Annotated in this window: 44 protein-coding genes and 1 riboswitch (1 of these 45 running past the window's edge); of the genes, 21 read left to right on the top strand and 23 right to left on the bottom strand. The window is 67.9% G+C overall.

Translation table 11 applies throughout. From position 1 onward, the window contains the following. Positions 1-360, bottom strand: the 5' end (the start) of a protein-coding gene (locus VGJ96_12985; protein HEY3288025.1) for an alpha/beta hydrolase. 516 nt of this gene lie to the left of the window's left edge; the window shows 360 of its 876 coding nt (coding positions 1-360); it begins with the start codon at positions 358-360; its stop codon lies beyond the left edge, outside the window. A gap of 213 nt (positions 361-573) precedes the next feature. Between VGJ96_12985 and VGJ96_12980 the strand changes: the two genes are divergently transcribed. Together VGJ96_12980 and VGJ96_12975 are read left to right on the top strand one after the other, a co-directional pair. Further along, a complete protein-coding gene (locus VGJ96_12980; GenBank protein ID HEY3288024.1) occupies positions 574-1,287 on the top strand; it encodes a DsbA family protein in 714 nt (237 codons plus the stop codon). Positions 1,288-1,295: 8 nt separating this feature from the next. After that, the gene (locus VGJ96_12975; GenBank protein HEY3288023.1) at positions 1,296-1,703 is read left to right on the top strand and encodes a vitamin K epoxide reductase family protein; all 408 of its coding nucleotides are present in this window, start codon (positions 1,296-1,298) and stop codon (positions 1,701-1,703) included. Positions 1,704-1,860: 157 nt separating this feature from the next. Here VGJ96_12975 and VGJ96_12970 read toward each other — a convergent pair whose 3' ends face one another. From VGJ96_12970 to acs, 3 genes are all read right to left on the bottom strand, one after another. Continuing rightward, positions 1,861-2,223 carry a hypothetical protein gene (locus VGJ96_12970; protein HEY3288022.1) on the bottom strand — a complete coding sequence of 121 codons (363 nt, stop codon included), beginning with the start codon at positions 2,221-2,223 and terminating at the stop codon, positions 1,861-1,863. A gap of 36 nt (positions 2,224-2,259) precedes the next feature. Further along, complete coding sequence (locus tag VGJ96_12965; protein ID HEY3288021.1) at positions 2,260-3,228, bottom strand: serine/threonine-protein kinase; 969 nt, start codon at positions 3,226-3,228, stop codon at positions 2,260-2,262. A 106-nt stretch (positions 3,229-3,334) separates the two neighbouring features. Then, entirely contained in the window at positions 3,335-5,299 is a 1,965-nt protein-coding gene (acs, locus tag VGJ96_12960; GenBank protein HEY3288020.1) for an acetate--CoA ligase, read from the bottom strand. 339 nt (positions 5,300-5,638) lie between these two features. Further along, a riboswitch (cyclic di-GMP riboswitch) is annotated at positions 5,639-5,717 on the top strand. Between the two features lie 84 nt (positions 5,718-5,801). Between acs and VGJ96_12955 the strand changes: the two genes are divergently transcribed. From VGJ96_12955 to VGJ96_12945, 3 genes are all read left to right on the top strand, one after another. Further along, positions 5,802-6,113, top strand: a complete 312-nt coding sequence (locus VGJ96_12955; GenBank protein ID HEY3288019.1) for an STAS domain-containing protein — start codon at positions 5,802-5,804, stop codon at positions 6,111-6,113. A gap of 135 nt (positions 6,114-6,248) precedes the next feature. Further along, positions 6,249-8,030, top strand: coding sequence for a gamma-glutamyltransferase (locus tag VGJ96_12950; protein ID HEY3288018.1), 1,782 nt, complete (start codon positions 6,249-6,251; stop codon positions 8,028-8,030). Between the two features lie 142 nt (positions 8,031-8,172). Further along, a complete protein-coding gene (locus tag VGJ96_12945; protein ID HEY3288017.1) occupies positions 8,173-8,724 on the top strand; it encodes an inorganic diphosphatase in 552 nt (183 codons plus the stop codon). A gap of 134 nt (positions 8,725-8,858) precedes the next feature. On the opposite strand, the gene VGJ96_12940 is transcribed toward VGJ96_12945, so the two are convergent. The 3 genes from VGJ96_12940 to VGJ96_12930 form a co-directional block, all read right to left on the bottom strand. Beyond that, entirely contained in the window at positions 8,859-9,563 is a 705-nt protein-coding gene (locus VGJ96_12940; protein ID HEY3288016.1) for an aquaporin, read from the bottom strand. Positions 9,564-9,721: 158 nt separating this feature from the next. After that, entirely contained in the window at positions 9,722-10,204 is a 483-nt protein-coding gene (locus tag VGJ96_12935) for a flavin reductase family protein (protein HEY3288015.1), read from the bottom strand. Beyond that, on the bottom strand, positions 10,201-11,007 hold the full coding sequence (locus tag VGJ96_12930) for a DUF92 domain-containing protein (GenBank protein HEY3288014.1): 807 nt from the start codon (positions 11,005-11,007) through the stop codon (positions 10,201-10,203). Before VGJ96_12930 ends, VGJ96_12935 begins: the two co-directional genes overlap by 4 nt. 127 nt (positions 11,008-11,134) lie before the next feature. Here VGJ96_12930 and VGJ96_12925 point away from each other — a divergent pair, with 127 nt between their 5' ends. From VGJ96_12925 to VGJ96_12915, 3 genes are all read left to right on the top strand, one after another. Next, positions 11,135-11,764, top strand: a complete 630-nt coding sequence (locus tag VGJ96_12925; protein HEY3288013.1) for a hypothetical protein — start codon at positions 11,135-11,137, stop codon at positions 11,762-11,764. A 4-nt stretch (positions 11,765-11,768) separates the two neighbouring features. Next, on the top strand, positions 11,769-12,947 hold the full coding sequence (locus tag VGJ96_12920; GenBank protein HEY3288012.1) for a M24 family metallopeptidase: 1,179 nt from the start codon (positions 11,769-11,771) through the stop codon (positions 12,945-12,947). 235 nt (positions 12,948-13,182) lie between these two features. Next, complete coding sequence (locus tag VGJ96_12915) at positions 13,183-14,502, top strand: amino acid permease (protein HEY3288011.1); 1,320 nt, start codon at positions 13,183-13,185, stop codon at positions 14,500-14,502. 132 nt (positions 14,503-14,634) lie between these two features. On the opposite strand, the gene VGJ96_12910 is transcribed toward VGJ96_12915, so the two are convergent. After that, complete coding sequence (locus VGJ96_12910) at positions 14,635-15,531, bottom strand: heme o synthase (GenBank protein HEY3288010.1); 897 nt, start codon at positions 15,529-15,531, stop codon at positions 14,635-14,637. Next, positions 15,528-15,785 carry a hypothetical protein gene (locus VGJ96_12905; GenBank protein HEY3288009.1) on the bottom strand — a complete coding sequence of 86 codons (258 nt, stop codon included), beginning with the start codon at positions 15,783-15,785 and terminating at the stop codon, positions 15,528-15,530. The genes VGJ96_12910 and VGJ96_12905 overlap by 4 nt, the downstream gene beginning before the upstream one ends. 195 nt (positions 15,786-15,980) lie before the next feature. Here VGJ96_12905 and VGJ96_12900 point away from each other — a divergent pair, with 195 nt between their 5' ends. Further along, on the top strand, positions 15,981-17,336 hold the full coding sequence (locus tag VGJ96_12900) for an amino acid permease (GenBank protein HEY3288008.1): 1,356 nt from the start codon (positions 15,981-15,983) through the stop codon (positions 17,334-17,336). Positions 17,337-17,530: 194 nt separating this feature from the next. Further along, the gene (locus VGJ96_12895; protein ID HEY3288007.1) at positions 17,531-20,737 is read left to right on the top strand and encodes a TonB-dependent receptor; all 3,207 of its coding nucleotides are present in this window, start codon (positions 17,531-17,533) and stop codon (positions 20,735-20,737) included. 81 nt (positions 20,738-20,818) lie between these two features. Here the strand turns inward: VGJ96_12895 and VGJ96_12890 are convergent, their stop codons facing one another. The 3 genes from VGJ96_12890 to VGJ96_12880 form a co-directional block, all read right to left on the bottom strand. Then, the gene (locus tag VGJ96_12890) at positions 20,819-21,196 is read right to left on the bottom strand and encodes a four helix bundle protein (protein ID HEY3288006.1); all 378 of its coding nucleotides are present in this window, start codon (positions 21,194-21,196) and stop codon (positions 20,819-20,821) included. 143 nt (positions 21,197-21,339) lie between these two features. Continuing rightward, the gene (locus VGJ96_12885; GenBank protein HEY3288005.1) at positions 21,340-22,425 is read right to left on the bottom strand and encodes an LptF/LptG family permease; all 1,086 of its coding nucleotides are present in this window, start codon (positions 22,423-22,425) and stop codon (positions 21,340-21,342) included. Continuing rightward, positions 22,425-24,053, bottom strand: coding sequence for an LptF/LptG family permease (locus VGJ96_12880; protein HEY3288004.1), 1,629 nt, complete (start codon positions 24,051-24,053; stop codon positions 22,425-22,427). The genes VGJ96_12885 and VGJ96_12880 overlap by 1 nt, the downstream gene beginning before the upstream one ends. Before the next feature lie 317 nt (positions 24,054-24,370). Here VGJ96_12880 and sprA point away from each other — a divergent pair, with 317 nt between their 5' ends. From sprA to VGJ96_12850, 6 genes are all read left to right on the top strand, one after another. Next, entirely contained in the window at positions 24,371-30,649 is a 6,279-nt protein-coding gene (gene sprA, locus VGJ96_12875) for a cell surface protein SprA (GenBank protein ID HEY3288003.1), read from the top strand. After that, the gene (locus VGJ96_12870) at positions 30,646-31,638 is read left to right on the top strand and encodes a M28 family peptidase (GenBank protein HEY3288002.1); all 993 of its coding nucleotides are present in this window, start codon (positions 30,646-30,648) and stop codon (positions 31,636-31,638) included. The genes sprA and VGJ96_12870 overlap by 4 nt, the downstream gene beginning before the upstream one ends. A 272-nt stretch (positions 31,639-31,910) precedes the next feature. Beyond that, positions 31,911-32,474, top strand: a complete 564-nt coding sequence (locus tag VGJ96_12865) for a helix-hairpin-helix domain-containing protein (GenBank protein ID HEY3288001.1) — start codon at positions 31,911-31,913, stop codon at positions 32,472-32,474. A 101-nt stretch (positions 32,475-32,575) separates the two neighbouring features. Further along, a complete protein-coding gene (locus VGJ96_12860; protein ID HEY3288000.1) occupies positions 32,576-34,405 on the top strand; it encodes an ATPase, T2SS/T4P/T4SS family in 1,830 nt (609 codons plus the stop codon). A 43-nt stretch (positions 34,406-34,448) separates the two neighbouring features. Beyond that, positions 34,449-35,636: a type IV pilus twitching motility protein PilT gene (locus VGJ96_12855; GenBank protein HEY3287999.1), complete on the top strand. Its 1,188-nt coding sequence runs from the start codon at positions 34,449-34,451 to the stop codon at positions 35,634-35,636. Positions 35,637-35,692: 56 nt separating this feature from the next. Next, positions 35,693-36,889: a type II secretion system F family protein gene (locus tag VGJ96_12850; GenBank protein HEY3287998.1), complete on the top strand. Its 1,197-nt coding sequence runs from the start codon at positions 35,693-35,695 to the stop codon at positions 36,887-36,889. A 107-nt stretch (positions 36,890-36,996) separates the two neighbouring features. Here VGJ96_12850 and VGJ96_12845 read toward each other — a convergent pair whose 3' ends face one another. The 3 genes from VGJ96_12845 to VGJ96_12835 form a co-directional block, all read right to left on the bottom strand. After that, positions 36,997-40,953, bottom strand: coding sequence for a PAS domain S-box protein (locus VGJ96_12845; protein HEY3287997.1), 3,957 nt, complete (start codon positions 40,951-40,953; stop codon positions 36,997-36,999). Between the two features lie 207 nt (positions 40,954-41,160). Then, entirely contained in the window at positions 41,161-42,129 is a 969-nt protein-coding gene (locus VGJ96_12840; GenBank protein HEY3287996.1) for an alpha/beta hydrolase, read from the bottom strand. 63 nt (positions 42,130-42,192) lie between these two features. Continuing rightward, positions 42,193-43,095, bottom strand: coding sequence for a pirin family protein (locus VGJ96_12835; GenBank protein HEY3287995.1), 903 nt, complete (start codon positions 43,093-43,095; stop codon positions 42,193-42,195). 160 nt (positions 43,096-43,255) lie between these two features. Here VGJ96_12835 and VGJ96_12830 point away from each other — a divergent pair, with 160 nt between their 5' ends. The 3 genes from VGJ96_12830 (at position 43,256) to cysK (ending at position 46,094) form a co-directional block, all read left to right on the top strand. After that, positions 43,256-44,227: a ring-cleaving dioxygenase gene (locus VGJ96_12830; GenBank protein ID HEY3287994.1), complete on the top strand. Its 972-nt coding sequence runs from the start codon at positions 43,256-43,258 to the stop codon at positions 44,225-44,227. Positions 44,228-44,297: 70 nt separating this feature from the next. Beyond that, positions 44,298-45,155 (top strand): serine O-acetyltransferase EpsC, encoded by an 858-nt coding sequence (gene epsC, locus VGJ96_12825; GenBank protein HEY3287993.1) that lies wholly within the window; start codon positions 44,298-44,300, stop codon positions 45,153-45,155. 30 nt (positions 45,156-45,185) lie between these two features. Continuing rightward, positions 45,186-46,094, top strand: a complete 909-nt coding sequence (gene cysK / locus VGJ96_12820; protein HEY3287992.1) for a cysteine synthase A — start codon at positions 45,186-45,188, stop codon at positions 46,092-46,094. A gap of 70 nt (positions 46,095-46,164) precedes the next feature. On the opposite strand, the gene VGJ96_12815 is transcribed toward cysK, so the two are convergent. From VGJ96_12815 to VGJ96_12780, 8 genes are all read right to left on the bottom strand, one after another. After that, the gene (locus tag VGJ96_12815; protein HEY3287991.1) at positions 46,165-46,779 is read right to left on the bottom strand and encodes a class I SAM-dependent methyltransferase; all 615 of its coding nucleotides are present in this window, start codon (positions 46,777-46,779) and stop codon (positions 46,165-46,167) included. Positions 46,780-46,830: 51 nt separating this feature from the next. Next, on the bottom strand, positions 46,831-48,597 hold the full coding sequence (gene arsA / locus VGJ96_12810; protein ID HEY3287990.1) for an arsenical pump-driving ATPase: 1,767 nt from the start codon (positions 48,595-48,597) through the stop codon (positions 46,831-46,833). A gap of 11 nt (positions 48,598-48,608) precedes the next feature. Continuing rightward, on the bottom strand, positions 48,609-49,274 hold the full coding sequence (gene arsD, locus VGJ96_12805) for an arsenite efflux transporter metallochaperone ArsD (protein HEY3287989.1): 666 nt from the start codon (positions 49,272-49,274) through the stop codon (positions 48,609-48,611). A gap of 65 nt (positions 49,275-49,339) precedes the next feature. Next, entirely contained in the window at positions 49,340-50,086 is a 747-nt protein-coding gene (locus tag VGJ96_12800; protein ID HEY3287988.1) for a metallophosphoesterase family protein, read from the bottom strand. Positions 50,087-50,097: 11 nt separating this feature from the next. Then, positions 50,098-51,177: an ACR3 family arsenite efflux transporter gene (gene arsB, locus VGJ96_12795; GenBank protein ID HEY3287987.1), complete on the bottom strand. Its 1,080-nt coding sequence runs from the start codon at positions 51,175-51,177 to the stop codon at positions 50,098-50,100. Further along, a complete protein-coding gene (arsN2, locus tag VGJ96_12790) occupies positions 51,174-51,668 on the bottom strand; it encodes an arsenic resistance N-acetyltransferase ArsN2 (protein ID HEY3287986.1) in 495 nt (164 codons plus the stop codon). The genes arsB and arsN2 overlap by 4 nt, the downstream gene beginning before the upstream one ends. 16 nt (positions 51,669-51,684) lie before the next feature. Then, positions 51,685-52,659: an arsenite methyltransferase gene (locus tag VGJ96_12785; GenBank protein HEY3287985.1), complete on the bottom strand. Its 975-nt coding sequence runs from the start codon at positions 52,657-52,659 to the stop codon at positions 51,685-51,687. Positions 52,660-52,718: 59 nt separating this feature from the next. After that, positions 52,719-53,060: a metalloregulator ArsR/SmtB family transcription factor gene (locus VGJ96_12780; GenBank protein HEY3287984.1), complete on the bottom strand. Its 342-nt coding sequence runs from the start codon at positions 53,058-53,060 to the stop codon at positions 52,719-52,721. A 148-nt stretch (positions 53,061-53,208) separates the two neighbouring features. Here VGJ96_12780 and VGJ96_12775 point away from each other — a divergent pair, with 148 nt between their 5' ends. Beyond that, complete coding sequence (locus tag VGJ96_12775; GenBank protein ID HEY3287983.1) at positions 53,209-55,911, top strand: response regulator; 2,703 nt, start codon at positions 53,209-53,211, stop codon at positions 55,909-55,911. Between the two features lie 81 nt (positions 55,912-55,992). Continuing rightward, positions 55,993-57,606, top strand: coding sequence for a M20/M25/M40 family metallo-hydrolase (locus VGJ96_12770; GenBank protein HEY3287982.1), 1,614 nt, complete (start codon positions 55,993-55,995; stop codon positions 57,604-57,606). Positions 57,607-57,671 lie beyond the last annotated feature (65 nt).

The following is a 57,671-nucleotide window of genomic DNA, read 5'->3' as shown; positions in this document are numbered from 1 at the left end:
TCCCTGCACGCGGCCCGGACGCGTGGCAGCCAGACGCAACGCCACCGAGGCGCCCATATCCACGCCCACCACCGTCGCACGGCCGATGCGTAGCGAGGTCATGGCCTGCTCCACGCACTGCGCCTGCGCAACGACGCCAAAGTCACCCTCGGCGGGGCGATCCGATTCCCCGTGTCCGAGCAGGTCCATGGCCCAGGCCGTCACACGGCCCAGCGGGAGCGCCGGCGCGACTCGCCGCCAGAGAAACGTTGAGGTGCCGAAGCCGTGCAGGAGCACCAGCGCGTGGTCGCCGAACCCGTAGCGCTCGGCGTGCAGGTCCCCTGGCCCGACAGGAATGCGGAGATGGTCGAAGCGAGGCACGGGGTGAGGCAGACGGAAGACGGGAGACTGAAGACGGGAGACGTGAGCCTAGCGTCCGGGAACGCCCGTCAAAGCTATGCGTCCTCGGATCGGGCTGCATTGTCGGTCCGCCCTTCCGTCTCCCGTCCGCCGTCTTCCGGCTGGTTCTCCGCCTTGAGCCCCTCCCCCCACGCCCAGTAGCTTTCCCTCACCCTCTCAACCGACGGTTGTCACGTGGCCAAGACGAATCCGCGCGCCTCGCAGAAGCAGTTCACCTTCCTCATTGTTGCCATCGCAATCATTGGCGCCGGTGCGCTTGGCTGGGTCGCCACCCGGCCCAAGGGAGGCGGCGAGGCCGTCGACCCGAACCTCCCGATCGGCACAGCCGAGGGCTTCCTGTTGGGCAAGCCGGATGCGCCCGTGCAGATCATCGAGTTCGCGGACTTCGAGTGTCCGGCCTGCGCCCAGTTCGCCATGCTCACGGAGCCCGACATCCGCGCGCGCCTGGTGAACACGGGGATGGTGTCGGTGCGCTTCTTCGTCTTCCCGCTCCCGATGCACAAGAACACCTGGGCGGCGTCGAACGCGGCCTTCTGCGCCAACGAGCAGGGGAAGTTCTGGGAGATGCACGATCGGCTGTTCTACACGCAGGACCTGTGGAACACGCAGGCCACGTCGAGCCCGGACAAGAAGATGAAGGGCTACGCCGCGGATCTCGGCCTCGATGCGGACAAGTTCGAGGAGTGCTACGACAGCAAGCGGCATTACCCCAACATCAAGGCGAGCGGCGTCGAGGCCCAGAATCGGCTCATCGACGAGACGCCGTCCTTCATCATCGGCGGCAAGAAGTACGCCGGGAGCCTGCCATATGACGAAATCAAGAAGCTCGTCGACGCGGAGCTCGTGAAGGTCGGCAAGGCGGACACGGCCAAGAAGGGCGGCAAGTGAACCGTCGCATGATCATCGCCGCGCTGGCCCTGATCGGGCTTTTCGTGGCGTTGTACCTCTGGTTCTTCAAGCTGGGCCTCATCGGCGCGCTCTCGTGCAAGATCGGCGGGTGCGACAAGGTGAACACCAGCCCGTGGGCCATGCTCTTCGGCCAGCCCGTGGCGATGTGGGGGGTGCTGTACTACGTGGCGCTGTTCGCGACGGCCTATGCGAGCACGCTCGAGCGCTTCGCGGCCGACCGGCGCGCCGCCGTCGCGCTGGTCGTGCTCACCGGATGGGGCGTGCTCTTCAGCGCGTACCTGACCTACCTGGAGCTGGCCGTCATTCACGCCGTCTGTCAGTGGTGCGTCATCAGCGCGATTCTGGTCGTGATCATGTTTGGGGTGGCGATCTGGGAACTGAGAACGACAGAGTGACACAGAGTACGACAGAGTATCACAGAGTACCACAGAGTACGACAGAGTACCACAGAGTACGACAGAGTACGGCGGGCGATAATTGAACGGGGGGTGCTGCGCTGAGCGCGGCACCCCTCTCTCGTATTCTGTCGTACTCTGTGTCACTCTGTCGTTCTCAGGCCCTCTTGATTTCCCCCCGCTTCGCCCCCGACGCCTCGCTCAGGCGCAGGCGCGGCCGCTGCTCGTCCTCCCGCTCCTCGCGGCGCGCCGGGAGCAGTTCGCGGCCCAGCACCACCAGCACGCGCGTCACGACCACCGACGCCAGCGGCTCCGGCACCGCCAACTCGCGGATATACGTGTCGATCGCGCGGTCGAACGGGAGCTCCTCGGCCAGCGCGTCGACGAACATCAGCGCGTTCTCGACGTGCGTCCGCACGAGCGCCTCTTCCGCGCGCGCCTGGGCGAGCCGCATCCGCCGCTCGGCGGCTGCCGGTAGCTTGCGGGGAAAGAGCGATTCGGGAAGGAGATGCTCCAGCACGATGGAATTACGATCCAGAGGGGTCAAAGGTAACAGTCAGCGCGACGTCGCCACGCCGATGGCCACGGCGGTCGACAGGGCGGCCAGCAGCCACGGCAGCCACCACGGGGCACGATCGAGCAGTCCGCGAAGGCCGCTGACGCCCTGATCGCCCCGCAGGGCGGCGACGATCTCGGAAGCCCGCCGCGGGCGGCCATCCGGCGCCTTGGCGAGGCACCGCATCACCAGCCGGGTCAATGCCGGCGGCGCGTCCGGGCGCCGCTTGGCGATCGGTTCGGGTGACTCCTTGGCATGCGCGATCATGACCGCCTGCGGGGTCTTGCCGCGGAACGGCGGATGGCCCGTCAGCATCTCGTACGCCACGCACCCCACGCTGTAGATGTCGGCGCGGTGATCGAGCGTGGGGTCGCCCGCCGCCTGTTCCGGCGCGATGTACGTCGGCGTGCCAAGGCTCGTCCCCTGCAGCGTGAGGCGCGGCGCCGTGGTGGCGCCGCCGCCGGAATGCGTCGAGTCGCTCACCGCCTTGGCGATGCCGAAGTCGAGCACGACCGCCTGCCCGTGAAAGAGCATCACGTTCTCGGGCTTGATGTCGCGGTGCACCACGCCCTGCGCGTGCGCGAAGTCGAGCGCCCCCGCCACTTCAACCAGGATCTGCGTAATGCGGTCGATGCTCATCGGGCGCTCGCGCGCCATCAGTTCGCGCAGCGACTCGCCCTCCACGAACGGCATCGAGTAGAACAGCTTGCCGTCCACCGCGCCGGCGTGCAGGAGCGGGACGATGTGCGGGTGCTGCAGCCGCGCGGCCAGCGCAATCTCCCGCTTGAACCGCTCCGCGCTCAGGGTCGCCGCCAGTTCCGGATCGAGAACCTTCAGCACCACTTTCCGGTGCAGCGCCCGTTCGACGGCCAGGAAGACGCGGGACATCCCGCCGCGCGGCAACTCGTCCTGAAGGACGTACTCGGCGTCGAGCGCCTGCTGCAGCGATTCCCGCAAGTCCGTCGTCATGCGTCACCTCACCATCCGGGGGCCGCCGGCTTCATCGCCGGCGGTAATCGCCAATCGCCATCCGGTATCGGAATCCGAAATCGCCATCCGGAATCCCAATCCTCAATCAGCTTTCTTCCGACTCGTATTGATCCTTGAGCGCCGCCACCACGCTCGGGTCGGCCAGCGTCGTGGTATCTCCCAGCGTGCGCCCTTCGGCGATGTCGCGCAAGAGCCGGCGCATGATCTTGCCGGACCGCGTCTTCGGTAGGTCCGCGCTGAAGAGGATGTCGTCCGGGCGCGCGATGGCGCCGATCTTCTCGGCCACGAACTCGCGCAGTTCGTCGCGCAGGGCGGGGCTCCGGTGGAAGCCGTCGCGCAGCGTGACGAACGCGGCAATCGACTGCCCCTTGAGTTCGTGCGTCTTGCCCACCACCGCCGCTTCCGCGACCGCCGGATGCTCGACGAGCGCGCTTTCCACCTCCATGGTGCCGATGCGGTGGCCGGCGACGTTCAGGACGTCATCGACGCGCCCCATGATCACGTAGTAGCCCTCTTCGTCGCGCTTGGCGCCATCGCCCGGGAAATAGAGGTCGGGACGCCCCGGCCACTTGGTGAAATACGTCTGCACGTAGCGCTCGTCGTCGCCCCAGATGGTGCGGAGCATCGAGGGCCACGGCCGGGTCAGCGCCAGCAGTCCGCCGCCCACGCCAATCTCGTTGGCCTTCGAGTCGAGCAGCGTGGCGAAGTATCCGGGGAGCGGCTGCGTTGCGCTGCCCGGCTTCGTCGACGTCAGGCCGGGAAGCGGTGAGATGACGATGGCCCCGGTCTCGGTCTGCCACCACGTGTCGACGATGGGACAGCGCAGCCCGCCAATCACCTTGTGGTACCAGATCCAGGCCTCGGGATTGATGGGCTCGCCCACGGTGCCGAGCAGGCGCAGGCGCGACAGGTCGTGCCGCGCCGGGTGCTGCTCGCCCCACTTCATGAAGGCGCGAATGGCGGTCGGCGCCGTGTAGAACACCGAGACGCCGTATTTCTCGCAGATCTCCCAGAACCGGTTGCGCTCCGGCCAGTCCGGCGCGCCCTCGTACATCACGCAGGTGGTGCCGTTGGCGAGCGGGCCGTACACCAGGTACGAGTGCCCCGTGATCCAGCCCACGTCGGCCGTGCACCAGAAGACGTCGTCCTCCTTGAGGTCGAAGACGTACTTCGTCGTCGCCGCCACGCCCGTCAGGTAGCCGCCGGTCGTGTGCACGATCCCCTTCGGCTTTCCGGTCGTGCCCGACGTGTAGAGGATGAAGAGCACATCTTCGGCGTCCATCGCCTCCGGCGGGCAATCGGCCTTGGCGTTCTGCATCAGGCGGTGCCACCAGTGGTCGCGTCCCTCCTTCATCTGGGCGAACGATTCGTCGCCCATGCCGCCAGGCCGGCGTTGCACCACAATCACGTCCTTCACGGAGGGCGCTCCCTCGAGCGCCTTGTCCGCATTGCGCTTGAGGGCCGTCACCTGGCCGCGACGGTAGCCGCCGTCTGAGGTGATGAGCACCTTGGCCTGCGCGTCGTTCATGCGGTCGCGCAGCGACTCCGGCGAGAAGCCGCCGAAGACCACACTATGGATGGCGCCGATCCGCGCGCACGCCAGCATGGCGATGGCCGCCTCCGGAATGAGCGGCAGGTAGATGCCGACGCGGTCCCCGCGCTCGACGCCGAGTGACTTGAGCACGTTCGCGAACTTCTGGACCTCGCGGTACAGGTCCCAGTAGGTGAGCACGCGGGCGTCGCCCGGCTCGCCCTCCCAGACGATCGCCGCCTTGTTGCGGTGCGGGCCGCGCACCCAGCGGTCGATGCAATTCACGGAGACGTTCAGCCGGCCGCCGTGGAACCACTTCGCATGCGGCGGCGCCCACTCGAGCGTTTCCGTGAACGGCACCATCCATTCGAGTTCGCGCGCATGCCGCGCCCAGAACGCCTCGTAGTCGCGCTCCGCCTCCACGTGCAGCGAGCCGTCGTTCACGATGGCGTGATGCCGGAAGTGTTCGGACGGAGGAAACGAGCGGTTCTCGGTCAGCAGGGTGTCGAGATCGGACATGGTCGGGCGAGATAATGAAGGCGGGCGGGCGTTCCCCTTACGCGTACGTCAGGGAGCCGGGCGAATGGGACAGAGGATAGCCGCGTCCTCCGAAACCAGCAACGTGGCGGAGTGGCCGCGCCCGAATCGCGACACGAAGTGACGATTCCTCGTCGCATCGTAACTATCACCGAAAATGACGCTGACCAGCGCCTTGCCGCGCACACCGCGCGAAACATGGCAAAACGTCCCCGTCACGTTGTGACGAACTTATAACTTTATATATAACAATGAGTTATAAGCCAGTTTGATCTGGCACGTTTCTCGCGGTTGAAGAGGGCAACAACTGAACGCTGCTTCACCCGACAAGAGCACACCCGTCGCGAGGCGGGGCCGCAAAGCCAGGAATCTCGAACTACGAGAAGGTCCAGCTGCCGAAGGTGAGCGAGGTCGCAGAAGACCACGCGGGAGTACCGGAGGAACAATGCGGATGGCTTTGGTCGTTGGCAGCGAGGAGGTTTCCATGTACCCGCTGAATGAACCTGATCGCGTCGTTCTCCATGCGCCCGAGCGCCTCGTGTCGGAACACCGACTCGACTTCCGCCGGGATGCGCTCGAGCGGCTCTCGAAGGCCGCCGCGAGCGGAGCGAAGCGGCTGACCATCGACCTGCGCGACACGCGGGAGGTGGACGCCAGCGGACTCGGCGTGCTGGTGCTGCTGCAGAAGCGCGCCCGCGAAAGCTTCCTGGCCACCTGCCTCACGCACACGCCGCCCACCGTGCGGCATCTCCTGCACCTGACGCAGCTCGAGGGACTGTTCGAGTTCGAGGAGTGATCGCGGCGCGCGTCGCGGCGCGCGGCCGCGACGCCCGCGCGCGGTGAGCCCGCCAGCGCATCGCGCCCGGGCGGCGTTATTCTACCGGATCCGGCCAACGCGGCCGGGTCCGGTTCTCGTTTCTCCCGCCCTGTCATGACGACCCTTCGTGCCAACCGCTCGCGCGCGCTCGTTCTGGGCGCTGCCCTCGTCACTGCCTGCGGGCTGCAGCCGCCGCAGTCCTCCCTTCCTCCGATGTTCGCCAAGCGCGCCGAGTCGGCGCGCGGAATGGTCACGGCGTCACACGCCGATGCGGCGGCCGCTGGCGCCCGTATCCTGCGCGAGGGCGGCAACGCGGTTGATGCCGCCGTCGCCACCGCCTTCGCGCTCGCCGTCGTCGATCCGTCGCAGACGGGAATTGGCGCGGGGGGCGGGATGATCGTCTGGATGCGCGGCAGCGCGCGCGCCGATGCGCTGGAGTTCTACGCGCGCACCGGGGCCGACCCCGACTGGTCGCGCACCGACACCGCATCGATGCGCGCGCCGATCAACGGCCGCGCCGCGGGCATTCCGGGCGCGGTGGCCGGATTGCTGGAGGCGCATGCCAAGTGGGGCAAGTTGCCGCGCGCGCAGGTGATGGCGCCGGCCATCGCGCTCGCGCGCGACGGGTTCATCGTCTCGCCGCTCCTGGCGCGCACGGCCGAAGCGTCGCGGGCCAAGCTGACGGCCGACAGCGCCGCGGCGGCGCTCTTCCTTCCGGGTGGGCAGGCGCTCCGCCCGGGTGACCGGCTGGTGCAGGCTCAGCTGGCGCAGACGCTCGACGCGATCGCGCGCGACGGGCGCGCCGCATTCTACGAAGGCCCGATGGCCGAACGGACCGCGGCCAGAATGCGGTCCTTCGGAAGTCCGGCCACGGCGGCGGACTTCAGGAACTACCCGGTGGCCGTCGAACGGCCGCTCTGCACGACGTGGATGGGCTACACGCTGCTGTCGGCCCCGCCGCCGCTTGGCGGCGCGGTGCCGCTCGCGGCGCTCAATCTCCTCGCCGCCACCAACGCCGGGCCGCTTGGCTCGCCCACCACGCAGGGCGCGGCCGCGGTGCAGATCGTCAACGCGCTCCGCGTCGCCGGAAACGACGCCACGCGATTCCGCGGCGATCCGGGGTACTTTGCCGTGCCGTCGCGCGGGCTGATCAGCCCCGCCTTCGCCGCGAAGCGCGTGACGGCCGTGACCGGGCTCGACGGAGCCGCGACGCCGACGCCGGGCGATCCGTGGGCCGAGGACGCCGTGGCGCCCACCGGCGCCTGTGCCACCCTCGAGGGTTGGGGCGCGAGCAAGCTCGGTCCCGACAAGGTGGCGGAGCCGCGGGCCCCTCGCGCCGGCGGTGACGAGGACGCCGCGTGGGAAGGCTCGAACACGACGCACTTCAGCGTGGTCGACGGCGACCGCAATGCGGTCTCGATGACCTTCACGGTCGGGGTGCTCTTCGGCTCCGGCGTGTACGTCAACGGCTTCTTCCTGAACTCCGGCGCGTCCAACCTCGACAATGCGACGCGCGGCCCCAACCGGTACGCGAGTTCCACGATCAACCCCACCATCATCCTGAAGGGGAACGACGTGCGGATGGTCGTCGGTGCGGCGGGGTCGCAATACATCCCGACGTCCACGACGCAGGTGACGTGGCGGCATCTCGCCCTTGGCGAGGACCCGTGGACGGCGATCGCCGCGCCGCGCCTCCAGCCGGCGCAGGGACGGAACGTCGAGGTCGAGGCCGGCTTCGCCCCCGAGGTCTACGCCGCCCTGAAGGCCAAGGGCTACATGCCGCTGTCGCGCGTCGGCGACATCATGTTCGGCGGCGTGCACGCGATCGCCGTGGTGAAGGGCAAGCTGGTTGGCGTGGCGGACCCGCGGCGGGATGGCGCGGCGATGGGGTACTGACGAGGGACCGATCGAGGATTGAGAATCCGGACCGGGACCATGGACTCCGACTCAGGACGGCGACTCGCGATATCGCGGGTCGCCGTCCTGAGTCGTTATCCTTAATCCGGATCCGGATTCCCAATCCTCAATCGGTTTCTCCATGCTCCACCCCTGGCACGACCTCCCCACCGGCAGTCATCCGCCGGAGACGGTGACCGCGGTCATCGAGATCCCGCGCGGCAGCCGCAACAAGTACGAACTCGACAAGGAGTCGGGGCTCTTCAAGCTCGACCGCGTGCTCTACAGCGCCGTGCACTATCCGGGCGACTACGGCCTCATCCCGCGCACGCTCCACGAGGACGGCGACCCGCTCGACGTGCTCGTTCGCATCAACGAACCGACTTTCGTCGGCTGCCTCATCGACGTGCGACCCATCGGTGTCCTCCGCCTGCGCGACCGCGGCGAGCCCGATGACAAGATCCTGGCGGTGCCGGTCAACTCACCGCATCACGAGGAGCACTTCGACATTGCCGACATGCCGCAGCATTACCTGCTGGAGATCGAGCACTTCTTCCACATCTACAAGGATCTCGAGGGCAAGCGCTGCGAGATCGTCGGGTGGGGGAAGAGCGACCAGGCGATGCAGGTGATCAACGAGTCGATGGTGCGGTACGAGGCGAAACGGGAGAGCTGGTTTCGAACCGCTGATTGAGGATCAGGAAACCGGGAGGGGATTCAGGAACTCGAATGCAGACGGCGACCGGCGATGGGCTTCGCGCTATCGTACGTCGCCGTCCTCAATCGGATTCACGAATCCCGTTCCGGATTCCAGAATCTCAGTCGTGCTTACGGCTGCGATCCAATCGCCCCGTGGTCCACCGGCTCCGGTTCCTCGGTGAGCAGGAACTTCTCGTACACGAGCGCGGCGATGATCGCCCCCGTGATCGGCGCCAGCCAGTAGATCCCCTGCGCCTCGTAAATCCCGCTCGCGAAGGCCGGACCGAACGAACGGGCGGGATTCACCGAGGAGCCCGTCAGGTTGCCGAACGCCAGGATGTCCACGGCGAGCGCGAAGCCCACGCCGAGACCGCCAATGCGCGGCGCGCGGTGATCCACCGCCGTGCCGAAGATCGCCCACACCAGGAACATCGTGCCGACCATCTCGAGCAGGAACGCCTGCCCGGACGTGATGTCGAGCGACACCGACTGGCCGCCGCCGCGCGTCGCGGCGAAGAGCGCCGCGGGGAACGCGAACTTGAGCAGGAACGCCGCGGCCGTGGCCCCCGCCACCTGCGCCACGATGTAGAGGCCGGCCATGAACGGCTCGATGCGGCGCACGACGAGCATGCCGAGCGTCACCGCGGGGTTGAAGTGCGCCCCGATGTGCATGAACGCCGACACGAAGATGGCGAGCACGAGCCCGTGCGCCAGGGCCACCGCAACGAGATTCCCGCCGCCCTGGGTCGCCTGCATGATGGCCGCGCTGCCGACGAAGGTCAGCGCGAAGGTGCCGATGAACTCGGAGAGGAAGTGACGGATGGAGTCTCGCATGGAAGGACCGGAAAGAGGGCGTCGATGGTGCGAGGGGATGCTGCGAAGCTAGGGCGTACCTCGTCGCTCGGCCATCCGGCCGGGGGCCACCCGACCGGGCCACCCACCAGGGCCACCCGCGCGTCGCACGGCCGGCACGGCCGCCGCGCCACGCGACGTCAGCGGCCAGAATCCGGCGTGAACGACCCGTACTGACGCATCGCGTAGAGCAGCGGCCTTTCTCCAAGGGCCCGGGCCGACTCGATCGCACCGACGACGATCACGTGGTCGCCCCCCGGGAACTCGGCCACCCGCCGGCAGACCAGATGCGCCACCGCGCCATCGATGAGCACTGGCCCTCCGGCAGCGCGCGACACTGCCACGCCGTCGAAGCGCACCACGCCCTGCTCCGCGAAGCGTGCCGAGATGACGTCCTGCCCCTCCGCGAGGATGCTTACACCAAAGCGCTCGGCGGCGAGCAGGTGCGGCAAGACGGTCGCGACCCGGTCGAGGCAGGCCAGCACGAGCGGCGGGTCGAGCGAGAGGGACGTGAACGCGCTGACCGTCATCCCGTGGTCGACGCCGTCCGCGTCGCGCACCGTCACCACGGTGACGCCCGACGCGAAGCGGGACAGCGCCGCCCGGAAATCGGTGACGCTCACGGAATCCATGCGCCCATCGCGACGATCCCTCCCACCACGGCCGAGACGAGGTTGACCGTGTCGTTGGTCATCCAACGGTAGCCCCGACGGTGGTGGCTGCGATAGCCACAGGTATGGACCCGTCGCTCGGTCCAGGCCTGGCAGGCGTCACACCACCGGCGCGATTGCACGGTGGCGCCCAGCAGCGAGTCGGTGACGGTTCCAATCAGGCCGCCAAGAAAGACCGCCTCAAGTCGCGGAATGTCGAAGGGGACGGTGAACGACGCCACGGCGCAGAGGCCGATCACGAAAGCGCCGGCCACGGCCGCGGCCAGGCCCTGCGCGCTGACACCCCCCGACGTCCCGGGCTCCACGGGCTCCCCGTTGACGATGGAACGCGGCGTCCCCTGCAGCGCCATCCCGACTTCCGTGGCCCACGTGTCGGCCGTGGCCGCAGCGAGTGCGCCGAACCCCAGGAGTCCCGCCTCCCAGTTGCCGGTGAATGCCCACGCCAGCGCCCCGACCGCGAATACGCCGCCGTTGGCGAGCACCTGCCAAGCATCACGCGAGCGGAGTTCGGGGAGCATGCCCAGTGACCGGCGACGCTTCTCGTCCGCGTGCCAGCGCGTGAGGACCACGGAAGTGTAGAAGAAGACCGCCAGCGACAGGAGCCAGCCGACGCCGCCGAGCGCGGCGGCCAGTCCCACGGCGAACGCGGCATACTCGCCGCCCGGGGTGAGCAGCCCGCGCCGTGCCGCGTGCCGCGCCGCCACGCCGGCGACGGCACCGCCGATCAGCAGACGGGGAAGGAAGTCGATGAACACGGGCGGCAGGAGAGTCCGGAGGATGGACGTTCGGATATTCAACGGCGTCGCAACCAGGCGCAAGCGGAAAACGCGCGTGGCGCGTCGCTTGTTCCGCCACGTCGTGGCGCGTTAGCTTGCGTCACCGATGCCCGGACCTGTCGATCCTCTCATTCCGCTCAGCCTGCTCGAGGCGGTCCGCACGGTGGACCTCCCCGACAACGATTTCGAAGCGGAATTCGTGCATGAGCTGCGCAACAAGCGCCTGGGACTCTCCGATACCGTCTTCGCGCAGATCAGGCGATTTGCGGAGGCGGTGCGGCGCAAGCAACGCACGGACTACAACGAGGCCGTTGGCATTGCGCGCCTGATCGGCCGCCGTCCCGACGCGGAGGCCGTCTTCCGCGAGGCGGGGCGCTTCTTCGCGCGCCAGGTCTACGGCACCATTTCGCCGGTGACGCGCAAGCTGATGCGCACGTTCCCCACGCTGCTGACGCGCCCGCTCGCGCTGCGACACGTGCGCCGGGCGGCCAAGCGGTACATGCACGGCACGGCCCGGCGCATGGGGGGAAGCATTATCCTCGATGTATCCGAATCGGTGACCCGAGATGCTGCGCCCAAGCTCGGCGGCTGCGCCTTCTACGAATCGGCGCTCCGCGAGTTCATCCAACTGATGGTCGGCGGAGTGGGCGCCGTCGACCATGTCCGCTGCGCATCGCGCAGCGAAGGCAGCTGCGAGTGGCGCGCCGAATGGCGCCCCGACCGCAGCAAGGGCTGAGGCCATGCTCAATCAAGCGTTCGTCGCCAAACTCCAGGCCGCCCTGCGCGACGCAGGCGTCGACGGCTGGCTGCTCTACGACTTCCGCGGCATCAACGCAATTGCCAGCGGGCTCGTCGGCATCAAGGGCTTCGTGTCGCGCCGGTGGTTTGTCTGGGTGCCGACGCAGGGCGCGCCCGTCGCCATCACGCACGTCATCGAGCAGAACCCGTGGCACGACTGGCCGGCGGCGTGGGAGAATCGGCAGTACAGCGCCTGGCCCGTGCTCGAGGCCGAGGTTGCGCGCTGCGTGAAGGGCAAGCGCATCGTGATGGAGTACTCGCCGGGCGACGCGGTGCCGTACGTCGATTACGTGCCGGCCGGCGTGCTGGAGATGGTGCGCGCCGCCGGCGCGACCGTGGAGTGCTCCGGCGACCTGGTGACGCGCTGCCTCGCGGTCTGGAACGACGACGAGCGCCGGACGCATGGCATCGCCGCCGAGCAGCTGAAGGAGATCGCGTACGAGGCCTTCCGGAAGGCGGGTGCGGCGGCGCGAGCCGGCACGCCGATCAGCGAGTACGTGCTGACGGAATGGATCCGCAGCGAGTTTGACCGCCTGGGCCTCTGGACCGACCACGGCCCGAATGTGTCGGCCACCGAAAACGCCGCCAATCCGCACTACGATCCGTCGCCCGATGCGCCGCGCTACCTGAAGGTCGGTGACATCGTGCTCATCGACCTGTGGGCCAAGGCGCCCGATGGGATGTGGGCCGACCAGACCTATATGGCGAGCATCGGCGAGCCGAGCGCGAAGGCGGTGGAGGTCTGGAATGCCGTCCGCGATGCGCGCGATGCGGCCATCACGCTGCTGCGGGAGAAGCTCGCCACCGGCCAGCCGGTTCGCGGCGGCGAGGCCGACGATGCGGCGCGCGCCGTCATCGTCGCGCGGGGATACGGCCAGTACTTCACGCATCGCACCGGGCACAGCATCGATGCCAGCGGCCTGCACGGCTCTGGCGCGCATCTCGACAACCTCGAGACGCGCGAGGAGCGCGTGCTCCTCAGCGGCAGCGGATTCTCCATCGAGCCCGGGATCTACATCGCGGGCGACATCGGCATGCGCACGGAAGTGAACGCGTACGTGGACGGCAAGGCCCTCGTGGTGACCCCCAGGGAACCGCAGGTGGAGCTGTTCATCGTCTAGCGGGGCGTAGCGCTCCGGCTTTTTGCACCACGGAGGCACGGAGAACTGCCAGAGGGCCACGGAGGAACTGCAACTTTCTCGGGTGACAGCGCGCGCCACGCATTGATCTGCGTGGCGCGATGTCGTTACGCCCAGTTGTGGCTGTGCTCCGTGGTCCTCATTCAGTGCTCCGTGCCTCCGTGGTGAAGAAGCCCAGCGTGGTGCGCACGCCGCCGATGTGCCAGCTTTCCGGCCCATGGCCCTGAAACGCGAACTCGGACTCTTTTCCGCCGCGCTTGTCGTGGTCGGCGGTATCATCGGCTCCGGTATCTTCTTCACGCCGGCCGCCACCGCCGCCGCCCTCCCGTCCGCCGGATGGGTGATCTTCGTCTGGACGCTCGGCGGCGTCGTGGCGCTCGCTGGCGCGCTCACTTACGCGGAACTCGGCGCGATGCTCCCCGAGGCCGGCGGCGCATACGTCTACATTCGCGAAGCGTTCGGCCCGCTCCCCGCCTTCCTGTCGGCCTGGATGAATGCCGGCCTGATTTCGAGCGGGGCCATCGCCGCGGTGTCGATGGGCTTTGCCGGATACCTCGGGCGCTTCATTCCGCTCCACGCCGTGGGCGGGCCCATCGGCGTCGCCGCGATCACCATCATCGTGGTCACCGCGACCAATATCCTGGGGATCAAGCCGGGGGTCGCCGTGCAGAACGTGCTCACGATCGCCAAGATCGCGGCGCTCGCCGGCCTCGTCGTCGGTGGCCTCGTGCTGGTTCTCGGACTGGGTGGCAGCGCGGCGCCGGCCGCGGCCAGTGTAGCTCCGCCGGCCCCGTCGCTCCCCCGCGGCTTCGCCTCCGCGTTCGTCGCCGTCCTCTTCACCATCGGCGGCTGGCAGCAGATGAACATGATCGCCGGCGAGATCCGAGACCCGGCGCGCAATATCCCCCGCGCGCTGGCCATCGGCATTGGCATCGTGATCGCCGTCTACCTGGGCGTCACCGGCGCCTACCTCGGCGCCCTCGGCCGCGACGGCCTGGCGGCGAGTGTCGCGCCGGCGGCCGATACGGCGGCGCGCATCGGCGGGGCCGCGGCGGCGACTGCCATCACGGTTGCGGCGATGCTGTCCATTCTCGGCTTCGTCAACGTCGCGCTGCTCACGAATGCGCGCGTCGTCTTTGCCCTCGGCAGCGATGTGCCCGCGCTCAATGCGGCCGGCCGCGTGCACGCGCGCTTCGGTTCACCCTGGGTGGCGCTCGTGATGCTGGGCGGATGGTCGACGGCGTTGCTGCTCGCCACCCGCGGCAGCATCGGCACGCTGCTGGGCGGCGTCGTCTTCGCCGACTGGATCTTCTTCGCGCTCGGCGCCGCGTCGGTCTTCCGGCTGCGGGCGCTGCGTCCCGACGCCGTGCGCCCCTATCGCGCCCTGGGCTATCCCTGGCTGCCGGCGTTCTTCGTGGCCGCCGGCGTGGTCGGCATCGTCAGCGCCTACGTCAGCGAGTTGAAGATGTCGCTGTTCGGGACGGGACTGCTGGCGGTGGGCGCGGTGGTGTGGATGCTCGCGAGGAGAAACGATTGAGGATATGGAATCCGGAATTGGACTCAGGATCTCGATGCGGGATTGCGACTGGCGATTGCGCAGCATGATCGCGAGTCGCCATCCGTGGTCGGGATCCTAAATCCCATTCCGGATTCCGGATCCTCAATCGCCTCAGACGTGCCGGTCCACCGCCATCGCCACGAACAGCAGCGCGAGATACAGCAGCGAGTACTTGTAGACCTTCCACGCCACGGGTATCCAGCTCTCCCCGGCCGCGTCGAGCGCGCGGATGCGCCAGACGCCGCGCAGCAGGATGCCGCCCAGCACGAGCGCTGACGCCAGGTAGAACAGGCCGAACACGCCGAACGTCACCGGGAGCACGCTGAGGCCGATCAGCAGCACGGTGTACCAGAGCATCTGGTCAATGGTCTCGCGCTCGCCCCAGATGTTGGGCGCCATGGGCACGCCGGCCTTGCCGTAGTCGCGCTGCTTGAGCAGGGCGAGCGCCCAGAAATGCGGCGGCGTCCAGTAGAAGACGATCAGGAAGAGGTAGATGGACGCGAGGTCCACGCGCCCCGTCACCGCGGCCCACCCGACGAGCGGCGGAAACGCGCCCGCGGCTCCGCCCAGCACGATGTTCTGCGGCGTCGTGCGCTTGAGCCAGCGCGTGTACACGAAGACGTAGAAGTAGAATCCCGACAGCGCGAGCGCCGCGGTGAGCACGTTGACGTAATGCCCGAGGAGCCAGGTGGCCGCGGTTGCGATGGCGATGCCGAAGGCGAGGACCGCGCGCGCCGACAGCCGGCCGCTCGGAATCGGCCGCAGCCTGGTGCGCGCCATCACGTGGTCGATGTCCCGGTCCAGGTACATGTTGACCGCGTTCGCGCCCCCGGCCATCAGGTAGCCGCCGATGCCGGTCCACAGGATCACGCGCCACGAGGGCGTGCCGGCGACGTACATGGGCGCCAGCGTCGTGAGGAGCAGCAGCGAGATGATGCGCGGCTTGGTCAGCGCAATCAGGTCGCGCGCAAGCGACGGCTCGCGCACCACGGCGGCCGGAGCAGTCACGGGGCCACCGTCTGGTTCGCCTTCGCTTCCATATCGAGACGCGTCGTGTGCTGGCGCGCGGCGTCCCAGGTGGCGGCGAGCGCCACCATCAGGGCGATGGCCGGCACCACGGCGTACGCCCACTCGACGCCGCGCCGCGCCTGCGCCGAGGCGGCAGCGCGCATGGCGCGGACCGTCGAGCGGAGGACCATTACCTGACTGACGACAACGAGCGCGATAGCCAGCCAGAAGAGCGCGTGGAGCAGCAGGGGCATCGATCCGGGGTGCACGGGGAAGGGACAGGGCAAGGCGCGGCACGCCGCCTGCGAGGACGGCGCCGACGCCACGGTGAAGAATCGCCCCCACGGACGGGCAATTCAACGGTGGCGTTCCCCTGGTTCCGTCGCACGTCGTTGGCCGGCCCGCCGCGCCCTCTCGCGTTCACGGGCCGCCGTCGCTACACTAGCGCGATGCCAGAACCCACGCTCCCCGCCGCCCCGACGCTCCAGCGTCGCCTGGGACTCTGGACCGCGATCGCGGTCGTCATCGGGTCCACCATCGGTTCCGGCATCTTCCGGTCGCCGGCCGGCATCGCCGACAAGCTCCCCGGTCCGGTGCCGATGCTCTCGGTCTGGGTGATGGGCGGCATCTTCGCCCTGTGCGGCGCGCTGACGCTCGCCGAGGTCGCGAGCGCGCTCCCGCAGACCGGCGGCATCTATGTCTTCGTGCGGGACGGCTGGGGCCGGCTGGCGGCGTTTCTGCTGGGATGGGGCCAGCTGGTGATGATCCGCGCCGCGTCGCTCGGGGCGATCGCCATCACGTTCTCCGAGTACTTCCATCGGGTCGTCGGGATCGACCCGATGGCACCGGAGCACGCGACACAGGTGCGGCTGGGGGCGGCGCTGGCGATCATCGTCACGGGGACGTTCAATGTGCTCGGCGTGCGACTCGGCGCGGCGGTGACGAATCTCACCGTCGTGGCGAAGTACGGTGGCCTGATGTTCATCGTCTTCATCGCGCTCGCGCTCGGCCTCCCGCAGACGGGCGGGCACTTCACGCCGGCGGTGCCCGCCGGGAGCGTGACGACCACGGCCTTCGGCCTGGCGCTCGTCTCGACCCTCTGGGCGTTCGACGGATGGGCCGACCTCAGCTACGCCGCGGGCGAGGTGAAGGATCCGCAGCGCACGCTGCCGCGCGCGCTCATCGGCGGTACGCTGCTGGTCATCGCCATCTATCTGCTGGCCAATGTCGCCTATCTCGCGGTGATGCCCATCGAGGAGATCCGGCACTCCAAGCTCGTGGCGGCCGACGTGGCGCAGCGGGTGATCGGGCCGGCCGGTGTCGTCTTCGTGGCGGTGACGGTGATGCTCTCCACCTTCGGCACGCTCAACGCCTCGCTCTTCACCACGCCGCGCATCTTCTTCGCGATGGCCGATGACAAGCTCTTCTTCCCGGCCGTCGCGCGCGTGCACCCGCGTTTTGCGACGCCGTGGGTGGCCATCACCCTCACGGCGGGGCTCGGGGCGGTCTTCGTGCTGCTGCGTTCCTTCGAGCAGCTGGCCGACGCGTTCGTGACCGCCTTCCTGCCGTTCTATGCGCTCGCCGTGGCCGCCATCTTCCGGCTTCGCAAGCAGCCCGGCTACGCGCCGTCCTTCCGGGTCCCGGGCTACCCGGTGGTGCCGCTCCTGTTTGTCGTCTCGGTCATCTACCTGCTGGCCAACGGATTCATCAATCCCGAGAGTCGCTGGATGACCGCGTCGGTCTTCGGCGTGCTCCTGGCGGGGGTCCCGGTCTACTACCTGACCGTGGGGCGGCGCGGCCGATAAATGGCGCGGTCACCGCGCGCGAACCGCGGCGACAAATACCCGTGCTTTTGCTGCTGCGTCACGTGACCACAAAGTGACATTTCGGCGCGTTGACCGCCGTGCACGCGAGCGCCATCTTTATCGGATGCCAAAACAGACCCCCAGCGGGGGTTTGGAGCGCATGTTCACCTCAATTTCAAGGACCCCTTCAGCTTATGAACCTTTCTCGTCTGAGGGCCTGCCTAGGTGCCGCAGCCGCGCTGCTGTTTTTGTCGGCTTCGGCATCGTTTGCCCAGGTCACGACCGGCGCCGTCGCCGGACGCGTGACCGATGCGGCCGGTGCTCCCGTAGAGGGCGCCCAAGTGCAGGTGCGCCAGGTTTCCACCGGCGCGAGCCGTGGCGCGACGACCAATGCCGATGGCCGCTATCGCGTTCCCGGCCTCGAAATCGGCTCCGGGTATGCCGTGACCGTGCGCCGCATCGGGTACACCCCGGTGACGCGTGAGAACGTGAACGTCTCCATCGGTCAGGTGGCGCGTGTGGACGTGCAGATCTCGCAGGCCGCGACGACCCTGGCCGCGGTGACCGTGAGCACGGAGATCGATCCGATCATCGCGCCGTCGAAGACGGGCACAGGGTCCACCGTCTCGGACTCCGCGCTGATCCGTCTCCCGTCGCTCGGCCGCAACTTCACGGACTTCGTGGCGCTCACGCCGCAGATCTCGAATTCCGGCCCGGGTCTCTCGGGCGGCGGCGCGAACAACCGGTACAACAGCATCCAGATTGACGGCTCGACGGAATCCGACATGTTCGGCCTTGGCTCCACCGGCCAGCCCGGCGGCCAGGCGCGCGGCAAGTCGATCGGCCTCGAGTCGGTGAAGCAGTATCAGGTGTTGCTCTCCCCGTACGACGTTCGGTACGGCAACTTCGCCGGCGCGCTCATCAACGCGGTGACCAAGAGCGGCACGAACGACTTCAAGGGCTCGGCGTACTGGTACTTCCGCGACCAGGAAATCACCCGTTCCCAGCCGTACCTGTCGGACTTCCGCCAGACGCAGACCGGCTTCTCGCTGGGCGGCCCGATCGTCAAGGACCGGGTGCACTTCTTCGTGAACCCGGAGTTCCAGCACCAGAAGGCGCCGGCCGCGGGTCCGTACATCGGTCTCGCCGGCGCCACGAACCTGCCGAGCGTCGCCGACCTCGACCGCTTCAACGCGATCGCGACGCAGTGGGGCCTGCCGACCTCGAGCGGCGGCCCGCGCATGAACGAGAATCCGCTGACCAACGTCTTCGTCCGCTTCGACATCCAGAAGCTGCCGTTCAACTCGTCGCTCGTGCTGCGCCACAACTATGGCAAGGCGCAGGACGACGTCTTCAGCCGCTCGTTCACCGGCACGACGTTCGCACTGCTGAACAACGCCTACGCGTTCAAGAGCGACAAGGGCGCCACGGTGGCGCAGCTGCGCTCGGCCTTCTCGAACGGCTGGTACAACGAAATCTTCGCCGGCCTGACGCGCATCCGTGACCGCCGCAGGCCGGAAGTTGGCGGCGTGCCGCAGTTCCAGGCCCGGTCGACGACGGGCTTCGACATCGTCGCCGGCGCCGAGCGCTTCAGCCACGGCAACGAGCTGGACCAGGACATTCTCGAACTGACCGACAACCTGCAGATCCCGGTCGGATCGCATCGCTTCACCGTCGGCGCGACCTACTCGACGTACAAGGTCCGCAACCTGTTCGCGCAGTCGATCTTCGGCGTGTGGAACTTCAACTCGCTCGACGACTTCTCGATCGGCAAGACCAACCAGTACATCGTCGGCGTGCCGCTTCCCACGGGCACGGACGGCGCGGTGCGCTTCAACGCGAGCCTGCTGGGCGCGTACGTGCAGGACGAGTTCAACGTGACGCCGCGCCTGGCCGTCACGGCCGGCGTCCGCGTGGACATGCCGTCGTTCGCCGACAAGCCGCCGACGAACCCGACCATCGTGACGCAGTTCGGCCGCAACACCGCCGACATTCCGACCGGCAACCTGACGGTCTCGCCGCGCGTCGGCTTCAACTGGGACGCGACGGGTGACCAGAAGAACCAGGTGCGCGGCGGCATCGGCGTCTTCGCCGGCCGTCCGGCCTACGTCTGGCTCTCGAATTCCTTCCAGAACTCGGGCCTGTCGGGCGTGGCGCTGCTCACGTGCAACACGACCGCTGCGCCGACGCTCAGCGCGGCCAACGTCGCGAGCCCGCCGCAGGCCTGCGCGACGGGCAGCACGGCGGCGCTCTCGGCCACGGCCGAAGTCGACCTGCTCAGCAAGGACCTCAAGTTCCCGCAGAACCTCCGCGCGAACCTCGGCTACGATCGCGAGCTGATGGATGGCATCGTGGCGACGTTCGAGGCGATGTACACCAAGGGCATCAACACGCTGTTCTACCAGAACATCGCGCTCGGCGCCCCGCTCGGCACCGATCCGCACGGTCGCCTGATGTATGGCACGGCGCCGCTGACCCCGAACCTCAAGTTCACGGGCCGCAACACGGTGCTCGATGTCACGAACCAGAACAGGGACTACAGCTACCAGCTGACCGCCGGCCTGCAGCGCCGCTGGCGCGACAACTGGGAAGGCTCGGTGTTCTACACGTTCTCCAAGGCGTACGACATCCAGAGCCTCGGGTCGTCCACCGCGTTCTCGCAGTATCGCTTCGGACGCTCCGCGGGCTACGAGCCGCAGGAGTCGACCCGCCTGACGAAGTCGATGTTCGAGCAGCCGCACCGCGTCGTCGCGAACGGGTCGTACGCGTTCCAGAAGAGCGGCACGGACCTCTCGCTCATCTACATCGGCGAGTCGGGCATGCCGTTCCACTACCTCATCGGCGGTTCGAGCTCCGGTGACGTGAACGGCGACGGCATCGGCAACGACCTGCTGTACATCCCGAAGAACGTGACCGATCCGAACGAGATCATCTTCGTGCAGAGCGGCGCCAATACGCCGGAAGTGCAGGCGGCGGCGTTCGAGAAGTTCATCAGCGGCAACAAGTGCCTCGCGTCGCAGCGCGGCAAGATCATGGAGCGCCACAGCTGCGAGGAGCCGTTCCGCAACTTCGTCAACCTCACCGTGCGCCAGAGCCTGGGCAAGCTGGGCCTGTCGAACGGGCTCCACGCGCCGGCGCTCAACAACGTGACCGTAAGCCTCGACATCTTCAACCTGGCGAACTTCCTCAATCGGAACTGGGGCAAGGTGCGCTCGGCGGGCGCCAACTCGGCGCTGACCGGCCCGCTCAACTACTCGACCAAGGAAACCGGGTCGATGGTCGGCGCGGCGGGTGTCGCGGCGCGGCCGAAGTTCACGTTCAACCCGACGTACACGATCTTCAACGATCAGAACATTTCGTCGAACTACCGCATGCAGCTGTCCGTGCGCTACGCGTTCTAAGAGAGACAACAGAGAAACAACAGAGAGACAACAGAGAAACAACAGGACCCGGGGGCCGAGAGGCTCCCGGGTTCTGCTTTTCTACCGGGGTGAGCGTTGCCTTTGCTGGCCGAGGATGCGGCCGCGCAGGCTGACTAGCATCTGGCGCAGTTCCCTGGCCTCGGCGGCGGTGTGCTTGGCGCGGTCGGGAGGAACGAGTCCGCTCTCGGCCGCGATGAGCAGCAAGGCGTGAAGCTCCGCGGCTGAGCCGATGGCGATGGAGAGGAAGTTCGCAAAGTCGCGTGGGCTCGACCGCATGGCACCCTCCGCGATGTTCGCCGGCACGCTCGTTGCGGCGCGGAGAATCTGGCTCCATGCGGTGCGGTCAAGGTACGCCGAGACCGTACGCGCCTCAGCCTGCAGCAAGGCCGCCAGCGCCATGGATCGCTTCCAGACCGTGAGCTGCTCGTACTGATGCATGAACGCACGGTAGCCCTGATTGGGCCCCCGTGCGTCATCAGTTGCCTGCCATCAACACCGTTCAATCGCCAATGCGGTACCTCTGTTGTCTCTCTGTTGTCTCTCTGTTGTTTCTCTGTTGTTTCTCTGTTGTTTCTCTGCTTCTAGGTCCTGACCCTGGAAAGCAGAATGATCCCAACGGTGCCAAAAACCATCCCCGGCAGCCACGCTGCCAGGTTCGGCGGCACCAGCCCCTTCGAGCCGATCGCCTGCGTGAGCTGCACGAGCATGAGGAAGATCACCGTCGTGCCGAGGCTGATGCCGACACCGAAGGCGGTGCCGCCGCGCTGCGTGCTCGTCGCCAGCGGCGCGCCGAAGAGCATGATGATGACGCACGTCACGGGGATCGCGATCTTCAGCATGCGCCCCACCTTCAGCGCGCCCACGTCGCTTCCCGAGCGCTCCAGGTTGCGGATGAAGCTCCCGAGTTCGGCGAAGGTCATCTCGTCCGGCACCTTCGAACTTGCCATCAGCGTTCGCGGGTCCTCGGTCATCCGCCGATCGCGCAGCGAGTCGAAGGTGATGCTGATGTTCATCGCATCGGTCGGGAGGATGTGCATCGTTCCCGACTGCAGCGTCCAGCGCTTCCGCCGCGCGTCGTACTTGCCCGAGCGCGCGCTGACGAAATACGTCGGGTAGGCGGCGTCCTTGCCCTTTCGCTCGATGACCACCTGGTCCAGCGCGCGCTGTTCCACATCGGCCCCGGCAATCGTGTAGACCCGCCCGCCCTCCGCGGCGTACGTGAAGTTGAAGCGGGTGGACCGGTTGCTGAACTGCCGTTCCTTGAGCAGCTCGACGCGCCGCGCGTTCGTGTACGGCGACACGGCGCCAATGCCGAGTCCCAGCGCCGTGGCCAGCAGCGCGCCGAAGGCCATCGGCAGGATGAACCGGTAGAAGCTGATCCCGCTCGCCTTGGCGGCCGTGATTTCCGAGTGCCGCGTGAAGCTGCCCACCGAGAAGACCGTCGCGAAGAGCACCGCGGCCGGCATCACGAGGAACATCGTGTCGGGCACGCCGTAGAGGTACGCGAGCCCGATGTCCTTCGGCGTCAGGTTGCGGTTGAGATACTTGTCCAGCTTCTCGGTGAGGTCGATGATGATCACGAGCAGCGGGAAGCCCAGCGCCGTGCCGGCGAAGATCTTCACCCACTCCGCCAGGACGTAGCGGTCGAGCGGCTTGATGATCCGCATCAGCGTCTCCGCCGGAAGGCGCGCACCACCCGGCGGCGCACGCGGTCCAGCAGTTCGGTGGTCTCGCTGCCCCGGTTGGTCGTCCCCTCGTGGCCGAGCCGCACCGTAAGGACGAGGCCAATCGTGCCCAGGATCATGTTTGCCGCCCACATTCCCCAGAACGGCGTCATGTAGTCACGGTCAGCCATCGTTTCGCCGACGATGAGCCCGACGTAGTACAGGCCGAACACGGCCAGCGAGACGCCGATCGTCATCCCCACGCCGCCGCGCGGGAATCGCAGCGCGATGGGCGCGCCCAGCAGCACGAAGATGAAGCAGGCCACGGCGATCGCGAACTTCTTCTCGATCTCCACCGAATGGCCGTCCACGATGTTTGCGGAGTTGCCGAACTCGATCTTCAACCCTTCGGTGATGGCGGTCGCGGCAGACGGTGGCAGGCTGTCGGCAGGAGGCCCCACCACCGTGCCGTACATCGGGGGGACGCCGGCCGCGTGAGGCTGCGGCACCTGCGCAGCCGTGCCCGGGGCAGGCAGGGCCGGCGCCGGTGCTGCCGCCGCCGCTGCCGCCGCCGCTGCTGCCGCCGCCGGTGCGCCTGCGTTCTTCGCGGTATCCTGCGGGACTGCGGTCACGGCAGCCGGTTTCCTGGCCGTGTCCTGGGCGGGCGTCGCGGCGGCGGCCGTCTTGATGCCGAGCACGCTGAGCATCCGGCAGTAGGCGGTGCCAAGTCCGGGACGGACCACGTCCGGCTGGATCGCCAGCGCCTCCTTCTTGTTGTAGCGGTAGAGGATCTTCCAGACGCTGTCGCGCGTCCGTGCCGCCTGCGTCACCCGCGACTGCAGCTCGCAGATGGTCATCTCGCGGTCGCTCTTGTAGGCGCTGTCGGGCGATTCGTTCTCGAACTGGTTGCCGACGCCGCGGACCTTGATGAAGTCGGTCGTGAAGAAGTTGCGCTGGAGCCGCGCCGACTCCTGCAGGGACACCTCGGTCATCGACCCGCTGTAGAGCGTCAGCAGGAGGTCCACCTGATCCGGCGACATCTCCAGCAGTCCGCTGTCGGCGTGAATGATGCGGCGTTTCTGCGGCGGGGAGAGATCGTAGATGGTGACGTCGCGCATCAGGCTGGTGGCGCGGTCGATGTGCACGGCGCGCAGGTAGGTGCGGCTTGGCGACACCTCGTTGATGATCTGTTCCTTGAAGGCGACCGTCGGCTTCTTCCGCGAGATGTCGCTCGTCAGCGTGGCCAGCTGATGATTGGTGCGCGGCAGCACCTGGTCATTGAACCAGACCATGAACGCCGTGAAGCCGAGCGCCGCCACCAGCACGGGGGCGACGAGGCGATGCATCGAGACGCCGCTGGCCTTGTACGCCGTGATCTCGTTCTCCGAGGCCAGCCGGCTGAACGCGTGCAGGGTGGCGACGAGGATCGCCATGGGGAGCGTCATCGCGACGGTGAATGGCACCGACAGCGCGAAGAACTGGACGATGGCCTTGACGGGCAGTCCCTTGCCGACCAGGTCGCCGAACTTCTTGGCGACGTAATTCAGCAGCAGCAGCGACGTGAGCGCGGAGAGCGCGAACACGAGCGGGCCGACATGCTCCCTCAGGATGTACTTGGACGTGATCTTCAAGGGGTCGGCCCCGGGGCGCAGAAAGGGCGGAACTGCCCGTCACACCAAGGGTTGTAGGGTGTCGGACCGACCGTATATTCCACCAGCCGACCGCTCAAGTGCAAGGTCTATGGATGTGATGGGACGATTTGGAAGCCGGGCGTGCAGACGGCAGAAGGCAGATGGCCGACGGCAGATGATGTCCACCGCACACGTGCCGAACGGCTGAAGGACGCCACCTCGAGTTCGTAGGGTCGGAACCCTCGGCTGTCCGCCATCTGCCATCTGCCATCTGCCATCTGCCATCTGCCGCCCTCATACCCCGCTCACCCCGCTAAGTGCGCGTCTCCCCCTTCCTCGCCGCCTGCTTGATCGCCATCCCGCTGGCGGCCCAGTCCCAGGGGACGCCCGCGACGCGCGGCGAGCCATCGGTGCTGACGCCGTTCCGGCTGACCTTCGTCACGCCCCCCGCGCTTGCCCCCGGTGGCAGTCTCGCGCGCAACCGGATGTCCGCGGCGGAGATCGCGCGCCAGGCCGCGGCGGCGGCGCGGGCGCGTGCCCAGCGTTCGCTCGAGGAGCAGTGGCGAAGCGCCGTACGCTTGTCGTTGCAGGGGAGGGGAGAGGGTGCGGGGGCGGCCGTGCAACCCACGCTCGCGCAGAAGGCAGATACAACCCTGCGCCAGCAGGCCGCCGACCTCTTCGGGCAGTACGCCGATCTCGGCCTGGTCCTCAACGGTCGCCTCGAAAGCAAGATCAACCGCACCAGGAACGAGCGCTGCATCAGCAGCCAGTTCTTCAGTCTCGCGTCGCAGTGCAAGGGGACGTTCCAGCCGCTCTTCGACTTCCAGTTCGATGTCCGCACCGGCGGCGTCGTGGCCGACCGCGTGCACCTCGACGTGGACTACGACAGCAAGCGTGAGTTCGACGCCTCCAACAACATCCAGGTCTACTACCAGGGGAAGAGTGACGAGCTGATCCAGAAGCTCGAGGTCGGCAACGTCACCTTCCAGCCGCCGGCGAGCCGCTTCATCACGGGCGGCATCCCGAGCGGCAACTACGGCCTGCAGGCCATCGGGCAGGTGGGGCCGATGCGCTTCCGCACGATCGTCGCCCAGCAGAAGGGCAACGTCACGAAGGACCGTGTCTTCACGGTCGGCGACCGCACGGTGCAGTCGGTGGACCGCGAGATCGAGGACTATCAGGTCGAGCCGCGGCGCTTCTTCTTCACGGTCGATCCGCACCGCTTCGCGGACTTCCCCAACATCGACCTGCTCAACGCCACGCAAATGCAGCGGCTGGCCGCTTTGCTCCCCGATTCGCTGCGGCCCTCGCGCATCTATCTGTACCGCCTCCTCATCGGCGGACAGCCGCCGAATCCCAACGGGCCGCAGTTCAAGCTCATCGGCGATCCGGCGTCGCGGCGCGGGCAGATCTACGAGCTGCTGCGCGAGAACGTCGACTACTACACCGATCCGTCGCAGCTCTGGGTGTCGCTGGTCCGGCCGCTCAACCTCAACAATGAACGGCTCGTCGTCGCGTACACCGTGCGCATCAACGGCCGCGACACGACCATCGCGAGCACCGGCGGCACGCCGGACTTCGAGTACACCGACCGCGACCAGTACGCCCATCTGCTGTGGGACCCGCAGGTGCGTCCCACCGACGCGGCCTTTGATCGCGAGATCCGCTCGGTCTACCGCGTGGGCGGCGAGGACGTGCGGCGACAGACGGTCACGGCCCGCATTGTCACGGGCGCGTCCGGCGATCAGGAGAAGCCGGTCGCCGGCACGAGCGAGACGTGGCTGCAGCTCTTCGGCCTCGCGCAGTCGCGGAACAGCGCGACGTTCGACATCGACAACCGGCTCTTCCCGCGTCCCGGCGACCCGAACGTCACGATCGGCGGCGCCGCCGGCACGAAGATCCTGCGCGACTACTTCCTCGTCTTTCCCTCGCTGCGCCCCTTCTCGCGCAGCGGCCTCGCGCAACCGGCCGGCAACCCGACGAGCGAGGCGATCTACACCACGCCGGGCGAATACCTGTACTCCACGCAGCATCCGCAGTCCACCTACCGCATTCGCCTGCGGTACGACGCCGAAGGGGGCGGCGATGCGGGCTCGCTGATGCTGGGCGCCACGCAGGTGCGCCCGAACTCCGAGCGCCTGACGCTCGAGGGGCGGCTGCTCCAGCGCGACGTGGACTACAAGGTGGACTACGATCTCGGCCGGGTCACGTTCCTGCGCCCCGACACGCTCTTCCCCAGCGCCAAGCAGGTCTCGGCGCGGTTCGAGGAGAACCCGCTCTTCGCGGCGGCGCCCAAGAGCATTATCGGGTTTGCGTCGCAGTTCCCGCTCGACGTGGGCGAGATCAACGTGATGGCGATCGCGCAGAACCAGCGCACCACCTTCACGCGCCCGCCGCTTGGCTACGAGCCGCAGTCGTCGTTCCTGGCGGGAGTGAGCGGCACCTTCGACTTCAACGCGGCGCCGCTCACTCGCGCGCTGCAGCGCCTGCCCTTCGTGCAGACCACGACGCCGTCGCGCGTCCATCTGGATGCGGAGGTGGCGACGAGCCGGCCGCAGGCAAACAGCGCCGGGCAGGCGTACCTCGAGAGCTTCGAGGGTGAAGGGAGCACGCTGGTGAGTCTCTCCGATCCGGCCTGGCTGACGAGCAGCCAGCCGGCCCTCGGACGCGCCCTGCCGTCCAGGGTGGGCGGGGCGGCCAGTCTCGACCTCGCGCGCGCCGCGACCATCGCCTGGCAGAACAACGGACTCAGCGCCGCGGGACAGACGGTCACGTTCACGCTCCAGCAGATCGATCCGCTCGTCAACATCATCGGCAGCGGGCTGCAGCAGCCGGAGCAGATGCTCTGGCTGACCCTCTATCCCCTGAGCGTCGGCGGTGCGTACAACGACGCGAGCAAGCGCTATCAGTGGCAGATCAGCAATGCGCCGCTCGGACGCCGCTGGCGGTCCATTCGCACCGTCCTGAATGCGTCGGGCACTGACCTGTCGCGCGTGGAGAACATCCAGTTCTGGACGCTCATCGACACCACCGCGGCGCACCGCACGCGCAATCCCACCCTTGTGCTCGATTTCGGCGACGTGTCCGAGAACACCGTGGCCGTCGCGCCCACGCGGCTGGTGGTGTCGCGCAGCGGCTCGGCCGTCGATTCGAGCTACACCGGGCGCGCCGTCGTCGGCCTCGACTCGCTGCACTCCGAGCGCGACGCGTTCTCGCGCTCGTTCAACCAGGAGCGAGACGACAAGGGGCTTCCCGGCGACGTGGTGCCGACACTGCAGTTCACGTCGCCCGATTCCTCGGGCGTGCTGCGCGACTATCCCATCTGCCAGAAGGGTGACGTCAAGCTCAACCGGCTGGGCGACGCGAAGACCAACTGCACCGTGCGCAACGGGCGCCTCGACGAGAACGACATCGACCTCGACAACACGCTCAACTTCGTCTCGTCACAGCGCGAGAGCGAGCGCTTGCTGCGATACGTCGTCGACATGTCCGACCCCAGGGCCTACACCCGCGTCGGCAAGTGCGAGGTGACGCAGGTGGACACGTCGGGCGGCGGCGTGGAGCACAGCACGCTCTGCTGGGTCTTCTTCCGGCTCCCGTTCAATGCGCCGTTCGACACGATCGCGGGCGGGCCCGCCATTCGCCGGGTGCGCGCGCTGCGCCTGACGATGGTCAGCGGTGTCGGCGCGCGCGATGACGCCTTCACGCAGCTGCCGATTGCGCAATTCCGGCTGACCGGCGCGTCGTGGCTGAAGCGCGCCGATCGCGCCCTCACCGGCATCGCCGGCGACCGCACCGGGCCGGGCGCGGTGCAGGCGTCGACCATCGGCACGATGGACCGCGACTCGACAAGCGGGCTCATCTACGAATCGCCGCCGGGCGTGAACGATGCCCCCGACCAGATCATCACGGGGCTCGAGAACCAGCGCGTGCAGATCAACGAGCGCTCGATGCGCATCACCGCGCAGCAGCTTGCGCCGTACCAGCGCGCCGAGACGTACATGCGCTTCGCGGAAGGCAGCCGGAACTTCATGCAGTACCGCGAACTGCGGGTCTGGGCGCGCGGGCGCGGCAACGGCTGGGGGCAGGACGGGGAGATGAACTTCTTCGTCCGGCTCGGGCGCGACGCGGACAACTTCTACCTGTATCGCACGCCGGTGCAGGCGGGGAGCGGCCAGGCGGCCTGGCTTCCTGAAGTGCGCGTCGACTTCGAGAAGTTCTTCGCCCTGCGCGCCCAGTTGCAGAATGCCTTCCTGCAGAACAGCCCCGATTCGCTGGCCTGTCACGGCGCCGACTCGGTGCTCATTGCCCGCAGCGGCCTGCCGGCCGGTGTGAGCATCCGCCGCTACGCTGTCTGCAAGGGCGGCTATATGGTCTACACGGTCGACCCGAACATCAGTGCGCCCAACCTTGCCGCCGTGCAGGACCTTGCCGTCGGCATGGTGCGCATCGATTCGGGTGGGCTGGGCGCGGCCCGCGTGCTTCCGGGGGACACGCTCGAGCTCTGGGTCGACGACATGCGGCTCACCAACGTGGACAACACGCCGGGGTACGCGGCGCAGATCGGGTTGAGCGTGACCGCCGGCGACATCGGCACCTTCCGCGCCGGCTTCAGTCATCGCGATGCGAACTTCCGCCAGCTGAACGAGACGCCGTCGTACGTCTCCGACAACCAGTTCGACATCGGCACGTCGGTGCGCCTTGACAAGCTGCTCCCCGCGGGGCTGGGCTATGCCATCCCCGTCACGGTGAATCACTCGAGCGGCGCCAACAATCCGCTCTTCGTCTCGCGCTCCGACCTGCGCGGCGACGGCATCAAGGGGCTGCGCACGCCGCGCAACGACGCCACCAACGTCTCGATCGCGCTGCGCCGCACCACGCCGCTGCCTGAGGGTTTCCTCGCCACGGTCGTCAACAACCTGGGCGCGACCGCCAACTTCGGCTCGGCCAACTCGCGCAGCGAGTACCAGGACGGCAAGAGCTCGAACTTCAACGCAGGTCTCGATTACAACCTGGCCTCGCAGGCGCGCACGCGCCCGATGCCGCAGTGGGTGGACCGGACGCTCGGGGCGCTTCCCATCTGGCTGCAGAATGCCGAATGGGTGCAGGCGCTGCGCAACGCCGAGGTGCGGCTGAATCCGTCGAGCGTCCGGTTCAGCAGCTCGATGGCGCGCGCCGAGGACCGTCGCATGGCGTTCCTGAAGCCCGCCGAGTCCCTCTCCGACACCGGCCGGCTGGTCACCGGACTCACCCATGTGTGGCGCAACGTCGCCGGCGTGGAGCTGCGTCCGTTCGAGGCGCTCAACGCGCGCTGGGACTTCACGTCGCTGCGCGACCTGCGGCAGTACGGCGACTCCTCGCCGACCGCGATTGTCGCCACCAGCGAGCGCAGCAAGCTCCTGGGGCTCGACGTTGGCCTCGAGCGCGAGCGACAGATGAATGCGGCGCTGAGCTTCGCGCCGACCGTCGCCTTCTGGATGCGGCCGCGGCTCGACTTCACCAGCGCGTACACGATGCAGCGCGATCCCAACTCGCGCACGCTGGTCCGCGATGCCGACACCACGGGCGGCTTCCACCTGCCGCGCCGCGTGAACAACACGCAGACGCTGGCCCTGGGCGCCAACATCGACCTCCCCGCCGCCCTGCGCGCCTACCTGCACGATTCGCTCGTCACGCCGGTGCTGGTGCAGGTGCTGCAGCCCCTCGACGTGCAGGCCAGCCGGTCGCTGGTCTCGGCGTTTGATGGCGCGCCGTTCACGCCGGGGTTCGGATACCAGTTGGGCTGGGGCGGCATCGACCACTTCCGCACGCAGAACGGACTCAACGCCACGAGCGCCGGCAGCAACGCGCAGGTCACGCTGAGCACCGGGCTGCGGCTCCCGCTGGGCATGTCCCTCACGACGCGCATGCAGAAGGTCAACTCGCGCAATTGGACGCGGCGCTTCGACAACACGCAGACCGTCATCGACGGTGAGCAGGTGACGCTCCCCGATCTCGCGCTCCGCTTCACGCTGCGGCCGCGCTTCGCCAGCCGGGTGATCACCAGCCTCGGCGGCAGCCTGCGTTATCTCAACACGCGGCAGTCGAGCGTGGTGCCCAGCGAGATCGACGGCGCGGCGGCCGACCAGCGCGTCAGCCGCGTGACCAGCTATCCGGTGAACGGGAGCATCACGTGGAATGTCGGCACGGGGCTCATGACCTCGTTCGGCGTGGGGAACACCCATCGGCTCGACTCGCTGCCGGGAAGCATCGCCGAGTCGCGATCGCGCGACCTCAGCGCCGACGTGTCGCGCTCGGTCAAGATGCCGGCGAGCTGGAAGCTCAAGAACGACCTCCGCACGCGATTCAGCTACCAGCAGAGCGCGGCGCAGTCGTGGGTGCAAAACCAGGGCGCGGCATCGCGGCGGAGCCGCCTCGCCGACAACGGGCGACAGGCGATTAATGTCAATGCCGACGCCGACGTTGCGGAGAACCTCACGTTCTCCCTGACCGGTGCCCGCATCATCACGTTCGACAACAACATGAATCGGCGCTTCTCGCAGATCGTCTTCACGGCGGTGCTGCAAGTTTCCTTCTTTGCTGGGGAGTTGAAATGAGGGATGGCCGATGGCTGACGGCCGATGGCAGAGGGCGGATGGCGGATGGCGGATGGCGGACGGCCGTATCGATTCTCGCGCTGGCCACGCTCGCTGGCGCCTGCGCACGGAAACCCGATGCCCGGCCCGCGCCGCCGGTCGTCACCACGGAGTTCGACGGCGAAGCCGCGCTCAAGTACGCCGCGGCCCAGGTCGCCTTCGGGCCGCGCGTCCCCGGCAGTGATGGACACCGCAAGGCCGGCGACTGGATCGTCGCCGAACTGAAGGCGCGCGGCGCGACGGTCGTGCAGCAGACGTGGACGCACACGACGAAGGCGGGGAAGAAGCTGCCGCTGCGAAACATCCTGGCGCGCTTCAACCCGCAGGCGACGGAGCGCGTGCTCTACCTCACGCACTGGGACACGCGTCCCACCGCGGATAACGAGAGCGATCCAGCCAACCAGATGAAGCCGATCGACGGCGCCAACGATGCGGCGTCGGGTGTCGGGCTGTTCGTCGCGCTGGCCGACGCGCTGCAGAAGCAGCCGTCCAAGTACGGCGTCGACCTGCTCTTCGTGGACGGCGAGGACTACGGCGACTTCGGACCGCCCCTGGTGGACGTGCTGCTCGGCTCCACGCACTTCGCCAGGAACCTGCCGGACCAGGGGTACCAGCCAGTCTTCGGCGTGCTCTTCGACATGATCGGCGATGCCGACCTGCGCATCGCGGTCGAGGACAACTCCGCCCAGCGCGCCCCTGACGTGGTCAATCGCGTCTGGTCGAAGGCGGAGGCGATGGGGCGCGGCGATGTCTTCGTGCGGCGCTCGGCTGGAGCCATCACCGACGACCACGTCCCGCTGCTCGATGCCGGGCTCAAGGTCATCGATGTCATCGACCTCGATTACGGCCCCGGCAACAGCTATCACCACACGCTGCAGGACACGATGGACAAGATTTCGGCGCAGTCGCTGAAGATCGTGGGCGACGTGGCGCTGGCGTTATTGCGCTAGGCTCCGTTCGCCGCGCTGGATTTCTTCACCACGGAGACACGGAGAACGGCCAGAGGGCCACGGAGAACGGCCACAACTGGGGTAAAGACGTCGCGCCACGCGGAACTTTGCGCGGCGCTCGTTGTTCCCCCAAGGCAGTTGCAGTTCCTCCGTGGCCCTCCGGCAGTGCTCCGTGCCTCCGTGGTGAAGAAGCCATACGAATCCGCACGAATTCAGCCCGTGCCGCCATACGACGATGACACGAGAGCGGCGGCGATACGGCATTAAGGGGCATGCCCACTCCCGCCGAACGCCAAGCGCTCCTCTTCTTCGCGGCCGTGGCCGCGCTCGGGGTTGGCGTCAACGCCTGGCGGGCAGCGCGGGGCGGGGAGCGCGTCATTGCCGGCTCGCCCGGCGACCTCGCCGCCCAGATCGCCCGCGTGGATTCCGTGGCCGCCGCGTCCCCCAGCCGCGAAGCCGGCCGTGCCGCGCTGAAGAAGCGCAACGCCGAGCGCGCGGCCAGGAAGCCCCGGCTTGAGCCGGCGGCACGCCTGCCGGATCCGGTGATCCCTCCCGTCTTCCGTCCTCCGTCTCCCGTCAGTCCGACTGACCTCGACCTCGCGTCGGTCGCCTCCATCGAATCACTCCCCCGCATCGGTCCCGCCCTCGCCAAGCGCATCGTCGCCAACCGCGACTCCTTCGGGCCGTTCGGATCGATGGATGGCCTGCAGCGGGTGCGCGGAATCGGGCCTGCCATGGCCAAGGCGCTGGGCGACCGGGTGACGTTCTCGGGGGTGCCGCGCCCGGATGCCCCTACCGGAAAGGCCAAGGGACGCCGGCGCGCCGCCGCGCCTTGACACCCCTCCGTCCGAGGACGACCTTCACTCATTAGAGGGAGACGAGGCCCGCCAGGCGGGCACGTCTCCTGTCGTCCGTCCTCCGTCTCCCGTCTGCCTCCATGGCCAACCCCGCCGCTTCCGGATCTGAGCGCCTTGGTGACCTCCTTCTGCGCGAGGGGCTCATCACGAAGGAGCAGTTGGAGAAGGCGCTCTCCGAGCAGAAATCGAGCGGTACCCGTGTCGGCTACAACCTGGTGAAGCTGGGCTTCGTCCCGGAACTCGAGCTCACCAAGGTGCTGGCCCGGCAATACAAGATGCCGGCGGTCGACCTCTCGAAGTTCGAGGTGGATCCCAAGATCGTGAAGCTGGTCCCCGCCGACCTGGCGGTGAAGCACCTGGTCCTGCCGCTCAAGCGTGACGGTCGCACCCTCACGGTGGCGATGGCCGACCCCACCAACATGGGGGTGGTGGACGACCTCAAGTTCATCACACGGTACGACATCTTCCCGGTGATCGCGGGCGAGTTCACGCTCAAGAACGCGATCGAGAAGCACTACGAGTCCACCGACATCCAGATGGGCGCCCTCCTCGACGAGATCGAGGGGCTGGATGCCGAGGCGGACGTCGAGGTGGTCGACACCGAGGACGACGAGGCCGCCGCCGGGCAGGCGCAGCTGGTGGACGACGCGCCGGTGGTGAAGCTGCTCAACGCCATCCTCACCGACGCGGTCAATCGCGGCGCGTCGGACATCCATTTCGAGTGTTTCGAGCACGAGCTGCGCGTGCGCTACCGCATCGACGGCGCGCTCATGGAGATCATGAAGCCGCCCAAGAAGATGCAGGCGGCGCTGATCTCGCGCTTCAAGATCATGTCGGCGCTCAACATCGCCGAGCGCCGCGTCCCGCAGGACGGGCGCATCAAGCTGAAGATGGGCAAGAAGGTCATCGACTATCGCGTGTCGACGCTGCCCACGATCTTCGGCGAGAAGGTCGTGCTCCGTATTCTCGACAAGGGCAACCTGACGCTGGACCTCGAGAAGTTCGGCATCGAGCCCCGCGCCGAGCGCGAACTGATGGAGGCGGTGAGCAACCCGTACGGCATGGTGCTCGTGACGGGCCCCACCGGTTCGGGCAAGACGACCACGCTGTATTCGGCGCTGTCCAAGGTGAACAGCATCGACACGAACATCATGACGGCCGAAGACCCGGTGGAGTACAACATCTTCGGCATCAACCAGGTGCTCGTGCGCAACGAGATCGGGATGACCTTCGCGGCGGCGCTCAAGGCGTTCCTGCGCCAGGACCCGAACATCATCATGGTGGGCGAGATCCGCGACCTCGAGACGGGCGGCATCGCCATCAAGGCCGCGCTCACCGGCCACCTGGTGCTCTCGACACTGCACACCAACTCGGCCCCGGAGACGGTCACCCGGCTCCTCGACATGGGGCTCGAGCCGTTCAACGTCAGTTCCGCGCTCAACCTCGTGCTCGCCCAGCGCCTGGTGCGCCGCGTCTGCGGCAGCTGCAAGGAGCACTACATCATGAGCGACGAGGAGATGACCACGGCCAAGATCACGCGCGACACCACGTACCGTGACCTGCGCTTCACCGAGGAGGCGTTGCGCGATGCCGTGCGGAATGCGTCCAAGGACGCGGCGCCGCTCCTCAAGGACCTGACCCTCGACACCAAGATCGCCTCCGTGCCATGCTGGCGCGGCAAGGGGTGCGACGCCTGCGGCGGCAATGGGCTGAAGGGACGGCAGGGACTGTACGAAGTGATGTTCATGACGCCGCGCCTGCGGCGGCTCATTCTGCAGAACGTCGGTGCCGCCGAGATCAAGGAAGGCGGCATCGAGGACGGCATGCTCACGCTCCGCATGGACGGCTGGCTCAAGGTCCTGAAGGGCGTCGTGCCGCTCGAGCAGGTTCTCCGCGAGACCAGCGCCTGACGCACCGTGCGCGGCGCCGAACTCCAATGACCCGGATCCACTCATGACTGGTGCACCCCCCACCGCCGCAGCCGGCGCGGCGCCGCAGCAGCAGGGCGTCAACCTCCGCGTCCTCCTCGAGGAGATGATCGAGCGCGGCGCGTCCGACCTCCACATCACGGCCGGCGAACGCGCCAAGATGCGCATCGACGGCGAGATCACGAACTCGCGCGGCGAGTACGTGCTCAACCCCAAGGACACGCTGCAGCTGGCCTACTCGGTGCTCACCGAGAACCAGAAGAAGCGCTTCGAGATGGAGGACGAGCTCGACTTCTCGTTCGGCATCCAGAACCTGGCGCGCTTCCGCGGCAACGTCTTCAAGCAGCGCGGCTGCGTCTCCATCGTGATGCGGCAGATCCCGTTCTCCATCAAGACGTTCGACGACCTCCACCTGCCGCCGATCATCGCGCGCATGGCGGAGAAGCCCCGCGGCCTCGTGCTCGTCACGGGCCCCACCGGCTCGGGAAAGTCCACGACGCTGGCCGCGATGATCGACAAGATCAACCGCGAACGACATGGCCACATCATCACGGTGGAAGACCCGATCGAGTTCATCCACCGGCACCAGGGGTGCATCGTCAACCAGCGCGAGGTTGGCACCGACACCAAGTCGTTCCAGAACTCGCTCAAGTACGCGCTGCGCCAGGACCCCGACGTCATCCTCATCGGCGAAATGCGCGACCTGGAGACCATCCAGGCGGCGCTGACCATCGCCGAGACGGGCCACCTGGCCTTCGCCACGCTGCACACCAATTCGGCGGCCGAGGCGATCAACCGCATCATCGACGTCTTCCCCAGCCACCAGCAGTCGCAGGTGCGCGCCCAGCTGGCGTTCGTGCTGGAGGGGATCATCACCCAGACGCTCCTGCCCAAGAAGAGCGGCAAGGGGCGGGCCATGGCGGCCGAGATCCTGGTGGTGACGGGGGCCATCCGGGCGCTGATCCGCGACGACAAGATCCACCAGATCTACTCGTCCATGCAGTCGGGCAAGAAGTTCGGCATGCAGACGATGAACGACGCGCTGTACCAGCTCTACATGGCGCGCGACGTGTCGGAGGAGGAGTGCCTGCGCGTCTCGAGCGACCCCAACGAGTTCCTGCGCCTCATCGGCAAGAGCCCGGTGGAGGGCGAAACCGGGGCCAAGGACGCGCCGGGGTCGAAGCCGGGCGCTTCGGGCGGGTTGCGTCGGTGATGGCTCAGCCGTCCTACAGTAGGGCCTTTTCACGCCGCACCTTCTAACGAGCGCCGATGCCGTCTTTCCAGTATACCGCACGCGACGCCAAGGGTGACCTGAAGACCGGCACCCTCGAGGCCGCGACCAAGGACGATGTGATGACGCAATTGCGCCAGAAGCGCATGAACGTCGTCAAGGTCGAGGAGCAGGCGAAGGCGAAGGTGAAGACGGGCGGATCGATCGCGATGCGCGACATCGTGATCTTCACCCGCCAGTTCTCGACGATGATCAACTCGGGCCTGCCGCTGGTGCAGGCGCTCGACATCCTCAGCAAGCAGACCGAGAACAAGTCGCTCGCCGCGGTGACGCGGCAGGTGGTCTTTGACGTCGAGTCGGGCCACACGGTGGCCGACGCGCTCGCGAAGCATCCGAACGCGTTCAGCGACCTGTACGTGAACATGGTGGCCGCGGGCGAGGCCGGCGGTATTCTCGACACCATTCTCATGCGCCTGGCGACGTTCATGGAAAAGAACGACGCCCTCGTGCGCAAGGTGAAGGGGGCGATGATCTACCCCGGCGTCATCATGAGCGTGGCCGTGATCGCCGTCGTCGTGCTGCTCATCTTCGTCATCCCCGTCTTCCAGAGCATGTTCGCCAGCGTGGGCCTCGCGCTCCCGCTGCCGACGCGCATCGTGATCGGGATGTCGAACATCCTCAAGTCCTACTGGTGGGCACTCGGCGGCGCCGGCTACGGCGCCGTGTGGAGCATCAAGAAGTACTACACCACGCCCAACGGCAAGCTGAACCTCGACAAGCTGATGCTGCAGATGCCGGTGCTCGGCGACGTGCTGCGCAAGTCGGCGGTGTCGCGCTTCACCCGCACCCTCGGCACGCTCATCAGCTCGGGCGTGAGCATCCTCGACGGCCTCGAGATCACGGCCAAGACGGCCGGCAACCGCGTCATCCACGACGCGATCATGCAGTCGCGGGCCTCGATCGCCGGCGGCGACACCATCTCGGCGCCGCTCGCGAAGTCGAGCGTCTTCCCGCCGATGGTGATCTCGATGATCGCCGTGGGCGAGCAGACCGGCGGCCTGGACGAAATGCTCAGCAAGATCGCCGACTTCTATGACGAGGAAGTCGATGCCGCGGTCGGCGCGCTGCTCGCCGCCATGGAACCGATCATGATCGTCTTCCTCGGCGTCGTGGTCGGCGGCATGGTAGTGGCGTGCTACCTGCCGATCTTCGACATGATCAATGCGGTGCAGTAGGGACGGAAGACGACAGAATACGACAGAATACGACAGAGGGGCCGGCGATCTCGCCGGCCCCTCTGCTTGTCTCCAACATAGAACGCGTCGAATGTGCGACCGCCGGCCTAGGACCGACCGTCGGCCGGCGGAATCCACTTCGCCAGCACCTCGCGCAGCGTGGCCAGCGGCACCGGCTTCGTCAGGTACCCATCCATGCCGGCCGCCGTGGCGCGATCCGCCTCGCCGTGCAGCGCATTTGCGGTGAGCGCGATGATGGGCAGGTGTGTGCCACGGTCCTTCTCTTCATCGCGAATCGCCGCCGCCAGCGAGTAGCCGTCCCGGTTCGGCATGTGCAGGTCGCTGAGCAGCATCGCATACGCGCCCGCGCGCCACAGCCGCAGCGCCTCCTCGCCGTCCACGGCAATCTGGCCGGCATATCCCAGCAGCCCGAGCTGCTGCAGGATGACCTTCTGGTTCATGCTGTCATCCTCGGCCACGAGAATCAGGCGACCCTGCGCCCGGGCCTCGTCCAGTGAGAGCGGCGTCGTGCGCAGGTAAGCGGCCGCCACCGGCTCGGCCCCGCGTCGGTGCAGCCCCGCGCGACCTGGATACGCGGGCGTCGCCGGGGCGACCGCCGCCACCGGCAGGATGACGGTGAAGGTCGATCCCGTACCGGGGGCGGTCTCGACCTCGATGGTCCCTTCCATGAGGTCCACGAGCCGCTTGGTGATGGCCAGTCCCAGGCCGGTGCCGCCGAACCGGCGCGTCGTGGATGCCTCGGCCTGCGTGAACGAGGTGAACAACCGGCCGAGCGTCTCCGGGGTCATGCCGATGCCGTTGTCCCGGACCGTCAGTGAAACGCGCAAGGGCGCGGTGCTCGCGACGCCGATGAAGATGCCAACCTGGCCGCGCACGTCCGTGCGGCCACGACTGAACTTGATGGCGTTGCCCCCGAGGTTCATGACGACCTGGCGCAGGCGCGTCGCATCGCCGCGCACGAACGAGGGCACCGCTGACGCGACATCGACCGTCAGGTCCACGTCGCTGGCGGCGGCCACGGGATGGAGCGACGCGAGCACGTCCTCGGCCACCTGGCGCAGCGAGATGTCGGAGACGTCGAGCTCCAGCTTGCCCGCCTCGATCTTCGAGAAATCCAGGATGTCGTTGATGACGGCGAGCAGGTTGTGCGCCGACCGCAGGATGGTCTTGGTGGAGTCGAGATCCTCGGGCGTCAGCGGGCGCAGCGCCAGCATCTCGGCCATCGCGATCACGCCGTTCAATGGCGTGCGGATCTCGTGGCTCATGGTGGCCAGGAACGCGCTCTTGGCCTTGTTGGCCGACTCGGCCAGCAAGCGCGCCTCCTCGAGCTCGCGGGTCCGCTCCTCCACCAGCTCCATCAGGTGATCGCGGTGCCGGGCCAGCTCCGCCGTCAGGCGCTTCTGGTCAGTGATGTCCTCTTTCACGGCCACGTAGTGCGTGATGGTGCCGTCCGGCTGGCGAAGCGGCGAGATCACTGCCTGCTCGACGTACGTGCTGCCGTCCTTCTTGCGATTGATGAACTCGCCCGTCCAGGTCTCGCCGTGCCGCAACGTCTGCCACAGGGCATCGTAAGTGCCGCGCGGCGTCTCGCCCGAGTTCAGGATCCGCGGGTTCTGCGCCAGGATCTCGTCGCGCGCATAACCGGAGCGAAGCAGAAAGGCCTCGTTGACGTACTCGATGTCGCCCTTGACGTTGGTGATGACGATGCTGGCTTGACTCTGCTCGACGGCGCGCGAGAGCTTGCGCAGTTCCTCTTCGGCGGCGATGCGGGCGCCGATGTCCTCGATCATGCAGACATGCGACTCGTGTTCCTGCCCCGGCTTCCGAATGGGAGCCACCGTCATGCTGATCCAGACATGGGAACCGTCCGGGCGCCGGTACCGCTTGCGCATGTGGAATCGCGAGATCTCGCCCGCGTTCATCAGCGCCATGTTGCGCTGATCCTCCGCCACGTCGTCCGGATGCGTGATGCTCATCCAGTCGATCTGCGTCAGTTCCTCCGCAGAACGGCCGGCGATCTGGCCGAACTGCCGGTTCGCGTCGAGGATCCGCCCCGTGCGGGAATCGATCAATGCAATACCGAGCGGCGCCTCGCTGAACACTGCGCGAAAGCGCTCTTCGCTGGCCCGCAGTGCCAACTCGGCCGTGCGTCGCGAGGTCACATCGCGGACGATGGCCTGGATCTTCACGCGACCGCCCAGGTCCAGGCGGTTCAGGGAGACCTCCACCGAGAAGGGTGTCCCATCGGAGCGGCAGTGCTCCCACTCGAAGAACTGCGGTCCCTCCGAGAGCGTGAGGCTGATCTTCCGGTTCGCCGCGATGTCGGATGGCGTGCCGTCGGGCTGGACCGCCGGGGAGAATGTCGCCGGCGTCGCGCTGAGGAGCGCATCCCTGGTGCAGCCGAACATCCGCAGCGCCGCCGCGTTGCAGTCCACGAAGCGCCCGTCGTGCACCAGCAGGATGGCGTCATCGGCCGACTCGAAGAGCGTGCGATACTTCCGCTCGCTCTCGCGCAACGCCTTCTCGTGCGCCTTGCGCTCCGTGATGTCGTGGAAGATGACGAGCGTGGCAGGTTTGCCTGCAATGGTGATGGGCGTGGCCACGCGCTCGACGTCCACCGCACTGCCGTCGGCGCGGAGATAGACGCCCTCGGAGGGGGGCTGCGCCTGGCCGGTGTCGCGCACCCGGTTGATGCGATCCAGCGTCGCCGGCCACGAGTCCGGATGGATAAACTCCTTCACGTTGCGCCCGACGAGCTGCTCCGGACTGGCGACGCCCAGAATGCGGGCGGCAGCCGCGTTGGCGTACGTGAGCCGTCCGTCCTCATGAATGACGACCCCGTTGGGCGTGACGTCCACCATCGCGCGGAACCTGGACTCGCTGTCCGTCAGCGCCATCGTCGCCCGTTTCCGTTCCGTGATGTCATTGAAGAGCACCATCACGGAGGGGCGGCCGGCGATCGTCACCGGGAGCAGGACGCTTTCGGTGTCGATCTCGTGGCCGTCCAGGCCGAGGAAGATCATTTCGGCGGGGCGCGACGCCTCGCCGGTCGCCACCGCGTTCCGGATCCGCTCCAGCGAACGCGCGCGGAAGTCGGGATGGACGAAGTCCATCACGATCCGCCCGATGATCCGGTCGGTCGAGCCCGCGCCCACGATGCGCGCGGCCGCCGGGTTGGCGTAGGTGATGCGCCCCTCCGCGAAGATCACCGTGCCGGTGGGCGACTGCTCCACCATGGCGCGAAACTGCTCCTCGCTCGCCCGCAGCTCCTCGGCGCGCGTCTGCAGTTCGCGCTCCGAGCGCTTGAGGTCCGTGATGTCCCGGCTGAACACCGAGATGCCGTACACGACCCCGTCGTGCTCGAGCACCGTCAGGTTCAGCTGCATGACCCGCGTCTTCGACGAGGCGACGTACTCGTGCGTGAACGTCCGTTCGCGCAGCGCCCGCTGGTACAGGCCACGCCACTCCTGGATGTACTCGTCGCTCGTGAAGAGGTCTTCCGGGCGCATGCCGACGTCGATGGCCATCCCGCGATGCACGCGGAAGTACTCCCGCAGTCCGTCGTTGAACCACTGGAGGGCGAACTCCTCCGGGTCGACTGACCAAATCATGTCGCGCGTGTTGTTGACGATGGCGTCAAGCAGCACCTGCGACTCGGTCAGCGCACGCTGCGTGGCCCGGTGTTCCGTGAGGTCGCGCAGCGTCACGATGTTGCGGACTTCCGACGTATTCTCGTTGTCGAAGAGCGAGGCCGATCGGAATTCGGCCACGAAGCGCGTGCCGTCGCCGCGCACGAAGGTCAGCTCGCCCCGCACTTGTCCCGTGCGGGCGCGCGTCTCGAGCAGGTCGCGCAGGCCGGGCGACGCGGGGTCCACCAGGCCCTGGCGTCCCGCCGCGCAGATCTCCGCCTCCGTGCGGCGAAGCAGTGCGCAGGCCGCGGGATTGGCGCGGAAGACGCGCCCGTCGGCCGCCGTCAGCAGGCTCGCTTCCGTGCTGTGCTCGAAGACGGTGCGATAGAAATCGGCCGCCCTCGCGATGGGCATCTTGTCTGCAGGATCCACAATGAGTCTTGAGCCAAGCCGGGGGGCGCGCCCGTCACCGCCTCGCACACCGGCGTGCGTGGCATCGTGACTGCCGGGAAGTTCGGAACAGCTTCCGGGGGCGTCAAGGAAATTAGTGCCGGGACCATGGCTGCGACGAGTGCGCCGGGCGGCGCCCCGTCCCGCGAAGTTGGCCGCCGTGCCGACGTCCTACGCCGGCACCCGCACGGCCGCTTCCCACCGCGCGCGCCGCCGCACGAAGGCGACGATATGGTCCAGCGCCTGCGCCGATTCCGGCAGGAACGAGACGATCTGGAAGACATGCGGCATGTCGGGCCACAACTCGAGCTCGACGTCCACGCCGGCCGCTCGCGCCTTCTGCGCCGCGCGAATCGCCTCGTCGCGCAGGATCTCGGTGCTCCCCACCTGCAGCAGCAGCGGCGGCAGTCCGACGAACTCGCCGAAGAGCGGCGACACGTGCGGATGCGTGACCAGGTGCGACGCGGGCACGTAATGGTTGCGCAGCACCAGGAGATTGTTCAGCCGCAGCATCGGGTCATGCTCGGCGTTGTCCACCATGCTCGGGCTGGCGAGGGTGCAGTCCACGCCCGGTGACAGCAGGACGGCGCAGGCGGGAAGCGGATCGCCCGCCGTCAGCGCGCGCTGCATGGTGACCAGCGCCAGGTTGCCCCCCGCCGAGTCGCCGACGACGACCACGTGATTCGGATCGACGCCGCTGGCCAGGAGCCACCGGTAGGCCGCGAGGCAGTCGTCGGGAGCGGCGGGGAAGGGGTGCTCGGGCGCGAGCCGGTAGTCGGGAATGAGCGCCCGCGCCTCCAGCCGCCGGCACAGCCGGGCCGCGAAGCCGGCGTGGGCATTGGGAAAGCGGTACGCGAAGGACCCGCCGTGCAGATAGAGCACCACCCGTTCGGGACGCGTCTCCGGCACGCTCACCCACTGCGCGGGCACGCCGTCACAGTGGAGCGGCTGGCGCACGACCCAGTCGTCCACCGGAATGTGGCGCGCATCGATGTCCTCGTAACGCCGGCGCAGGGCGGGGATGTCGACGTCGTGGCGCAGCGGGCTGCGAAGCATCAGGCGCAACAGGGCGTTCACCGCGCGGCTGTGCCAGCTGCCCGGCCCTTCAATCACGCGAACGAGGGAGTCCTCCGCGGTCATGCACGCCCCATGGCAGCGAACATAGCACGCGTGTGCGCGGCGCGCCTTCCTGGCGAAGGTGCGCTACGCGCTTTCCTTGATGAACGTGCCGTTGCGCAGGTCGGTGATCGCCTGCTGCAATTCGGCCTTGGTGTTCATCACGATCGGGCCGTACCACGCCACCGGCTCCTCGAGCGGCTTGCCGCTGACCAGCAGGAAGCGGATCCCCTCGTCACCGGCCTGGACGACGATCTCGTCGCCGCTGCCGAAGACGACCAGCGACCGGTTCCCCGTGCGCTCACGCACCACCGAATCGTCCGCCTTCTCGGTCAGCACGCCAAACGGTTCCGACGCGTCGCGGAACGTGCCGCTCCCCGCGAAGACGTACGCGAAGGCATTGCGCCGCGTGTCGACCTTGAGGCGCTTCTTCCTGCCGGGGGGGACCGACACATCGATGTAGCTGGGCTCGGCCGCCACGCCCTCCACCGGACCGGTCTTCCCCCAGAAATCGCCGACGATGACGCGCACCGCGGTGCCGTCGTCGTCGAGGACCGTGGGAATGTCCCTGGCCGGCACGTCCTGGTAGCGCGGCTTGGTCATCTTGAGGTGCGACGGCAGGTTGGCCCACAGCTGGAAGCCGTGCATCCGGCCGCTCACGTCGCCGGTCGGCATCTCATGGTGCATGATCCCGGATCCGGCCGTCATCCACTGCACGTCGCCCGCGCCCAGTTCGCCGTGATTGCCGAGTGAATCGGCGTGCTCGACCGTGCCGGCGAGCACGTAGGTGATGGTCTCGATGCCGCGATGCGGATGCCAGGGAAAGCCGGCCTGGTAGTCGGCGGGGGTGTCGCCGCGGAAATCGTCGAACAGCAGGAACGGATCGAACTCGCCCGTCTCGCCGAACCCGAAGGCGCGGTGCAGGCGGACGCCGGCCCCTTCGATCGTGGGCTGGGCGGTGAGGATGCTCTTGACGGGACGCAGCGACATCGGGGACTCCTTCGGAAATCGGGAGGCGCGGCCGCACGGCCGTGCATTGTCTTAGTACTAAGATAATGACCTCGGCGCGGGCCGCAAGCCCGGCCCCCGCTTGACGGCGCGGCCCACCGGCAGTATCTTAGTACTAAGATAAATATCCATCGAGGACGGTATGACCCCCCTGCTCGGCATCCATCACGTCTCCGCCATCGCCCGCGACCCGGAACGCAGCGTCGCCTTCTACGCCGGCACGCTCGGCCTGCGCCTCGTCAAGCAGACCGTCAACTTCGACGACCGGTCCACGTATCACTTCTACTTCGGCGACGCCCACGCCACCCCCGGCTCGCTGATGACCATCTTCCCGATGCCACGCGCGCGACAGGGCGTGCCCGGCACGGGACAAGTGGGGGTCACGGCCTTCGCCATTACCCCGGCGGCCGTCCCCTTCTGGAGCGAGCGGCTGCGCACCCTGGGCGTGGCGCACGATGGGCCTCAGTCGCGCACCTTCGGTGGCCACACTGAGCAGGTCATCGCCCTCCGCGATCCGGACGGACTCTATCTCGAGCTGGTGGCGCACGCCGGCGCCGCGTCGCGTCCCGGATCGGGTGGCTCCAGCGAGATTCCGTCGCCGCTCGCCATCCGCGGCCTGCACGGCGTCACGCTCTGGCTCGACCGCCGCGAGCGCACCGAGCAGATGATGGTGGACACCCTCGGCTTCCGCTTCGTCGCCGAGCACGATGGGGTGCGCCGGTTCGAGGCGGGCGCCGGCGGCGTGAGCACCTTCGTCGACCTGCACGTGCGCGCCGACCTGGCGTACGGCAAGAACGGCGCCGGGACCGCGCACCACGTGGCGTTCCGCGTCGCGAACGCGGCGGATGAAGCGGCGGTCGGCGAGGCGCTCCTTGGCGCCGGACGGCGCGTCACCGAAATGAAGGATCGGAAGTACTTCCAGTCGATCTACAGCCGGGAGCCCGGCGGCGTCCTCTTCGAGTACGCGACCGACCAGCCGGGACTCACGGTGGACGAGACGCTGCCGGAACTCGGTCAGGTGCTCCAGTTGCCGACGCACTTCGAGCCCTTGCGCTCGGAGATCGTCGTGCACCTTCCGCCGGTCGCCGCCATCCGTACCGAACGCGTGGCGTAGACGCTGGTCCAGGGAACATCGCGACGCCGAGTCGCTTATACTGAGTACACCCCCCGAGCCCACGCCCCCAATGGCGCACGACCCCTCCCCCGAACTCCGCGCGTTCGCGTCCGATCTCAAGGAACGCCGCGACTCCCTCACCTTCGGCGTCCAGCTGAAGCAGAGCGCCCAGCAGTTCACCGACGAGCTGCTGGCCGTCCTCTTTCCGCACTTCTGCCGCGAACCGTACTTCACGTCCGGCGAGATCGAAGCCAAGCTGGCCCTGCTGGAACGCGACCTGAAGCGGATGATCGCCCCGCTGATGAAGGACGGCGCGCGCCCAGTGGACGAAATCGGCCGCGCCTTCACCGAGGCGCTGCCGCGCATCCACGCGCAACTGCTGCTCGACGCCGAAGCCATCAATGCCGGCGATCCGGCGGCGGAGAGTCTCGATGAGGTCGTGCTCGCCTATCCGGGGTTCATGGCCATCGCCATCCATCGCCTGGCGCACGCCCTCTACACGCTGCACGTCCCCATCTTCCCGCGCCTGCTCGGCGAGTACGCCCACCAGGTGACCGGCATCGACATCCATCCGGGCGCGACCATCGGTTCCTCGTTCGCCATCGACCACGGCACGGGCATCGTGATCGGCGAGTCCACCGTGATCGGCAACAACGTGAAGCTCTACCAGGGCGTCACGCTGGGCGCGCTCAGCGTGAAGAAGAGCCTCGCCCGGTCCAAGCGTCACCCGACCATCGAGGACAACGTCGTCATCTACGCGCAGGCCGTGATCCTCGGCGGCGACACGGTCGTCGGCCACGACAGCATCGTGGGCGGCAATGTCTGGCTGACGCACAGTGTGCCCCCGCTCTCCGTCGTGCAGCACGAGGCGGAGGCGAAGGTCCGGCCCAAGGACGCCAACGGCGACGACGCCATGTACATCATCTAGTCAGTCCCCCCCGCAGCACCCGAGGCCCCCATGAAAGCCGCATCGATCCTGGACACCATCGGCAACACGCCGCACGTTCGCATCAACCGCCTGTTCGGCAAGGCGGAGGTGTGGATGAAGCTCGAGCGCGCCAACCCCGGCGCCAGCATCAAGGACCGCATCGCGCTCTCGATGATCGAGGACGCGGAGCGCCGCGGCGTGCTCTCGCCGGGGAGCGTGATCGTCGAGCCGACCTCCGGCAACACCGGCATCGGCCTGGCGATGGTCGCGGCCGTGAAGGGATACCGCCTGATCCTGGTGATGCCCGAGTCGATGAGCATCGAGCGCCGCCGGGTGCTGGCCGCGTATGGCGCCGAGCTCGACCTGACGCCGCGCGAGAAGGGAATGCGCGGCTCGGTGGACCGCGCCACGGAGCTCGCCGCGTCGATCGCCGGGGCCTGGATCCCCCAGCAGTTCGAGAACGAGGCGAACATCGAGGTGCATCGCCGCACGACGGCCGCCGAGATCCGCGCGGACTTTCCCGACGGACTGGACGCGATCATCACGGGCGTCGGGACCGGCGGCCACATCACGGGCGTCGGCGAGGTGCTCAAGAAGGCGTGGCCCGCGCTCAAGGTCTTCGCCGTGGAACCGGCGGCATCGCCGATCCTGAGCGGCGGGCAGCCGGGGCCGCATCCGCTGCAGGGGCTCGGCGCCAATTTCGTGCCGAAGAACCTGCATCGTGACGTGCTCGATGGGATCATCACCATCACCAAGGAAGAGGCCTTCGCGTACGCGCAGCGCAGCGCGCGCGAAGAGGGGATCTTCGTCGGCATCTCGTCGGGTGCGGCACTCGCCGCCGTCGCCAAGAAGCTGCCCGAGCTCCCGAAGAACGCGCGTGTGCTCACCTTCTGCTACGACACCGGCGAGCGCTATCTCTCGGTCGAGGGCCTGTTCTAGGCGGACGGTGGCCGTGACGAAAAGCCCGGCCAAGTGGCCGGGCTTTGTTCGTTCTGCCGTCTACCGCCGTCTACTGCCGTCGAAAGACGCAGTACGAGAAGCGCTGCTCGCCGCCGCTCGGCGTGTGATGCACGTCGTGGAAGCTGCGCCGCAGCTGGAAGGGCTCGCCGAGCGTCTGCGCGAGCTGTGCGGCACTGTAGCGCGTGACGTCGAGCCCGCTGCATCGCTGCGGGCCGTCTTCGGCGAACGTCGCGATGATGAGCGCGCCCCCGGGCTTCAGCGCCGCGGCCGCCGTGGTCACGTATCGTGCGCGGTCTTCCGCGTCGGTGAGAAAATGAAAGACGGCGCGATCGTGCCAGATATCGAAGGCCGCGGCCGGCAGGGCAACGCGGGTGGCATCGTCCTCGAGCCAGGTGACCTCGCGTGCGCGATCGCCGAGACGCGCCCGCGCCCGTGCCAGCGCGGCGCCGGAGATGTCGAGGACGGTGATCGCGCCGAGCTGGTCGGCGACCACGGCATCCACCAGCGTCGAGTCGCCGCCACCGATGTCGATGAGCGTCGTGTGCGGCCCCGCGCCGGCCTCGCGCAGCAGCTCGAGTGAGCGCAACGGCGAAGGCTGGTACCAGCTGACCTCGTTCGGCTGCTTGGTCGTGTAGACCAGGTCCCAATGCGCACGACGGTTCATTGGCGAAAGATGCGCAGGCTGAAGCCACGGCGACAGCCGTGAGCGCGTCGTCTACGGCGCGGCGGCCACCAGCGTGGACGGCGCGGCGGCGCGTTCAATGAAGTCCACCGCCCACGGTTCGAGCACCACACGCGCCGCGTGCCGCTGGAGTTCGTCCAGGTACACCGCCTCGTTGATGCGGCGCGCGCGGAGCAGGGGATCGGAAAGCGTCAGCGGCGTGAGCGACTGGTTGACGACCCACGCGTACGGCTGGATGCCGGCGCGGGCGAGGTCCTGTTCCAGCTGCATCGCTTCGTGCATCGGCGTCGCCTCGGGCAGCGTCACCAGGATCACCTGCGTGAACGCGCGGTCGCGCAGGCGCGGCAGCAGCCGCTGCACGGCCTCGGGGCTGCCGCTGGGCCGCTTCAGGACTTCCCGGTGGTACGACTCCGTTGCGTCCAGCAGCAGCAGCGTATGGCCGGTCGGCGCCGTGTCGATGATCACGAAGCCGTCCTCGCCCTGCGCGACGGTGGCAGCAAACGCACGGAAGACCGCAATCTCCTCGGTGCACGGGCTCCGCAGGTCCTCCTCGAGCAGCGCCAGCCCCGCCGCGTCGAGTCCGGCACCGGCCGTGGCGATGACTTCCTCGCTGTAGCGGCGGGTTTCGAGCGCTGCGTCGATGCGCGTGACCCGCAGGTTCGCGGTCGAGATGCTGAGCGAGCGCACGGCCTGATCCACGTGGGCCGCGGGATCGGTCGTCGTGAGCGTCACTGGAAATCCGCGGTCGGCGAGCGCGCTGGCGATGTGCGTGGCCACCGTCGTCTTGCCAACGCCGCCCTTGCCCATCGTCATGACAACACCCTTGCCCCGCATCGCCAATTCGTCGATAAGCGATTCAAGTCCTTCGCGTGCGATGTCAACGGGAGTGGCATCCGGTACCACCGGCGCCTCGCCACCCGAAGTGCCGAGCCGGCGCAACGCGTCGATGCCGATAAGTCCGAACGGCAGCAGCGGCACATCCACGCGCGCAACGGCGCGCAGTCCACCCGGCATGGCGGCGATCGCCGCCCGTCCACGCGCCTCCATGGCAACCGCCACTGGATCCGCTGTGTCGCGCGCATGGAAGACGCCGTTCAATATCAGCCGCACATTGACGACCCCAAGCGTCGCAAGTTCCAGGCGCGTCCGCTCGGCTTCCGCCAGCGATGCCGGCTCCGGCCGCGCGACCAGCACGAGCGTCGTGCGATCGCCATCGCGCAGCGCCGCGTGCGACGCGGCGTACAGCGTTCGCTGCGCGGTCAGGCCCGACAGCGGGCCGAGGCACGATGTGCCGCCGACGTTGGTGTCGATGAAGTTCGACCACGCGGCGGGGAGTTCGAGCAGCCGCAGGGTATGGCCCGTGGGCGCCGTATCGAAGATCACGTGATCGAACGCGGCCGTGATCACTGGGTCGCCGAGCAGCTTCGTGAACTCGTCGAAGGCCGCGATCTCGACGGTGCAGGCGCCGGAGAGCTGCTCTTCCATGCTGGCCAGCGCGCTGGCGGGGAGCACGCCGCGATACGGCCCGACCACCCGCTCGCGATACGCGCGCGCCGCGGCTGCGGGGTCGATGTTGAGCGCCGACAGCCCGGGCGCGGTCGGCACCGGCGTCGGCGACGACTGGAGCGCGACGCCCAGCACCTCATCGAGGTTCGAGGCGGGATCCGTGCTGACGAGCAGCACCCGCTTGCCGTGGTCGGCGAGTGCGATGGCGGTGGCACAGGCGGAGGAGGTCTTTCCCACGCCGCCCTTCCCCGTGAAGAAGAGAATGCGCGTCGGATCGGAGAGCAGCGTGGTCATGATCGCTTCGCTCAGCAGCAGCCGGACTTCTTGTCGCCCGCGGCACCGGCTGCGGCGGGTGTGCAGCAGCCAGCGTCGGTCGCCTCGGGGGCCACCGGAAGCGTTGCCAGCGTTCGCGCCTTCGCTGAAGCGCGGCCGGCCGCGGACACGTCCGACTTCAGGATGCGATGCGCGAGATCCCGCACCGACTTGGCGGGCGCTTCCTTTACCATCTGGCCCACGGCCACCGCCTGCAGCATGTCTTCGCGTGACACGCCGAGCTTGCGCGCCTTGTCGTAATGGAACTTGAAGCACGCCTCGCAGTTCGACGCGATGGCCGCGCCGATGGCGACGAGCTCCGCCACGTGCTCGCTGAAGATGCTGGGGCTGGGCGCGTCCAGTCCGGCCCATTCGGCCAGCGCGGACTGCGTCGGATAGGAACCAACGCTCCGCACCTTGCCGTCCACTTTCACGAACGGCAGGGCGTCCTCGCCCTTCGCCTCGAGCTCGCGCCTCACGTCGCTGTCGGCGGCGAACGCGGCCGGCTGCTGGGCAAGGTTGAACCGGTCGACGGCCACACCCTGGCTTTTCAGCCAGTCGAGGTCGGCGGCAAAGCGCACCAGCTTCGCATCGACCGTGGGTCCGCAGATTCCGGTGGAGCAGCACATGGCGGGGTCGAACACTTGCACGGTGGTCATCGCACGGTCCCTATCAGTAATGGTGATGCCAAAGTCGAGTCGACAAAGTTCCCACTGACGCCCCCTCAGCGCCCGCCGCTGCGCAGGAAGTCGGCGAACTCCGTCGGCAAGCCGGCGTCCATCACGCCACGCGCCGCCGCCTCCACGTCGTACTCGACACGCACGAACTCTACCGTGACCGCGGCGGCGGATATGTCCAGCAGGACGTACCCCGCGCGCCAGTCGAGATCCTTGGGGCGTCCGACACTGCCGGTGTTCACGAAGTGCACATCCTCAACGATTCGGTGCCACGGCTTGTGCGTGTGCCCGAAGGCGATCACGTCACCGGCCCGGGCGCCGATCGCCGCGCCCATCTTCTGCAGAAACTCGTCACTTCGGTCCGCCGTCACGTAAACCGTGTTCAGCACGTGATTGCCATGGAGCAGCGTGACGGTTGGCCCGCTCGCATGCCCGAACAGCGGACGCACGTCGAGCCGAAACGGCAGTGCGGCCAGGAACGCCTTGGACTCCGCGGACGTGTGGGCGAGCGTCCACGCGAAGCTCTGGTGCGCCAGCTCCTCCTGCTTCGCGTCCTCTGAACGGCACCCGCAGTGCTTGGCGTGCGCCGCGACGGTGGTGTCGTAGTTTCCGGCCACTCCGGCGATTCCCGCGCGGCGCAGGCGCTGCACGACCTCGTTGGGCCACGGCGCATAGCCCACCAGGTCGCCCAAGTGGTATGTCGCGGAGACGTCGGGGCGGGCGCCGATGTCGGCCAGCACCGCTTCGAGCGCCGGCAGGTTGGCGTGGATATCGGAGATGAGCGCATAGCGCATGGCGGCGTCTCCTAGGCGACCAGGCCGCGGTCGTACCAGCCGCGCGACGACGTGCAGATCCGGCAGACCGAAAGCATGACCGGCACCTCCACCAGCACGCCAACCACGGTGGCCAGCGCCGCGGCGCTGGTCGGGCCGAACAACGTGATCGCCACCGCCACCGCCAACTCAAAGAAGTTGCTCGCCCCGATGAGGGAGCCCGGGGTGGCCACGTTGTGCTTCACGCGGAACAGCCGCATGAGCAGGTAGGTGAGGCTCGAGTTGAAGTAGACCTGGATCAGGATGGGCACGGCGAGCAGCAGCACCGCGATCCAGTTGGTCACGATGTTCTCCGCCTGGAAGGCGAAGATCAGCACGAGCGTGGCGAGCAGCGCGACGATCGTCACGGGGCGGAATCGGGGGAGAAAGGCCGACTCGAACCACGCCGTGCCCTTGGCCCCGATCAGCAGCGTGCGGCTGATCCAGCCCGCCGACAGCGGGATGACGATGAAGACGATGACCGAGGTGAAGAGCACCGCTGCGGGAATCACGACGCCGCTGACGCCGACCAGGAACATCACGATGGGGGCAAACGCAAAGACCATGATGAGGTCGTTGATCGCCACCTGGGCGAGCGTGTACGGCCCATCGCCATCGGTCAGGTAGCTCCAGACGAACACCATCGCGGTGCACGGCGCCGCGGCCAGGATGATCAGGCCGGCGACGTAATTCCGCGCCGTCTCCGGATCGATCCAGCCCAGCACGCGGCCGAACAGCGACGTGATGAACAGATACCCGAGCAGGGCCATGCTGAACGGCTTGACCAGCCAGTTCACGAACAGCGTGATGAACAGTCCCTTGGGGCGAACGAAGACGCCCTTGATGCCGCCGAAGTCGATCTTGAGCATCATTGGGTAGATCATCAGCCAGATGAGCACGGCGATGACGATGTTCACGTGCGAACTCGTGCCGAACTCGAGCGCACTCAGGCCGCGCGTGAAGTCCGGCGCCAGCCGGCCAATGGCGACGCCGACCACCATGCAGGCCAGCACCCAGAGCGAGAGATATCGCTCGAAGAAGTCAAGACGCTTGGCTGCGGCGCGTTGTGTCATGCGGAAGTGACGTCGTGCGAACGTGGCATCGCGCGGCACATGACCGTGGCCGTGGCCGGGCACGCACCCTGGAACTCCGCCGTCTGCTGCACGTCGGCCGGTACGTCGGCGCGCGCGACCGGCGTGAAGCCGAAGCTCGGGAAGTAGCCTTCCGCGGTGGCCGTGAGCAGGTAGAGCGCACGGATATCGCGCGCCTCCGCCTCGGCGATGAGCCGCGTCACGAGCGCCCGGCCCAGGCCATGCGATCGCCATTCCGGAGCGACGGCCACGGAACGCAGCAAGGCATGCTCGCAGCAGACTTCGAGGCCGGCCACGCCCACCAGCGCATCGCCGGACTCGGCGACGACGAAGTCCCGCAAGGCATCACGCACCCCATCCAGCGGCAGGCCGCTGCTGCGGAGCAGCGCCTCGACGGCGGGAAGGTCGGCGGGACTCGCCGCGCGCAGTTGCGGCATCGGCGGCGATTCCGCTTCGGTGACAGTCGTTGTCATCGCGTTCACTCCGTGGTCAGCAGCATGAGCGACGACCAGACGGCGTCGCGGCCTCCAGCGTGGCGAGCTCGCGGCGCGGTGCGGCGCTGCGCGGCGATCCGCCGGGCTTGGTGGCGCGGATGAAGGCACTCATGACCTTGCCGTCAATCTCGTCGGCGAGCGACGCGTCGAGCTGCGTGCCCTGGATCAGCGACAGCGCATCCTCACGCGTGTACACACGGGTCGGCTCGATCGATGCGTCGGCGAAGCCGACTTCGCGCAGCAGCGCCAGGAACTGCTGCTCTTCCAGCGCGCCCGCCACGCAGCCGGTCCAGGCGGCCATGCTCTGCTGGATGGCCAGCGGAAGCCCCTCGCGCACCACGATGTCGCTGACCGCGAGTCGGCCGCCGGGCTTCAGCACCCGGAACGCTTCGCGCAGCACGTCGCGCTTGCTGCCCGAGAGGTTGATGACACAGTTCGAGATGATGACGTCCACCGTGCCGGACGGCAGCGGGATGGCCTCGATATGTCCCTTGAGGAACTCGACGTTGGCGACGCCCGCCCGGGCCTTGTTCTCCAGCGCGAGCGCGAGCATCTCGTCCGTCATGTCGAGGCCGTACGCCTTGCCCGTGGGCCCCACGCGCTTGGCCGAGAGCAGCACATCGATGCCGCCGCCGGAGCCGAGGTCGAGCACCACCTCGCCTTCCGCCAGCTGGGCGAGGGCCGTGGGATTGCCGCAACCGAGCGACGCGAGCAGCGCCTCGGCCGGGAGGCCGGCAGTCTCGCCCGCCTCGTACAGGTCCGACGTGATTGGATCCCAGGAATCGGCGCTCGAGCCGCAGCAGCTGCCGGCGTCGTCGGCCGGACCGCAGCAGCTGGCCTTCGGCGCGGCACTGCTCGTGACCTGCCGCGCGGCGGCACCGTAGCGCGCCTGCACCGTGGCGCGAATCTCATCGAGCGTCGTCGGCATGGTGGGGAGGGGCGTGTGTGAACCTTTGGGTGTCGCGGTCATCGGAAATCCTCCAAGGTCAATATATCAAGAAATCTTGCTGAATACGAGACAAAAAAAGGCTACCCGCAGCAGGCACCCACCCGGCGAACGGGCAGGACCTTGCCCCGCGGCTGCATCGCCACGGTGAGGTCGTGCACTTCGGCCAGGGCGCCCGGGACGATCCGGTAGTGCGACCACCGACCCTCGCGCCGATCCGTCACCAGTCCGGCTTCCTTGAGAACGCGCAGGTGGAACGACAGCCGCGACTGCGCGGCGTCGAGCTCCTCCTGCAGTTCGCACACGCAGCGCTCGCCGTCGCGCAGCATCTCGAGAATCGAGAGCCGCGTGGCATCCGACAGCGCGTGGAAGAGCGTCTCGGCGCGCGCGAGGTCGGGCAGTGATGCGCGGGTGGCGGTGGCCATGAAATGAATATATCAAAAAATATTGGTGCGTCAAGGGGCACCGGAAACCGGCGGTGCTGAACTGGGTCGTGCGGTGCCGACTGCCTTGCGGGGCGCTGGGGCAGTACAGTCAATTTCGGCCAAGGTTGCACCTCTTCAATGGAACTGCATGCGCCTCACCCTTTGCGATGCCGCACTGATGGTGTTGCTGGCGGGAAGTCTCGGTGCGCAACTCCCCGCGCGCCCACAGGCCTTCAGTCAGCTTCCCGACACGGTCAAGGTGCGCACGCTGAACGCCGACGCCTGGGCCATGCGTCGCACCCGGCCCGCCGACGCCATCCGGGTGGGACAGCAGGCGCTGGAGCTCGCGCGCAGCATCGGTTTTGCGGACGGCGAGGCGCAGGCGCTGAACCAGATTGGCGTCTACTACCAGTGGCTCGACGATGAGAAGACGGCGTCCCGCTACTTCTTCGACGCGCTGCGCGTCGCCGAGGCGGCGAAGGTGGAAGTCGAGCAGGGCTACGCGCTGAACAACATCGCGGCGTCCTTCCTGCGCGAGGGCGAGAAGGAGCAGGCGCTCGACTACGCGCGGCGGGCGCTGCAGCTGCAGATGCATCGCGGCAACGCCAATGGCATCGCCTACGCCTACAGCCGGCTGGGCGAGGTGCACAGCGCCTTGCGGCAGTTCGACTCTGCGCTCGTGAACAGCGAAGCGGCCTACCGCCGCTGGACCGCGCTCAAGATCGAGTCGAATGCGCTGACCAGCCTGCGCACGATGGGCTGGGCGCTGGAAGGAAAGAAGCGCTACGCGGCCGCGCTGGAGCGCTACCTCCAGGTCAGTCGATCCGACTCTGTGCCCGCCGTCACGTTGCTGCACGTCTACAACGATCTCGCCCGGGTGTCGCTCAAGCTTGGCCAGCCGGAAGAGGCGCTGCGGTTCGGGCTGCAGCGCCTGGCCGAGGACAGCACCGACCACGAGGTGATGGGTTACGTCGCCGAGGCCTACGCGGCGCGCGGGCAGTGGCAGGACGCGTACCGCTACAGCAGTCGCGCCGCGATCCTGCAGGACAGTCTCGCACGGCAGGAACGCTATCGCGCCTTGAAGAACCTGCAGGCGGGATACGAGAGCTCGCAGCGGGAACGGGAGAACGCGACGCTGCGCCGTGAAGTCACCGCGAACCGGCGTCTTGCGGTGGCCTCGGTCGTCGCCGTGCTGCTGGCCGCCTATCTCCTGATGGTGATGCGCGCGCGGCGCCGCGAAGCGGAACTCCTCTCCGCCAGCCTGCAGGAGGCCAAGGACGCAGCCGAATCGGCAACCAAGGCGAAGTCGGACTTCCTGGCGCGCATGAGCCACGAGATCCGCACGCCGATGAACGGCGTCATCGGCATGGCGGATCTGCTCGGCACCACCCGCCTGACTCCCGAGCAGCACGGTTACGTGGAGATCATCCAGAACAGCGGCGCCGCGATGCTCGTCGTGCTGAATGAGATCCTCGATTTCTCCAAGGTCGAGAGCGGCAAGCTCGAGCTGGATCCCGTGGTGGCCGACCTGCGCGACTCGGTGGAGGAGGTTGCGACGCTGCTGGGGACGACGGCGTTCAACAAGGGACTCGAACTCGTGCACTGGGTGGATCCCGCGCTCCCGCCCGCCCTGGCGTTCGACAAGCTGCGGTTCGGGCAGGTGCTCATCAACCTCGTTGGCAACGCGATCAAGTTCACGGAACGCGGCGACGTTCACATCTCGGCGGACGTCGCCGCCCGTGAGGATGATGCGGTGATCGTGCGCGTGCGGGTGCGAGACACCGGCGCCGGCATTCCCGCCGATCGCCTGGGTCGCATCTTCACGCCGTTCTCGCAGGCCGACGCCTCCACGACGCGGCGCTACGGCGGCACCGGACTTGGCCTGTCGATCTCGGCGCGCCTCGTCGAACTCATGGGCGGCACCATCCGCGTGGACAGTCGCGAAGGCGCCGGGTCCACCTTCGAATTCACCATGCGCTGTCGCGCCGCCGATGCGGCCCCCGCGCTCGATTCGTCCGCCGAGGACGAGGCGCGGCAGCGGTTGCGCGGCAAGCGACTGCTCGTCGTGGATGACAACGCCACGACCCGGCACGTGCTGCAGGAACTGACTGAAGGGTGGGGAATGGTGACCCGGGCCGCCGCGTCAGCGGCGGAGGCGCTGGAGTTGCTCAATCAGGGTGAGCCGTTCGACGTCGCGCTGGTCGATCAGGACATGCCGCAGGAGGACGGCGGGGCGTTTGCCCGCGGGGTGCGCGCGATCCGCGAGGTACGGCCGGCGCTCATCCTCATGTCGGCGCCTCGCCGCGCGCGTCCGGACGACGAAGCGGTCGATGCCCTGTTCCATGGACGGCTGATGAAGCCGCTGCGTCCGCGGCTGCTCGCGGCGCTGCTCGCCGAGACGCTCGATACGCATGCGGCAAGTGCGTCGGTCGATGCCGCCAGCGGGGCGGCCCCGCTGTCCAAGGTCACCGGATGGCGCATCCTGGTGGCCGACGACAGCCCGGTGAACCGCCTGCTCATCAAGTCAATGCTCCAGAAGCTGGGAAACGCCGCCGTCAGCACGGCCGCCGATGGCGCCGAAGCGATGCGGCTGGTGATCGATGGCGGCGTCGACCTCGTCTTCATGGACGTGCAGATGCCCGAGATGAACGGCCTCGAGGCCACGCAACGCATTCGTGCGTCGCAGGCACTTGCCGCACAGCCGGTAATCATTGCGCTGACGGCGGGCGCGCTGCCGGAGGATCGGGAGCGGTGCGAGGCGGCGGGGATGGATGACTATCTCACCAAGCCCGTGCGCTTCGAGGAACTGCGCGCCAAGCTGGCCGCATGGAGTGAGCGACGCGCGTCGTGAACGGATGAACGAATCGCCGCGCAGTGCGTAAGCTTCAGCAGGCCCCCGCACCGCGTCTTCCATCTCTTTCTCGACCTACATATGCGTCGCACTCTTCTCATCGCCGCGCTGGTTGCCAGCGCGGCCTCGCTGCGCGCGCAAGGCGCGCCCACCGCTGACGCGGCCATCCAGCGGATCTGGACCCTGGGCATGGACAGTTCGCAGGCGCCGCGCCTCGCGCAGGTCCTGCTCGACTCGCTTGGCCCGCGCCTGCTCGGCAGTCCCGACATGGCGGCGGCGGAAGCCTGGGCGATGAACACCCTCGGCAGCTGGGGGATCGAAGCCAACCGGGAGAACTTCGGCACTTGGCGCGGCTGGCGCCGCGGGTACTCGCACATCGATCTCATCGCGCCGCGCGTGCGGACGCTCGAGGGGATGATGCTCGGCTTCTCGCCGGGCACGAAGGGCAAGGACAAGATCGCCGAGACGATCATCCTGCCGCATTTCGCCGACAGCACCGAGTTCGTGAAATGGCTGCCGGCCGTGAAGGGCAAGCTCGTGCTCGTCTCGGCGCCGTTCGCCTCGTGCCGTCCGACCGAGGACATCGTGAAGAACGGCCTGCCGGCAACCATCGCGCGTGACAGCGCCTGGCGCGCCGACAACGCGAAGGAGTGGGGCGGACGCAACGTGCGCGGCACCGGGCTGAGCCTCGCGCTCGGCGGCGGTGAGCTCGCCGTCCGTCTCGAGGAGGCCGGCGCGGCGGGCGTCATCAGTTCGCGCCCGACCAACTCGCGCGGCGGCCTCGCGCTCTTCGAGACGTACACGGAGAAGGTGCCGACGGTCGCGCTCTCGTGCGAGGACTACGGCCTCGTCTTCCGCCTGACCGACAACGACCAGCATCCGAAGATCCGGCTCAACCTCGAATCGGAACTGCTCGGCGAGCAGCCGATCTCGAACATCATCGGCCGCATCCCGGGGACGACGAAGCCAGAGGAGTACATCGTTCTCTCGGCGCACTTCGATTCGTGGGATGGCGGCAGCGGCGCCACCGACAACGGCACGGGCTCGGTGATGATGCTGGAGGCCATGCGCATCCTGAAGCAGGTGCTGCCCAAGCCGCAGCGCACCATCCTCATCGGGCTGTGGGCCGGTGAAGAGGAAGGGCTCGTGGGCTCGGGCGCGTTTGCCGAGGATCACCCGGAAGTGCTCAAGGGACTGCAGGGCGTGTTCAATCAGGACGGCGGCACGGGACGGGTGACGCGCCTCAACGCCGGCGGCCTGCCGAATGCCGGCGTGCACCTTGCCGGATGGCTCAAGCAGTTGAAGCCGGAGATGCAGGGGATGATTCCGTTCGACGGTTCGGCCGGACGTCCCTCGATGGGAGGCACGGACGACGCCTCGTTCGCCTGCCACGGCGTTCCCGCCTTCGGCATGGGCGGCGCGTCGTGGGACTACGGCGTGGTCACCTGGCACACGACGCGCGACACGTTCGACAAGGTCGTGCTCGACGATCTCAAGCACAACGCCACGCTCGTGGCGAGCCTTGCATATCTCGCGTCGGAGGATCCGTCCTTCATCACGCGCGAGAAGGTCGACCTGAACACGCTGCCGGCGGGTGGACCGCCGGGGGCGCCGGCGCGCGCCGGGGCACAGGCGCCGCGCACGTGGCCCACCTGCACGCCGGTGCCGCGTTCAACGAAGCCGCGGCTGAAGTAGGCGGACGCCAGGCGTGATGTCTGCGCCGCGTTCGCGGTGAACAGGGAAGCGGGGCCCCCCCCCAC

The sequence above is a fragment of the Gemmatimonadaceae bacterium genome, assembly GCA_036504815.1.
Taxonomy (GTDB): Bacteria; Gemmatimonadota; Gemmatimonadetes; order Gemmatimonadales; family Gemmatimonadaceae; genus PNKL01.
Note: the sequence above shows the minus strand (reverse complement) of the source record. Positions and strands in the feature narration are given on the sequence as shown.

Bases quoted from the DNA above. Each gene is read 5' to 3' on its own strand.
- VGJ96_12975 (HEY3288023.1), top strand. From the start codon at position 1,296: ATGATCATCGCCGCGCTGGCCCTGATCGGGCTTTTCGTGGCGTTGTAC.
- VGJ96_12965 (HEY3288021.1), bottom strand. From the start codon at position 3,228: ATGACGACGGACTTGCGGGAATCGCTGCAGCAGGCGCTCGACGCCGAG.
- acs (HEY3288020.1), bottom strand. From the start codon at position 5,299: ATGTCCGATCTCGACACCCTGCTGACCGAGAACCGCTCGTTTCCTCCG.
- VGJ96_12955 (HEY3288019.1), top strand. From the start codon at position 5,802: ATGTACCCGCTGAATGAACCTGATCGCGTCGTTCTCCATGCGCCCGAG.
- VGJ96_12950 (HEY3288018.1), top strand. From the start codon at position 6,249: ATGACGACCCTTCGTGCCAACCGCTCGCGCGCGCTCGTTCTGGGCGCT.
- VGJ96_12945 (HEY3288017.1), top strand. From the start codon at position 8,173: ATGCTCCACCCCTGGCACGACCTCCCCACCGGCAGTCATCCGCCGGAG.
- VGJ96_12940 (HEY3288016.1), bottom strand. From the start codon at position 9,563: ATGCGAGACTCCATCCGTCACTTCCTCTCCGAGTTCATCGGCACCTTC.
- VGJ96_12925 (HEY3288013.1), top strand. From the start codon at position 11,135: ATGCCCGGACCTGTCGATCCTCTCATTCCGCTCAGCCTGCTCGAGGCG.
- VGJ96_12920 (HEY3288012.1), top strand. From the start codon at position 11,769: ATGCTCAATCAAGCGTTCGTCGCCAAACTCCAGGCCGCCCTGCGCGAC.
- VGJ96_12915 (HEY3288011.1), top strand. From the start codon at position 13,183: ATGGCCCTGAAACGCGAACTCGGACTCTTTTCCGCCGCGCTTGTCGTG.
- VGJ96_12905 (HEY3288009.1), bottom strand. From the start codon at position 15,785: ATGCCCCTGCTGCTCCACGCGCTCTTCTGGCTGGCTATCGCGCTCGTT.
- VGJ96_12900 (HEY3288008.1), top strand. From the start codon at position 15,981: ATGCCAGAACCCACGCTCCCCGCCGCCCCGACGCTCCAGCGTCGCCTG.
- VGJ96_12895 (HEY3288007.1), top strand. From the start codon at position 17,531: ATGAACCTTTCTCGTCTGAGGGCCTGCCTAGGTGCCGCAGCCGCGCTG.
- VGJ96_12890 (HEY3288006.1), bottom strand. From the start codon at position 21,196: ATGCATCAGTACGAGCAGCTCACGGTCTGGAAGCGATCCATGGCGCTG.
- VGJ96_12885 (HEY3288005.1), bottom strand. From the start codon at position 22,425: ATGCGGATCATCAAGCCGCTCGACCGCTACGTCCTGGCGGAGTGGGTG.
- VGJ96_12870 (HEY3288002.1), top strand. From the start codon at position 30,646: ATGAGGGATGGCCGATGGCTGACGGCCGATGGCAGAGGGCGGATGGCG.
- VGJ96_12865 (HEY3288001.1), top strand. From the start codon at position 31,911: ATGCCCACTCCCGCCGAACGCCAAGCGCTCCTCTTCTTCGCGGCCGTG.
- VGJ96_12860 (HEY3288000.1), top strand. From the start codon at position 32,576: ATGGCCAACCCCGCCGCTTCCGGATCTGAGCGCCTTGGTGACCTCCTT.
- VGJ96_12855 (HEY3287999.1), top strand. From the start codon at position 34,449: ATGACTGGTGCACCCCCCACCGCCGCAGCCGGCGCGGCGCCGCAGCAG.
- VGJ96_12850 (HEY3287998.1), top strand. From the start codon at position 35,693: ATGCCGTCTTTCCAGTATACCGCACGCGACGCCAAGGGTGACCTGAAG.
- VGJ96_12845 (HEY3287997.1), bottom strand. From the start codon at position 40,953: ATGCCCATCGCGAGGGCGGCCGATTTCTATCGCACCGTCTTCGAGCAC.
- VGJ96_12840 (HEY3287996.1), bottom strand. From the start codon at position 42,129: ATGACCGCGGAGGACTCCCTCGTTCGCGTGATTGAAGGGCCGGGCAGC.
- VGJ96_12835 (HEY3287995.1), bottom strand. From the start codon at position 43,095: ATGTCGCTGCGTCCCGTCAAGAGCATCCTCACCGCCCAGCCCACGATC.
- VGJ96_12830 (HEY3287994.1), top strand. From the start codon at position 43,256: ATGACCCCCCTGCTCGGCATCCATCACGTCTCCGCCATCGCCCGCGAC.
- epsC (HEY3287993.1), top strand. From the start codon at position 44,298: ATGGCGCACGACCCCTCCCCCGAACTCCGCGCGTTCGCGTCCGATCTC.
- cysK (HEY3287992.1), top strand. From the start codon at position 45,186: ATGAAAGCCGCATCGATCCTGGACACCATCGGCAACACGCCGCACGTT.
- VGJ96_12815 (HEY3287991.1), bottom strand. From the start codon at position 46,779: ATGAACCGTCGTGCGCATTGGGACCTGGTCTACACGACCAAGCAGCCG.
- arsA (HEY3287990.1), bottom strand. From the start codon at position 48,597: ATGACCACGCTGCTCTCCGATCCGACGCGCATTCTCTTCTTCACGGGG.
- arsD (HEY3287989.1), bottom strand. From the start codon at position 49,274: ATGACCACCGTGCAAGTGTTCGACCCCGCCATGTGCTGCTCCACCGGA.
- VGJ96_12800 (HEY3287988.1), bottom strand. From the start codon at position 50,086: ATGCGCTATGCGCTCATCTCCGATATCCACGCCAACCTGCCGGCGCTC.
- arsB (HEY3287987.1), bottom strand. From the start codon at position 51,177: ATGACACAACGCGCCGCAGCCAAGCGTCTTGACTTCTTCGAGCGATAT.
- arsN2 (HEY3287986.1), bottom strand. From the start codon at position 51,668: ATGACAACGACTGTCACCGAAGCGGAATCGCCGCCGATGCCGCAACTG.
- VGJ96_12785 (HEY3287985.1), bottom strand. From the start codon at position 52,659: ATGACCGCGACACCCAAAGGTTCACACACGCCCCTCCCCACCATGCCG.
- VGJ96_12780 (HEY3287984.1), bottom strand. From the start codon at position 53,060: ATGGCCACCGCCACCCGCGCATCACTGCCCGACCTCGCGCGCGCCGAG.
- VGJ96_12775 (HEY3287983.1), top strand. From the start codon at position 53,209: ATGCGCCTCACCCTTTGCGATGCCGCACTGATGGTGTTGCTGGCGGGA.
- VGJ96_12770 (HEY3287982.1), top strand. From the start codon at position 55,993: ATGCGTCGCACTCTTCTCATCGCCGCGCTGGTTGCCAGCGCGGCCTCG.